Here is a 57,338-nt window from a genome sequence, read left to right on the forward strand (position 1 = left end):
GCCTTCGAGAGATCCGCGGCGAGAGCGGCGACAGCGGTCAGGCCATGGTCCAGCTCCGGGAGCTTGAACGCGTGGCGGCGGCAAACCGGGCGGTCTATGAGAGCTTCCTGAACCGTTTCAAGGAAACCTCGCAGCAGCAGGACCTGCAGGTGCCGGATAGCCGGGTAATCTCGCAGGCGACGCCTCCCGGCGGCCCCTCGCATCCCCGAAAGACACGCGCGCTGCTATTGGCTCTGGTGCTTTCAGGAATGTTGGGTGTTGGTCTTGCGTTCCTCCTTGAGCATCTCGACAACGGGATTGAGACGGGGCGCGATTTGGAGCAGATGTTGGGGGTTCCGCATCTCGTCTCGCTGCCGGCGACACCGGCCGAGAAGGGGCCTGACCGGAAGGTTCTGAGTCCTCTCGATTATTTGATCGCGAAGCCTCTCTCGGCGTTTTCCGAGTCGCTGAGAAGCCTGCGATCTGCCTTGCAATTATCGAATGTGGACAACCCGCCCAAGGTGATCCTCTTTACCTCCGCTCTGCCAAGCGAGGGCAAGACAACAACCTCGTCGGGTTTCGCGCGGGCGGCCGCGGCTGCCGGTCTCAAGGTTGTTCTGGTGGACTGTGACCTCCGGCATCCGAGCGTTCACAAGGCATTCGGGGTTACCCGGCCGGAGTTGGGGCTTGTGGAGATGCTGGCAGAGCGACTCGAATTATCTCATGTGTTGATCAAGGATCCGAAAAGCGAACTCGACATTCTTCCGATCGCGACCGGTACGGCAAACCCGTCTGATCTCCTGGGGTCAGAGCAAATGCGGTTGCTTCTTGAACGCTTGCGCGGCGACTACGATCTCGTGGTGCTCGACAGCGCGCCGGTGGTCCCGGTGTCCGACAGCCGTGTTCTCTCCCGTGTCGCTGATGAGACCGTATTTGTGGTGCGCTGGAGCGAAACGCCGCGCGATGCGGCGCAAGCCGCGATCCGCGAACTGCGTCTTTACGACGCCGCTATAGCCGGTGCCGTTCTTGCTGTTGTCGATACAGCTGCGCAAGCCAAATATGGCTATGGCGACGGCGGGTACTACTATGGCAAATACAGCCGATACTATGTCAACTAAGAGCGATCACGGCCGTTGGCTCCAATGGAGCCTTGCGGTGGCGGGTCTTCTGGTAGGCGGTCTTTTGGTGGTCTCGGCCGTCCCCCGCATTGCGGCTCATTGGATTGTTCTTCCTGCGAGTGCGTCCCTTGATGCGATCAATGAGGGGCGAGCGATATCTCTCGAGGATGCCGAGGCCGCGTTTCGGTCCTATAGCGAAGCCCTGGCCTGGCGGCCCGAAGATCCGACATTGCGAGAGGATCGGGCTCGGCTCGTCAGCCGTCTGGCCCGCCTCGACCCGGGGGCGGCCGACCGTTGGAAAGAACTCGCGGTTGAGGATCTCCGGCAAACCGCTGCCTTGTCACCCGGGAACGGCACGGCCTGGGCCCGGCTTGCAGAAGCCGAGCTTGAAGCGGGCGCGCCTGTCCAGAAGGTTCTCCCCTACTTGAGGCTCGCCCGGCTCACTGCGCCGCGCCGTGCCTCTGCGCTTCTGCCCCAATTGTCGATTGTCATGCGTCACTGGGAGGCGATGCCTGATGAGATGCGGACCCATGCTCTGGCCGGTATCAAGTCCTTTTGGACGCGCAGGGCGATCAGGCCATTGCTTGTCTCAATCTATCTCGATGCGGGTTTCGAGGCCCGGGCGGCTTTTCGAGAGCGGCTCGGCGAGAATGACCGGGCTCTGCGGGACTTCGACCGGCTTGTGGCGTCAAGCCTTGATCGGTGATGGGGCTCTTTGCCTCGCAGGGGCGGACTGGGCGACCGCGAGTCCCATCATGAAGGCGTAGAGCACGGCGACAGCCGGGATCTGCAAGCTGAAATCGACCAGGGCGTGAAGGCCTACAAGCAGCGTTGCAGCAACGCCCAGTGCCGGGAAGCTTTTGTGGCGTTTGCGGGCGCCGATGCCGCGAAAGGCGATCCGGGCAAGCAGCAAGATCGACAGATTGAGGGCGAGGGCCGCCACCAGCCCCAGCTCCATCGCATTTTCGAGGTAGGTGTTATGCGCCTTCTCCCAGAGTGCAAAGATGTTCGGGTCGTTGGCCCGATATGGCTCGATCGCCAGCTCATATGTTCCTAACCCCGTGCCGGTCAGGGGGGCGGTCTGGATCGCACTGGTGGTGGTTGCAAAGAGCGTCGTTCGAAGATCGGCCTCAAGCGATAATCCTTGGCGCTCCAGGCGGTCAATGAAGTTGCCACCACCTGCGATGACGGCGATTCCGACGATGATAAGGATTGCAAATCCGATGGGCTGCCCTGGTGCACGGCTCCGGCGCCCGAGTTGCAGGAGTATCAGCGCGCCAAGCGCGAAAAATGAGGCCAGGATGCCGCCACGTGAGGTGGTAAGGAGGAGCGCCAACATGATCACGAGGAGGACACCTGTGAGCCAGCCCGACTGAAAGATCATGTGTTCGATGACGAGGGCCGCCTTGCGACGCAAGGGTCGTTCGAGGCCCAAGAGATGACGAATGCGCTCCAGGAACAGCGACACGGCGGCAAGGAGCGTTAAGCCCGCAAAGGTCGCGAATGAGTTGCGGTTGATGAAGCTCGAGGTGAGAGACGCGTCCGGTCTCGCGCCAATATTGCCAAGGAGCCAGTCCCCCCCGCCGAAAAAAGCGAACAGTCCGTAGAGGGAGTAGGTCGCACCAGCTGCGATGATGGCTAGCCGGGCTTGGGCGGCCCGTGCTGGGTCGCAAGTAAGACTGAGCGCGAGCCAGAAGATGCCGGAATAGGCGAGGAACCGGAGGCCGCCCTCGAAGGATGCTGCGAGATCAATGCTAATATGAGCGGGGAGGGGCATGGCGAGCGCCTGCGACGCTTCTACCCACAGAGGATTTCTCCAGGATGGATTAATTTCCGGGCTGGCGGAGGACAACGGTATCCACTGCAGGAATATCCAGGCGAGAACGAGTGCGTAAAGTAGTGTTGGTGCAATGAGAGGTTGAAGCGGGTCAGTCTTGATAGTGTCCTTGGCAACAGCGGCATACAATGACCAAAGGAGCAGAAGCATGCCGGTGGCCGCAAGCAGCAAGGCTCCGGGCAAGGGGCGATTGCTTCCAAGCGGGAGCGGAGCGAGGAGGACAACTGCAATGAGCCCCCAGAATATCCACCGAATGGCATGCGAAGAAGCGCTTAGAAGCATAGATTGAAGAACCTTTAGGACTCCGACGCACCATAGAGGCAAGTCTGGAGTCGGGTATCGGGGCGTTTTCGCTTGAGTAACGACCATAGTGGTGCATGTTGGTTCGCGACTCACGTAATTGGCCTGAACCCCCAGCGTCATTCGGCTAGAAGTAGAGTCCTTTAGACATTTGAGCCTGTTGGGCTTTGTGATGCAACGGGACTAGGCGTGGTGGAGTATAAACCTGACGGCCTTGGGTCTCGGTAACGCCCCCCCGTTGATTGCCAAATCGCTTTGCTCTCCTCCGGCTCGAGGCTGCGCAGCAGCACCACAAGCTCGGCAGAGGTTCCGAAATAACGCGCCTTGCCTTCGGTGGTATGCGGTTGAAGGCGCAGTCATGCGCCAGAACGGGTACACCGAAATGCATCATCTCGCCCAGCGATGGCTTGGTGCCACCGGCGGACTGGCTGTGTAGGTCGACCGAGGGCCGCGCGCGCAGCATGCCGGACTCATCGATCAGGTCAAACAAGTGCAGGTTGAGTTATGCGCAGAAGTTGGTGAGCCTGATCAGGCGGCGGCTTGAAGGTGACGGAGCTGCCACAAACGAAGTACGGGGTGAATATGGTTAGCCAAATGTTCCTTGTTGTGACTGGTTAACGCTTCGTGCAGCTTACCTGAGCAAGGTAGGTTCCGTAGTCATTCTTGCCGAATTTCTGGGCGCGAGCCTGTAGTTGGGCTGCATCAATCCAGCCCATCTCGAATGCCACTTCGTCTGGGCTGCCTACTTGTTGGCCTTGGCGTTCGGTTAGGGTGCGCACGAAGTTGCTAGCGTCTAGCAGGCTGGCGTGCGTGCCGGTATCAAGCCACGCATAACCGCGGCCCATTTTTTTAACGGTGAGGGTGCCGTCGGCTAGATAGCTTTGCAAAAGCGTTATGATTTCCAGCTCGCCCCGGGTCGAGGGACGTACGGCCTTTGCGCGTTCGGGGGCTGTACCATCGACGAAGTAAAGCCCAGTGACCGCATAGTTCGACGGCGGCACGGTCGGCTTTTCGATGATGCTTTGCACCGTGCCGTTGCCGTCAAAATCCACTACGCCATAGCGCTCGGGGTCGGCCACGCGGTAGCCAAAGACCGTGGCGCCGACGGTGTTTTCGCCCGCCGCTTGCAGCAGGTCGGGCAGCCCGTGGCCAAAGAAGATGTTATCGCCCAACACCATGGCGGCGGGCGCACCTGCCAAAAATTCTTCGGCCAGAATAAAGGCCTGCGCCAGCCCATCTGGGCTGGGCTGCACCTTGTAGTGCAATTCGATCCCCCATTGGCTGCCATCGCCCAAGGTGCGCATGAACTGTTCTTGGTCATGGGGGGTGGTGATGACCAAAATCTCGCGGATGCCTGCCAGCATCAATACGGTCAGGGGGTAATAGACCATGGGCTTATCGTAGATCGGCAGCAGCTGCTTAGATACAGCCATGGTGATGGGGTAGAGCCGCGTGCCAGACCCGCCTGCTAGAATAATGCCTTTGCGGTTGCTCATGTGGATACCCCCAAATCGGCTAAACACTCGTGTAAGCCCGCTCGCCAATCGGGGCGGGGCAGGTGGAATACGGCGTCTGTGGTGCGGCAGTCCAGCCGCGAGTTCAGCGGGCGCGCGGCGGGCGTGGGATAGGCGCTGCTGGGGATGCCCTGCACGCGGGTCGGCCGGCCCGCCGCCTCAAAAATCGCGCGGGCAAAGGTGCACCAGCTGACATCGGGTGCGCCGCTGAAGTGATAGGTGCCGGTTTTACTGGGATCAGTTTGCAGCTGATCGGCAATCGCCAAGCACGCCGCCGCAATGGCGCGCGCAGGCGTGGGCCCGCCGATCTGGTCGTCGACCACGTTTACCGCGTCGCGGCCGTCCGACAGGCGCAGCATGGTTTTGACGAAATTATTGCCGTGGGCGGAAAATACCCAAGAAGTGCGCAAAATGGCGTGTGTTGCGCCGCTGGCCCGAATGCCTTGTTCGCCCGCCCATTTGCTGCGGCCATAGGCATTTGCCGGCGCGGTGGCATCATCGGGCGCCCATGCTCGCCCGCCCGTGCCGGCAAAGACATAATCGGTTGAGATATGCACGAAGGGTATATTCAGGGCCGCGCAGGTCACGGCCATAGCCGTGGGGGCGGAGCCATTGATGGTGGTGGCCGGTGCTTCTTCCTCTTCGGCGCGGTCCACGGCGGTGTAGGCGGCCGCGTTGATCACTACGCGGGGGCGGTGCGCGTGGATGGCGGCGGCGCAGGCATCGGGCTGTGCCAGATCGGCCGCGTCACGGCCCATCGCCCGCACCGGGGCAAGGCGCTGTAAAGCGATTGCCACTTGGCCCGTGCGGCCAAAGACCAGCAGATCGCTCATGGCGCGCCGGTGCCCAGCCGCTGGCCCACGCCCTGACGCGCTAAAAGCGGGTGCCACCAATCCTCGTTCTCCAGATACCAGCGCACGGTGCGTTCCAGCCCCTCTTCCACCGTGACACTGGGCCGCCAGCCGAGTTCCGTACGGATGCGCGCGGGATTGATCGCATAGCGCGCGTCATGGCCGGGCCGGTCAGTCACGAAGGTGATGAGATCGCTGTAGCTGCCGTTTTCGCGTGGCTGGAGCCGATCAAGGATCTGACAGATAGTTTGCACGAGTTGCAGATTGGTGCGCTCGTTCTCACCGCCGATATTGTAGCTGCGCCCCAGTTGGCCCTTGGTGGCCACCAGCAACAGCGCATCGGCGTGATCTTCGACATAAAGCCAATCGCGGATATTGCTGCCATCGCCATAGATCGGCAGCGGCTTTCCGGCCAGCGCGTTTAGAATAACCACCGGGATCAGCTTTTCTGGAAAGTGGTAAGGCCCGTAATTATTGGAACAATTGCTCAGTACCACAGGCAGGCCGTAGGTCTCGAACCAGGCGCGTACCAGATGGTCTGACGCGGCTTTCGAGGCCGAATAGGGGCTGCGCGGGTCATACGCCGTGGCCTCGGTAAACTGCACGGCAGGGTCTGCGGGCAGCGAGCCGAACACCTCGTCTGTCGAGATATGGTGAAAGCGAAACCCATCCGGCCGCCCCGCCGCCTGCCAATATTTGCGCGCCGCTTCCAGAATGTTGAACGTGCCGGTGATATTGGTATCGATAAAATCGGCGGGCCCGTCGATCGAGCGATCGACATGGGATTCCGCTGCCAAATGCAGCACAATATCGGGCCGATACGTGGCAAAGGCCGCATCCAGCGCCTCGCGGTCGCGGATATCGGCCTGCACAAAGGCGTAAAGCGGGCTATCCGCCACCGGCGCCACATTTTCCGGATTGGCGGCATAGGTCAGCGCATCAAGGTTCACCACTTGATGCTTGCGCTTTACCGCCAGCCGCACCACGGCCGAGCCGATAAACCCCGCCCCACCTGTGACCAGTAGCTTCATCTTTTATCCCTCAAAGGTAAATGGGCTATTAAAATCGGCCAGCAGTGGCGCGATGGCGTCTTTCTCGCTTAAAACCGCCTCGCCCGTGACGGGCCACTCGATGCCGATATCCGGGTCATCCCAGAGCAGCGCGCCCTCGGTTTCGGGCGCGTAATAATCGCTGCATTTATAGATAATCTCGCTGTCTGGCACGAGCGTGGCAAAGCCATGTGCAAAACCCACCGGAATATAAAGCTGAGCGCCATTTTCCGCGCTGAGCTCATACCCCGCCCATTGCCCATAGGTGGGACTGCCGCGCCGAATATCGACCGCCATATCAAAAACCGCCCCCCGCCCACAGCGCACCAGCTTAGCCTGCGCGTGCGGTGGCGCCTGAAAATGTAAGCCACGCACGGTGCCAACCGCCGCCGAGAGCGAGTGGTTGTCTTGGATGAACTCATCATCCACGCCCATCTCTGTATATACTCGACGGCTGTATGTTTCGGCAAAGAAACCTCGATGATCGCCAAATCTCCGAGGTTTTAATAGCTTAACACCTGACAACTTTGTTTCTGTGATTTCCACTTTGAATTCGACTTTCTGATCTCTAAAGTTATCGTGTTCAATACCACTTGCTTCGGCTTAAGCGCGATCAAGAAGATCAAAATAGGCCTTGCCGATTTGGTCCCAAGTGTATTTGCGCTGCGCAATCTCGCGCATGTTAGAACCGATCTGAGCGGCATCTGCTGGGTCGAGGCTGCGCAGGAGGTCAGCCAGCTCGAATGCGGACTGGAAATAACGCGCTTTGCCTTCAGTGCTGTGGCGGTTGAAGGCACAGCCATTGGCCAGAACTGGTATGCCGAAATGCATCATTTCCACCAGCGACGGGTTTGTTCCACCCGCCGAATGGCCGTGCAGATAGACCGAAGCGCGCGCGCGCACTGCGTGTAGAACGGCGGGTTCGTAGATTGGGTTGAGCAGGTAGAGATTGGGGCTTTCGCCATACCGTGCTTTGAGGTTTCGCCCATAGGCGCTGCTGTCCCAGTTGCCCACGAAGACCAGCGGCATGCCGAGCTCTTCTAGCGCCTCGAGAATGACGTTCACGTTGTTCTCAGGCTCAATCCGGCATAGCCCCAGCGCATAGCGGTCCGGTAATCCCCCGGGGGCCTCCGCTTCGCCGGCTTCATGCAAGGCGTGGTCACCACCATAGGCAATGACGTGGCATCCACTTCCATATGTGTCTCGGAGGTGGTCGGCGATAGCCTGGTTGTCGGCGATCACCTCGTGCGAGAACTGCACCGCCGCCCATTCCGAGGCGCGCAGCATCATCCGCGCGACCCCTTTCCACTTCTCGCGCTTCCACTCGATCCCGTCGATATTGGTCAGGATGTGCGCACGGCTGATGAGCCGGATCAAGGGGAGGGCAAGTGCGCCCGAGACGCCAAGGAGAAGGATCCTATTATGCTCGCTGCGGACAGCTTGCCACAGGCTGATGGCGTCGTAGGGAATGCTCTGCACTCCGTTGGCCCGCAAACCTACGTAGCGCAGAGCGGCGCTCTCGAAACGCCCAGGGTGTTCGGTATTATCTTTTCCTGAACACCAAACAGTCAGTTCAGCCCGTTGACCAGTCCTTTTGTGATATCGGACAAGGTTTTCGGCGAGGGTTTCGAACCCGCCATAGCGGGCCGGAACGCCAACGGTTCCAAGGAGTCCAATTTTCATTTGACCTGCCCTTTGCCAAGGCTGTTTAGTGCGTCGCATAGGGCGATTGCGTAGGCATCGAAGGTGAAATGCTGCGCCCGCTTCCGCGCCGCCTGGGCCATCGCGTTATAGGCTTCTGGATCATCAGCCAGCTTCAGCACTGCGTCGCGGAGTGCCGCGCCGTCCCGCGAGTCAATGCAATAGCCCTCGACCCCGTTTGTCACGATCTCGGCTGGGCCGCCGACGGGGGGCGCGATCACCGGGATATCGAAGCTCATGGCTTCTACCAGCGTCAGGCCGAAGGTCTCGATCCATTGGTCCACCCGCGCGAGGTTAAGCACTAGGTCGGCACGGGTGTAGAAACTGGCTGGATCGTCGGTGCGCGGATAGATCGTGACATTGCCGGCGCCGGCATGGCGCGCGGCAAAGGCGTCCACCTCGCCTGGTTCGGCGTTCAGGACCAAGTCGAAGGCGATGTCGCTACGGTCGCGCAGCGCTGCGGCCAGCGTAATGAACTCCTCGACACCCTTGTAGCTCCGCAGCGAGGCCAACATCAGCACTCGAAAGAGGCCGTCCTGCCGAGGTAGACGCGTGTCGGCGCGTACCGCGAGTGCCGGACTGACCGGGTTCGGGACGACCCGCGCCGGCGGCCCGTCGATTGGCAGGCGGGCGCAGTGATCGTGCGAGACATAGAGCAGCAGGTCCGCACAGCGCGCCGCGCACGCCGTCAGGAAGCGGCGTAGTGCCTCCGGCCTAATCGAGACCTCGTGGATATGCACTACTACCCGGCGCCCAGTTCGCCGTCCCCAGAACATCGCCGCAAAGGGTAGCAGTGTGTTGACGAAGACCGTGGCGTCGAGGGGAATGTCACGCGAATGCCTCAACGCCCGGTACAGTGCAGCTTGGCTGGCGAAATAGGTGAACAGCGTAATGATCCGATACGGGCTACGACGGTACCAGTAGCGCCGGATTGGTACGCCCGCCTCCTCCAGAATGCCGCGCCCCTGCGAGCCGACGAAGAGCAGTCCGCCCTCCCGTGCATCGAGGGCATCCAGTGTGGCGCGGAGCACCGTAGGGCTGCCAGAGCGGTCGTTGAGCAGATGGCAGAAGACGATCACCTTAGCCGCCGCATCACTGTTGCGTGGCGGTTGGCCACGATATGGTCGATAATTTCTGCGGCTGCGACCTCCGGCGCGCCATTATTGTCGATCCGAGTAAGCCAACCCCGGTTGGCAAGATCACCGTAGCGTGCGTTGAGCGCGACGATCCGCTCAATCGTCAGCTCCTGCTTGCGGCGATGGATTTCACCGGGGTCAACCTCGATGAAAAAGGCATGCTCTGGCAGTGGCAGGAGCCGCCCGATGAAGCGTAGTGCTGGCATCGGAAGCTTGATCCGGCTGCGGAAGGGATCCGCGATCATGTCGTAGTAGTAGCGGTCGAATAGCATCACCTCGCGCCGCTTTAGCACCGGGCGCACGCTGCGCAGGTAGCCACCGAAGTAGTCGAGCCAGTAGTAACCCAGTCGCGCCACTGACCCCACCGGCCCGGAGGGTTTGGCCCGGTGCGGCTCGTCGTAGTTCTCGTCGACTGTCTCGACCGCATGCGCCTTCTTGGCGACCACGGCGAGGCGCGGCAGCACCGTGGGGCGGAAATGGGCGTATTTGATCTCGTCCGCCCCGTAGATCGCTTCGAGCTGGGCGACGACCCTGTCGATCACCGTGGTCTTTCCTGCGCCGTCCGGGCCGCTGATCGACAGGAACAGCCCGCGTTTCCTCACCTGGTCGCGTAGCCGGTAGGCGAGGAACGCGAGGGGGGTCATAAGGCCGCGAGGGGTGAGGCGGGCGCGCAACATGGCGAGCCGGGCGCGGTGCCCGTGGGCCCGCAGCTCAGACGAGCGCCCGGCGCGCACGGTCTCGAGCGCCTTTCGGGCCTCGTGCGGGCCGAGAAAAGTCTCGACATGCGCCAGCAGCTCGTCGAAATGCCGCTCGGCGATCCCGGCGAAGAGCGCGTCGTATTTCGCGGGCGTCGGCCGGCCGACCACGAGGTGGTAAAGCCACTTGTCGAGAAACACGAACGGCTCGCGCACCACCGGGATGCCCCGGTGATCGCGCAGATCGATGAGCGCCTCTTCGACGTCGTAAAGCTCGACCCCGTAGACCCGCCGGCCGGGGAAGAAGTCGATTGCAAGGGTAAACGCCGCGCTGTCCTCCATCCGGCGAAACAGCCAGATCGACGAGAACATGTCGTCGTCGTAGAGATCCGAGACCTTGAGATCGAGGTCGCGCGCCAACCCGAGCGCGACCCTTCGGGCGGTGGCGCGGTCGTCGGGATGCACCAGCATGTCGATGTCGCGCGAGCCGACCCGGTCGGGCAAGTGCTCGTGGTTGCGCAGCACCGCGTAGCGCACCTTGTGCTCGGCGAGCCCCGCGAACAACCGGCGCAGCGCCCGGCCCTCGAGAGCTTCGGGACCGTTGTCGCGGGGCGCGTTCATCGGTTGGCCCTCTGGGTAGCGGCCTTCTGGCGGACGAGCTTCGGCGAGGTGAGGCCGGTCAGAAGGAGATACCAGGCGAGGCCGGGATAGTTGCGGCTGGCATAGGCAAAGCCCGCATTCTTGTAGAAGCCCGCGGCCGCGTTGGCGCGCCGGTCGGAGAACCTTTCCCACGCCGTGCGCGAGGCGAGGAAGTCGGCAAAGCTCCGCTCGGGCTTCCCGGCACGCCGGTGGCGCAGACAGTCTTTAATCCAGCGCATCTTGTCTTGCATGATCCGCACGTTCTTCGTCGACATCGACCCGGCCGGTTTGCGGTAGCGCGACAGCGGCTCTTTCAGGGTGATGAAATAGCGCCCGTCCGCGCTCAGGTCTGACATCCGGCACCACATGTCGAGGTCTTCGCAGAAATCCTCGTAACGGATGCCGTTGTCGTTCGGCATCACGTCGACGCGGTAGCCGCCGACCGCGAGCACATCGGTTTTGCGCACGAGGTTGGGATAGGAGAGGAATACAAGCTTCTGCCCGTCGTAGAGCCGCATGTAGTCGTCGCGCGTCGTCGGGCCGACCTTCTGCACGCCGAGGTCGCGGGTGTCGTCGAAATAGACCCGGTAGGCCGACACGCCGAGCCGCGTGTCGTCGGCCAGCAGGGCCTCGACCAGCCGCTCGATCATTCCGGGCATGGCGATGTCGTCGGCGTCGATGAAGGTCAGCAGCTCGTGGCTGGCCTCGGCCACACCGGTCTTGCGGCCATGGGCAAGACCACGGTTCTCGGGGTGGATGACTATGCGCACCCGCGCATCGCGCCGGGCGTAATCGCGCACGATCTCGGGGGTGGCGTCGGTCGAGGCGTCGTCGACGACAAGGATCTCGAGCGCCTCGTAGCTCTGGGCGATCAGGCTGTCGAGCGTCTCGGGGATGTCTTTTTCCGCGTTGTAGGCGCAGACGATGATGGAGACCGACGGGCCGGTCATGGTTTCGGCGGGCTGTGTCACGGCTTCTTCGCGGTTACGACCATGCCGCTGGCGAAGATCGTCCACCCCATCTTGGAGGCGAGGTTTTCGAAGGTCGCGACCAGCAGGTAGGCCGGCAAGAAGAAGGCAAAATAATCCGTCGCCTTGTAGTAGATGATGAAATTCACGTCGCGAAAACCGGTGCGTTCGAGGAGTTTGCGCATCGAGATCGGGTCGCAATGGTTGAAGAACGCAGGGTACCCCGTGGTGTTGATCGCGTCCTGCCGGGGGCGCAGGTTGCGGATCAGCCATTTCTGGGGTTTTTCGCCGACGATCTTTAGCGCAATCGAATAGGGATGAAAGCCCGACGGGATATAATGGTGCATCACCGCCCCGTTGCCCATGACGCCGTAGACCGTCTGGAATGCCCGGGTGACGTCGGGGACATGTTCGAAGACGGCCTTCGAAATCGCGAGCTCGACGCCGTCGAGGTCCGTTTCGTCCTCGATCGAGCCGTGAATGAACCGGTCGTAGACGACATAGCAGTTTTCCCGTGCATCGATGTCGAGCCCGATATACGCGTAGTCGGGGCTTTTCTGTAGCGTCGGCCGGTCGACGCCGCCAACCTCGAGGATGACTTTAGGCATTTTTTCCTTAAGCGTTTTCCGGACCGTCGCGCGAAAGTCGTCGCCGAAATTGCGCGACTCGAGGAAAAAGCGCGGATATTTCTCCTCCAGTTTCCGCGCCGCTCGTCGGTTCACAGAAACGAACCATCTCAACATATTCAAATTCTCCTGTGCGCTAAATCTTACAAAGGACGATTGCGCGTTGCGCGATAGGCCTGATCGACGTTGGCCGCGAGCGTTTCGTAGGAATACGAGTCCAGCGCGGTCCGGCGCGCCGCCCGGGCGAGCACCTGCCTCCGCGCTTCGTCTGCCGCGAGCGCGCCGATCGCCTCCGCGACCGCCGCATGGGGCGGGGCCTCCTTCGAAAGCGGCGCCGTGATCCCCGCGGTCGCGCCCACGGCCCGCCCGGTCGCGTCGCCCTCGATGCACACCACTGGCAACCCGGTGAGCATCGCCTGCAACACCACCGTCGCAAGGCCGTGGTGGAACGAGGGGTAGAGGAAGACGTCTCCCCGGTGGAGCTCGTCGACCAGTCGCTCCATCGGCACCTTGCCAAGGAAGGTGACCCGCGCCCCGTCGGGATGGGCGGCGGCGGCCGCTTCCATCCGACCGCGCAGGGGTCCGTCGCCGATGACCACCAGCTCGGCGTCGGAATTGGTTTCGAAGTGGCGCAGGGCCGCATCGAGGGCGATGCGCGCGCCCTTCCAGTCCTTCAGCTCCCCCGCATATACCAGCCGCAGGGCGTCGGCGCTTGCGACCTCCTCCTTGGGGCGGGCCAGCGCCGGCAGGTCGGCGATGCCTGTCTGGACGCAGGGACGCACCTTCGGACGGTAGCGCCGCGGCAGGGCCTCGGGCGTGTGGCTCAGGATCAGGTTCGCCCGCGCAGCGGTGATCCGGGTGAACGGATCGAAGGTACGCAAGGTCCAGCGCAGCGCCACCCGCACCGCCTCTTTCGCCCGCGTTGAGAACGCTAGGGTTGGTAGGATTGTCGGATGAGTGTTTTCGCTTCCGACTGGCCCCCAGACGAACGGCCCGTGGCAGAGCGCTAGCCCCGAGGGCATCCAGTCCATCCCGCCAGTGAGGTGATGCAGGACGTCCGCTGGCGCCTCCCGCAGAGCGTTGCGCGCCCTCAGCCCAACGCCGATCTGCCACAAGTAGTAGTAGACGAGGAAGAACCGCTTTCCGCGTTTGTAGAATCGGAAGATCCAGGGTAAATCAAAGTAGATAAACTCGAGGCGCTCAGGTTTCGGAATCTCGGCAAAGGCTACCGTGTGCACCGTCCGTAGGTTGGCTCGGGTGATCACCCGCACGTCATGCGTCCGGGCCAGCTCATGTACCATCCGCCAGGCGATCTCACCCTCGCTGCCACGTCCTGCCTCGCAGGCATAGGCTGAAATCAGAATTTTCATGGTTTTACACTTGCGGATGAACGGACGACGTCACGGCTGGCAGCCCAAGCGATTTGGATGACGATCAGACCATACCAGAAGACCTGGGTGTTTATTGCTGAGCTAGTCATTAAGATTGCCCAGAATGCGATAAGCGGCAGCGTGATCTGGTTGAGCTGCCGCAAGGCAAAGATCCAGGCGAAGAAGCCGAATGCCAAGACACCATAGACTACGGCAAAGCCAGGCAAGAAACCTGCGCCATAGTTATCATCTCTAACTCCGGCAATTTTACCCTGAAAAAAATGTTCGATGCCTTCGAAACCATAGCCTAACCAGAAACCTGGTTCAGCCATGGACACATCGCGGAGGTAGATCAACAGAGGGGCAACGCGTACTCCTCCGCTGTGATCTGCTCCCAGAACCTGATCAACATCAAGCGAACGAAGACTGGATATCAGAACAACAGACCTTTGAAGTGGCTCGAAGTCGATTAGCAAAACTGTTGGCCAAATCAGCACACAGACCATCACGATTAATAAAAGCCAGGGCAGGGAGCGCGACAGACCGTAGACTAATAGTATTGCTACCACTGCCAGCGCGCTGCCGCTTAAAAGCATCGCCGTTAGAAAGGCTACCCATAGTTTCTGATACGTCCTTGCCCGTTCTGGTTCTCCCGGCAAGCGAGACAGCATCAAATAGCAGAGCATGCTTATCCCAACGATCCGGCCAAGTTGTGAGGGTTCGTAGGCTAGCGAATTGTGTCTCCACAAACTGCTCCCCCCTATCTGGTTCGGGACCGGCAGTCCCGCCAACGAGGTGACCATTTGAACTATGCACAGCATGGCAAAGGCGTAAATAATTCCGCGCATTACCTTCATCAAAAAGGCTCGCTTGTCCTTGACCCGATCCAGAAGGCTCGCGATGGCGAAGTATCCCACAGCGTATAAAAAAGTAAGCCCCACGGACAACAACTGTCCCGCTCCATCCTGAAATAGACTGAGCACCGTCATGATCGAGAAGAGCGCGAAGGCCAAGAAAGCCTGTAGATGAAGGGTGAGGCCGAGCCGAAGGAACAGAACTCCGCCTGTCATAGCAGCAAATAAGACCAAATAATTTCGTGTATCGGCACCTAGGAACAGCGACACCACCACTGCGTAAGACACCAGAATGAAAACGAAAAAATGTCGCGAGTTGAGAACAAGGCTTCGTGATCTCATTCCCAAACCCTCGTTTGCGATGCTCCGCTCAACGCACTTTTCAAAACTGTTCTTATCCGAATTAAACTTGGCGTATTGCTATACGAACCCGCAACGGGCATTTGGGCGCTTAGGGCGACGGGCGGCCTCATGGAAAAACTCCAACCATAGGTCAAAACTCGGATCCTATGTCGCTTAGCATCGCGTCGATTAAGCGGGCATAGAGATCTGCATTGCTCCAGCCGCTAGCCGCCGCACCGACTCGGATTTGGCGGTCCTGATAGAAGGAGGCATGCGCCATGAGGGAAAGGAGATAGTGATGTCGGGCGCGCTGCACATGCCCGGTGAAGTGAATCTCTGACAATTGTGCCACTACTCTCTCATTCTCGTCATGCGCCGACATGTCCGTCGGCCGGGACAGCAGCAAATGTACAAGATCGAACCCGACTGGTATGCCATCGCGGGAATACTCCCAGTCGAAGACATAGAGCCCGCCTGAATCGATGAAGCTGTTCCAGAGGGTGAAATCCCCGTGCGCGAAGCTGGTCTCGATGTCACTTTCCCAGCGACTGAAAAGGGCGTTTGCGCGATGGAACCGCCGTGACCAATCCGCATCGGCGTCAGCTGCCGATAGCGCAAGCATGTTGGCGATCGTTTCGGCGTCATCTGAGCGCTTGGTCCGCGCTGCCAGTTCCCGCACGAATGCGACATGCATCGGAACAAGGCCGTTCGGCACGCTCGTCGTCTTCCCTCGTCGACTGTCGGTGGCGATCCATCTCGCCCCGTTGGCAACACCTTCGCCGAGCAGTTGCGGTGTGCCCGCCGACTTGAGCTGCATCCGGGCAACCCGGTCGAGTGCTTTGGCCTCGACCGACAGATATGCAGCGATCTCTGCGTTTCGCGTCACCTTTCCATAACCAAGAATTGCGCCTGAACCGGTCATGAACTGAATCGCCGTTTTCCGATGAGGACCATCGGTGCCGGTGAAATACGACACCGCTCCAACGGTCTGGGGAAACGCGATCGGGAGCGAGGGTAGGCCTGACAAGAATACAAGTCGGCGCGCCCAGAGTGCGTCGAGACGCAGGTCGATTGCCAGCAGGGCAGCGCGTTTTGCGAGTTCCGCGGAACGCGTCACGGGTTGTAGCATCCCGAACCCTGCCTTGGTTGCGCCGCGCGGTGTCAACGGGATAAGCCAGTACCTGTCGTTTGATCGGGCGCTGAATAGCCCAAATGACATCTCTCTCGGACCCGCGACAGTCGGCGCGACTCCTAGACACGCGATATCCTCGAGGAACGCGTCATAGCTCGTTGAGATGGACAGAGGCGTTGCTAGAGCGTTGGACGTCGTGTTGGTCCTAGAAATATTCGACATCTATTGGCTTCCCGTCACGACGGACCAATCGCACGTGGTTGTTCGTGTGAAAATAGCGAACGAGCAATTTGCTCAATTGGGTGAACCGGGCAAAGCCAAGCAGGCGCACTGTAAACCAGGATAGCATGTCGAGTAATTTGGCGGCGCGGCCGACTTTACTATCCAGTGCGGCGCCGCGTATTTTCTGCCCCGCAGCAGACCCAGGCGGTGTCAGCAGGCGGTTGCGTTTGAGCAGCCGGTAATACCCCCCATCTGCTGAGAAGGGCTCGGGGAATTGCTCTCCCATTTCCATCAACCTGGAAAAGATGCGTCGGTGTCCTTGTAGAATTGTGCGTCCATCAGAAAAACTTGAAAACTCATAACGTATCGAAGCGTAGTCGAGGAACCTCCCCTCTTTTAGGTGTCGAGCCAAGACTTTGGAGAGTTCGGCGAACTCAGGCATCTTTACCACTATTTCGAGGGTTCGTTCGTCATCCTTGCCCTCGGCAAGCATTCGGTAGTTGAAGGCGGAATAGTGTACAAAACTCAGTGGCTGCGCTTCTGCCTCGTGTTCGCGCAATGCGACAAACCATTGATCGCCCCGTCGTTCGAGCGTGCGCTCGTCAATGTTCCAGGGGGCCAGGTTCATGCCAGGATGCCCGGAAACCATCAAACGCCCGTCGCGCATTAGCACAGGAAGGTGATCCAGCCATTTCTGGTCAGTGAAAAACCCCCGCATGGGATCGCTGGTCGAGCGGTCTTCGAGACGTGCGTCCCACCATTTCATCACCCTGTCAGTCGCCATTCCACGGCATGCCCCGAGGAAACCGATGTTGAACACGCCGCCGCGGGCTGGCATGTCGCTGCTATAAGAAAGCCGATGTGGCGTTACCAAGACATCATGGTCATCAAGTTCCGCGAACACGCCGTTCAGATCGTCGTAAACTATGATGTCGGGATCGAAATAGATGACCTTTTCGACCCCGGCCGCGAATAACACCTGAAAACAACGTGCCTTGATCGAGGTGCAGAGCTCGACGACGTCGTACTTGAACGTACGCTGCGCCCAGTCCGCCGTCGAATAACCGCAGATTTCCTTGGCGGAGACAAGGCGCCCATAGGGGACTAAAACGTCCGAGATGTCGTGATCGACGATCACGATCACATACTCTGCCTCAACGCCTCGGTCTCGAAGCGACGCGCCAAGGGCGTTCGCAAGGCCAATGTAGCTTTTGGTGCAGATCGTGAAGATGCATGCCTCAGGCTGTGTGCTCGACAGGGAAGAAAGAGTCATTTCTTGAATTTCGCTTGTAAGTCGGGAAATTGATACGTTTGTGCCGCGATGACTGGTGTAGTTCTGGTCATTTCATTTGTTTCACTGGTCTGGCCGGAATACCGGCAACGACGGTGGCAGTCGGAACATCCTCGAGCACAACCGAATTGGCCGCCACAATCGCACCTTTTCCGATCGTCACGCCCGACAGAATGGTTGCCTTGTCACCGATCCAAACGTTGTCTTCGATCACCACGGGGCCTTTGCCGACCAATGAACGCCGAGCAGGCGGCACCTCGATTTCCAAAACCGTGGCATGCCCGTGATTGTTGTCTGAAACGGTGATGTTTTTTCCGAACAGGACATTGTTGCCGATAACGATACGATTGGCTGCAGTGATGTGTGTTCCCTCACCGAGCGACGTGTTCTCACCAATCGTAAGCAACGCCTGGTCTGCAGTTGTGCCGTCTTGCCAGGTCGCCAAAGAACATCTTGGCCCGACACTGGAGCCTTGTCCGATGATGATGAATTCAGGCCCCCGTAGGATAAGGTCGCTGGACAGGAAAACGTCTCGGCCTACGGCCTTGAACTTAGCCCGATTGCGAGCCGTGAAGGCCAAACCCAATACCCGGTACCGCCAGAACCGAGCCTTGTAGGACAGCGCCGGAAAAAGAAGGACCGCTACAATCGCAGTTGCCAGATTTAGCAGTAAGCGTTTGCCCATCTTATTCTACCCGTGGGGGAGCGCAGGTGACTTGCATCTAGTTTGCCCGCTTCACCAGCGAAAACGAGGCGACATGGAGCGCCGCCTTGGCCGTCAGTAGAGGAAACCGTAGCGTTGATTTCACCGTTGTGTTTCGTACCAGCCGCTTGGCAAGCTCGTCTTGGAAATGGTTCTCAATTTCCAGGTACAGGCTCGTGAAGGCATCATAGTCGACCTCCATCAGCTTTGACGGAGTGTACGGTTGATCGTCCGTCCGCGAGAGGATTTCTTGGAAGCGTCGCTCGAACTGGTCTCGATCGTGCATGGCGGACTTGGCCTGCGCGGCGGCAACGGAGCGCAGCTCCGCATCCGCGATCAGCGCAGCGGCCTGTTGTCGGAACGCGAAAATATCCGTGTGGGTTATCTGGGGGACGTCATCGGTCCCTACGATGTCTTCAAGCCGGTTTGTGACCAAGTCAGCGCTTGTGAAGGAAATAATCGGAACATCGTGGTGGGTTGCGAGCTGCGCCATCAACGCTCCGCAGAACGGGTAGGTGGACAGGTAGATGTCGCACGCTTGGAATACCGCATTGATATCCTTTCGGTTTCCAATCAGTTTCACACGTCCGCTTTTGAGGTGAGCCCCCAGCCGCTCATTCAACAATGTGGTGCGTCCATTGCCGGCAAGCCAGAAAACTACGTTTGGATTATCATCGAGCAAGAACCCGATAAGGTCGAAAAAGTAGCCTTCTCTGCCATACATTTTATAGAAGGCTCCGCCAGAGAATACCACGACCTCGCCATCCTTGCGTTCTGGAAGGGGGTGGGACTGACTATCTTCGACGATGGGATAGTAGGGGTTCAGGATCGTCCGTTCGGGCGGCATTCCGCGCTTTTCCTGGCTGACGGCAATGCCGTAGTCGCGAAACTCCAGCGAATAGTCACTGCAGCCTGTCCCCAACCAAAACGCATGATCCGTTAGGTTGATCTGGTACCTAGGCACCTTCGAAAATGTGTGAAACGCGACAATGGCGCCGACGGCCCAGGGGGTCATGTGCATTAGTATCCGAGACGGCCGGAACGCAGACATCGTTTCGTGGACTCGGCGCGTTTTTTCCAGCTCGTTGTCCACGCCATCTAGGTACAGCGTTTCCGTGGCTGCACCTTTGGACAACTCTTCGCGTAGACCGACCGAGCCTGCTTCGTTGCGGGTTTCGCAAATGAAGAGGATCGACGCCCCGGCAGCGTTCAGCGCCCGGATGTATTGAAGGCTCAATCCGCGTGCATCCAGCCCCCAACTATCAAAGAAGACGATGCGCTCACTTTCGGAAGGCGGGTTGTTTTCAGCCGAAAGCACAGCCTCGGCGATCAGCTTGAGCGCAGCTTCGATGCGACTGTCCTGATACCGCCAATTGACCAGATAGGCGATCCGGGCGGCCTGAACCATCTTGTCCATCGCTTCTGCCCAGCGTCGCTTGCGGACCTGTGCCAATGCTTCTGAAACTAGATGTTCGTAGAAGCTCGTCACGTCGCTCAGATTTATTCTCGGAAAAGGTAACCCTTCCAGAGGCATGGGTTTGGGAGGAGGCATGAGATTTTTCAATGTAGTTTGGGTCTTTGTTTCATATGCGGGCAAGACTGACTTGATAGGTTTGGCAAGGAAGGCTCAGCTAAATTTGTTAGGAGTGCCAGATTTATCAACCTGCTTTATTTTCGTAGCTGCGTCGATCGATTGTCACAAGCCGCCCCGGTGTTAAACGAAAAACCGTTCCGAGTTTCAGGTGCTATCATCTCCGTAAAACCAGATTTGACCCCTGCGTTGTGGGCACCCTGACGTTTCGTCTTGCGTACTGTACTGAGGAGGCTGGCGTGGCCTTGTGCCGAAATGCTCAATGCGTGGCGCAATTACTCCTTGCTCATTTTGTATTGGAGGAGGCTTCTGGGTCTCGAAGGGGCAGACCGATAATCTTGCAAACACGCAGGATCAATGTCGGCACCGCAGTGCTGGAACGCATCGTCCTAGCAACCACTGCGCGAAGCGCCAGCACACTGGCAACAATCGCGATGAGTGCGCCAAATCCGATACCGTAAGCGCCATAGCCATTCGAGAGGGCAAAAACAATGATACTGACGCCAATCATGATGGCCGAAATCTGCAACGCATCGCTTGCCGCGCGCAGATTCAAAAAGATCTGCAAGTATACGATGTGGGCAATGAAGAAAAACGCATATGCAGTGCAATATGATATGCCGACGATTGTCAGGTCAAGCTGATCATAGCCGAGTAGGATGATGACGATGAACAGTCCGTTCCACAGCGCTTCTGCTATAAAGAACAAAACCGATTGGCCTCTTGCCGCGAGTACGTAACTGAGAGGCAGACTGACAAGTTTCATCACATTTCCAACACACAGCCACTGCAGTAATTCAACAGTGGGCGCAAAGGATTCGGAGAAAAGCAGGGTCACCAGAAAGGGCGCCGAAAGGATGACGAATAGAATGATCGGACCGCCAGCAGACAGATTAACCAGTATCTGTCCACTAATCAGCTCCGCGGTCTGCTTTTTATCAGTGCCGTTCGAGCTCAGACGCGGATAGAAATCAGTATGCATCGCCTGAAGAATGAAGTTGAGGACGAGAAGTGAAATCGACCAAGATGCAGAAAAATAGCCGGCAGCATCAAGACCCGCCTTGTCAACTATTATGCTCCGAACCGCCAGCAGCGTGGCAGCTGTAACCAAGGCGCCTAACATGAAGGGTATTCCTAGGCGCGCCATTTGCATCCAGCGTTCCAGCAGCATCGGGAAACTTGTTTTCGTGGACGTGCGGATTTCGATTTTTCGTACAAAGACATGCGCAACAATAATGTTGATGACCGCTTGGGCCAGAAGGAACCAGATGATTCCTTCTTCTCCGATCCACGAGATCACTAAGAGACCGACGGCAGTGCTGGCCAGTGCGGTGATAGCGATGATTAGGCTAAGGTCCTTGACCTTACGGAATCCTTGCAGCAACGCGACCTGGGAAGACCCGATCATGGTGAGTAGGATCGCGATCGCGAGCAGCCCGACCTGGTGTCCGTAGCCGGGGTCGTTGAAAAACCATTTGGCCAATGGCTCGCTAAAGACCCATACAGCGATCATCGCCGCGACACCCTGAAGCAGCACCCCGAAGAATAACGCCGACTTGATCAACGGGAAGACCTGCGGATCAGACTGAGTCTGGGCGACTTGCCGCACGCTGCTGGTGACAATGCCCAAGCCTGCAAGTGACGTCGATGTCGACTGGATGCTTTGGAGCAGACCGAGAATCCCAATGCCTGACGGACCAACAAGAAGCGCCAACAGTTTCATTCTGACCAACGAAATGATGCTATTGGTCAAATGGGCAGCCAGCATGTAGCCTAACGAATGAAACATGCCTTTGGTAGGTTTGCTCACGCTCGCTCCAACGTCGCGAATATGCGACGCATCTTTTATTTTAGGGCGTCGCACACGACGTCCAACTGCGCCGCAGCAAGATGCGGCCCTATCGGCAGGCTCAGGACTTCTCCTGCCATATCTCGGGCGAGCGGAAAGGCGTCGTGATCATACCCCAGCTCTGAATAAGCCGCCTGCATGTGGGGCGGAATAGGATAGTGTATGAGCGTTCCTACACCTTGCTCAGACAATTTGGTATGAAGAGCATCGCGCTCTGCATGGCGGATGACGTAAAGGTGCCATACCGGGTCTGCCCAATTTGGCACATGCGGCAAAATCAACCCGGTGCCGCGCAACTTTTCGCCGTAATGAGCTGCGATAGTGCGGCGGCGCTCAGTCCAAATGTCAAGATACGCAAGTTTTACCCGCAGCACAGCGGCCTGGATCGGATCGAGGCGCGAGTTCATACCCCGCTCTTCGTTGATGTATTTTTTGCGGGAGCCGTAGTTTCGCAACATGGCCACTCGCTGCGCCAAAGCGGTGTTGTTGGTTGTGATGGCGCCGGCATCGCCAAGGGCGCCGAGGTTCTTGCCTGGGTAGAAGCTCCAGCACACAATGTCACCATGGGTTCCAATGCGGCGCCCCTTGTAACGGGCACCATGGGCCTGCGCTCCGTCTTCGACCACGCGAAGGTCGTGACGCCGGGCTATTTCTAAAATGGGGTCCAGATCCGTCGGTTGGCCATAGAGGTGGACAGGCAACAGCGCGCGCGTCCTCGGCGTAACAGCTGCTTCTATGCGCGCCGGGTCGATATTGTAGGTCGCCGGGTCGGGTTCGACCGGCACCGGCGTTGCTCCAACCTCGGTTATGGCAAGCCAGGTCGCGATATAGGTGTTCGAGGGCACGATCACTTCGTCTCCCGGTCCGACATCCAGTGCGCGCAGCGCAAGTGTCAGTGCATCAAGGCCATTGGCCAACCCGACTGCGTGTTCAGCTTCACAATAGGCAGCCCATTCTGTTTCGAATGCTTCGACTTCAGGACCGAGGATATACCAGCCACTTTCGAGCACACGCTGGACCGCTTCATCGATTTCGGGCTTTAGTTCCCAGTAGGCGGCGCCCAAGTCAAGAAAGGGTACCTTCATTTTGCTGTCCTTTTGAGCTCTGCCTGAAATTCGTTGTAGGTCCGCAGGTAGTCGTCCGCTTCGTAGGGCCGCGATGCGAATACAAGCAGCACTGCATCAGGACTGTAGCGGTATTGGGTGCCCCAAATCATCTCGGGCATGAATACGCCCATGTCCGGCCGGTCCAGTGTGACTTCGCAGCGGCGGTCTCCGTCATCGAGCAGCACTCTGCAGGCCCCATGCAGGCAGATCAGGAACTGCTGACAGCGCTTGTGGGCATGTTCGCCTCGTAACTCCAATGACGGCACGTCGAAAAGGGCGAAATACCGGGCCGGCGAAAACGGCACCTCGGTTGGCACTTCGCCCACCGTCAGCCCGCCGCGGGCATCCTCGATGCGACGCATAAGGTAGAGGGCGCAGTCACCTATGCCGAGGGGCACGCGAGCTGGCCTGGTGAGGTGATCGTATGATCTTATGTCAATATGGCGTGGATCTGGGAGAACGCCCGCGCCGGCCCTTTCCCGATAGCCAACCACTTGCGCCGGATTGCCTTCGACGATTGCGTTTGGGGGGACCGAGCGGAGCACGACCGCCCCAGCCCGGACCCAAGCGCCTGACCCTACGGTGACACCTTCTCCTATGACGCATGCCGCATCAAGCTGAACACCCTCTGACAACTCTATCCCGTCGCCGGCGAGCACGACGCGAGACCCGATCGTCACCGAGGTGTGGATCTTGGCGGTGTCTGGGATGACCGAGTCTTCAGAAACGCCAGTCATACGCTTGCCTCGTTTTCCAGTACTTTCAAATAAACTGGCTTGTCTTCCTCATATTGAGGGCGCGTATACTCAAATTCGATCTCGTAGGTAGATTGCTCGATTTTAGTCATGCCGAAACGCTGATAGAAAGCGATTGCATGGTAGTTGTCGGCCCGGACGTCGATACGTGCTACGTTGAGGTCCAAGTGATGGAAACCAAACCCGAATGACAACAGTGCGCTTTCCAGTGCCGCGTTGCGCAATTTGTTTGAGTCAAGTATCCAGCTACCCCAAGTGAAGCGGTCATCGGCTATCTCGTAGAGTCGCACGGTTCCGCAAGGCACTCCATCGCGTCGCTCGATGATAAAATAAAATTCTCCCCCCAACGCCTCACGATCTTTGTACGCTTCGATCCAACGCTGTTGATCCTGAATGCTCCCATCGACGGTGGACAGATACTGGTTATAGGCGGGATCCGTGCGCAGCCGGTGCAGATAAGCTGCATCCCCCGATTCGACCAAACGCAGCCGCAAATTTCGTCCTTCTATTGAGCTTGAAAGCGGTTTTGCAATACTGATCATAATAGCTCCTGCGTCAAAAAACAGTCTTTCAAGAATTCTTACCAAGGCTCGCAGATTGGGCATCATCGAGCTCATTGCGAAGCGCCTCGATTTCAGTCTGCAGAGCTTCGTATTCCGCCAATTTACGCTTGAGGAACTGACCTGCCACTGAAGTTTCCCCCACCGGGGATTAGAGTCGCGGCCTGATTATGCCCTCTCGGGCGGCCTGTTGCGATGAGTTTGGCAGCGAAGTCTGCCGGTGTCTGATAGTTGAGTGCCGAGTGCGGACGGCCTGTATTGTAGTCCTCCGCCCATTCGGCGATGGCCTGACGGGCGTGATCGAGGCCGAAGAACAGCGCCTCGTTCAGCAGTTCATCACGTATCCGCCCGTTGAAGCTCTCCACGAAGCCGTTTTGCATCGGCTTGCCGGGCGCGATGTAGTGCCAGTCGACGGCATGGTCCTTCGACCAGGCGAAGATCGCATGCGAGGTGAACTCGGTGCCATTGTCGGAGACGATCATGCCGGGCTTCCCGCGTTGCTCGATCAGGGTGGTCAGCTCCCGGGCTAAACGCACACCCGAGATCGAGGTGTCGGGGATCGCGGCAAGGCACTCGCGCGTCACATCGTCGACGATGTTGAGAACCCGGAAACGGCGGCCATTGGCCATCTGGGCATGGACTCGAACGACCAGCGGGTATTGACCCGGGCCTCGACAAGGATCGGCGCGCGGACGCCAACGGCTCTCCGTCTGGAACGGCGCTTGCGAACCGTCAGCCCCTCTTCCCGGTAGAGCCGGTAGATGCGATTGATGCCTGACGGTTCACCCTCCCGGCGCAGCAGGATGAACAGCCGCCGGTAGCCGAAGCGCCGACGCTCATTGGCGAGCTCCCGCAGCCTTGCTCGCAGTTCCGTCTCGGGTGGCCGACGCGAGCGGTACCGGATCGTCTTGCGATCCGCCGCGATCACGGAACAGGCCCGGTGCTCGCTCATCTGGAACCTCTCTCGCAGATGAGCGACAGCCTCGCGCTTGGCGGCGGGCCCTACCATTTTTTTGCCAGAAGCTCACGAAGAGCAGACGCATCCAGCACCGCATCGGCGAGCAGCCGCTTCAGCTTCCCGTTCTCGTCTTCCAGCGCCTTCAGCCGCCGTGCCTCCGACACGTCGAGGCCGCCAAACCTGGCCTTCCAGTTGTATAGCGTCGCTTCCGAGATGCCGTGCTTGCGGGCCAGGTCCGCCGCCTTCGCACCGGCCTCATGTTCCCGCAGAACACCAATGATCTGCTCTTCCGTAAACCTGGATCGCTTCATCGTCCGTCTCCCTTCAATAGGGCCGGACTCTAAATCCATCTGGAGGAAAATCTCAGTGGCAGGTCAATGTCGTGGGCATCTCCCGAAAGAGGCCTCCATCATGCGCCTGATCGGCGCCGTGCTGTTCGAGCAACGACGAATGGCAGACCTCGAGACGCTGCATGATGGTCGAAGCTTTCGCCAAGATCGACAAGGAGGAGATCGACCCCATTTCTGCATAACCACGAAAGCCGCCTGATCATGCCCTAAGGCCGTCTGGGAAATGGCCCATTAGCACTTTACGCAATTCATTCGAAACGCATTATCTGAATTTTTCCTGTCGGATACAGTAATGTCATCGCAAACATTTATTCTCTCCATAGTGCCCAAGGTGGCTCGGAGATGTGAGTATAAAAGTAAGCGAGCTCCCCAATATCGTTTAGTCTTCTACTTGTTTCACAAACCTCCAACATTTCAGGCAGTTCAACTCGCGAAAAAATACGCAGGGTGTATTCCGACCTTAGGTAAATATCACAAATTTGTAGATAGTGATTTTGAGCGACCCACTCTTGAATTACGCCTTGATTATGTGCGTTTGCCCGCACTCCCAATGGGCCTGAATGAAATACAACTACGTCTGGACTGTAGAGATCAAGAACCTCGAAAGACATTCCTGAACGTGCGACCGCTCTACTCCCGAGCCCTACATTATCCAGCGCGATCAATCGTGACTGGAAAGCGGCAGCGCCCGCATCCCCAAGGGAAAACGCCGATATATTGTAGGTTTCTGATATTTCAGCAAGCATTCTCCCGAGCGATGAATGAGCTGTTAATACCCGCGAATAATCGTTTGATACGGCGAGCAGCGTTGATGTGCCTGAAGAGGAAATAGCAAATGGGATGTAAAAGAATGCTAGGGCGCCACTGTAAACAAGGGATAGAGGGATCCTAAGCACTTTACTGAAATCTTCGCTGAAAGAAACATACGCCACTCTGGTTTGGTTGGCCGCAGTGAATGCGAGGAGCATCGCGATAGGAAAAAAGATTTGGAATGCGAATCTTTCAGCGTAGTTCATCTGTAAGTTCGACGTGGTATAGTTAAGAACTATCGGTGAAAAGTAAGCAATAACAAATATACCGAAACTTAAATTCCTTCTATTCAGAAAAAATAACGTGGGGGCAACAAAGAAAGAAAATGTAAGAAACTTTGCTGGGCTAAAATTTCCTCCAGATTTCGCATAGAACGTGTTTGGGAGTGGATCGTCAAAATAAACTGTTGACGAGAATAGATATATTGCAAGCAAAAGTCCTGGAATAAGAGAGCTATATTTATTTGCGGCAAAATTATAAGCTCTAGTCTTAAGGCCATCGATGAAATTTGGCTCCTTTATGTTTGTGTCAAAAAAGAAATATAGCGGCAGTAGTGCTGTAAGTGTCCACGCTTCAGGGCGAATAAATATCAAGGCTGCTGTTAGTACAGTTGCAGATCTGACGTTGTTTTTCGTCAAAGAGATAAACAAGAACCCCAGAAAAACAGTATAAGCAAACGTTTCCAATCCAGAAAATGCATGTATCATAGTCGCGGGTAGTGCAAGCAAGCTAATCGAAAGCAGGGCAGCTACGCGCTTGTTGGCTGCAATTCTTACCATTCCGATTAGATAACCGGAAATTAACAATATTGAAAGTACTTTGAAGAAGAGCACTGAATCAATATTTAGAGCTGCAGGCACAATAGAGAGTGCGGCATATATTGGATTTGTATATGATTGTGTCAGGTCTAATGTCGAAGGATTATACCCCCATATCCCGAACTCAACTAAATTTTGGCCATAGCGCCAAGTAATGAAGGCGTCATCTACGGTAAAGCGGGAAAAAAGATAAAAGCCAACCAGCGTCGCAAGGGTGCTTATAGCCAAAGACGCCACAAATATTCGATGAGTGGTTTTGTTTATGTTATCTTGTATCATTGGGTGTTTTACTTTTGTCTAAGCGGTAAGTTAAGCTTACCTGCGTATAAAAACCCAAGTACGCTTTGCGATCGTGCTACCATAGATTAGATGTTCATCCTCTTGAATATAGATTCAGGAATATTCCGAATGATGAGCATGATCAGGTGCCAAGTCGGTATGACATATATTACATCCTTCTTTCCCCCCACAGCACGCGCAATCGCATCCGCGACGTCGCTCGGCTCGGCGGTGAGCTTGGCAGGCAGGTCCATTCCTTCTGTCATCTGCGTTGCAACAAAACCCGGCAGGACGGTCACAACGTGAACGCCGCGTTTTGCCAGCCGGTTGCGTAGGCCAGATATGAATGCCGTAACCCCAGCCTTGGCGGATCCGTAGATGTAGTTGCTAGCCCTGCCGCGTTCTCCGGCCACCGAGCTGATGCCGACAATGGTGCCACTACCGCGCTCTTCAAAACGGTTTGCCAGGATTGCCAGAATGCTAGCGGGCCCTTCGTAATTGCTTCGCATGACGAGGGCCGCGGCCTCAACGTCGCGTTCGTTCTCCGATTGTTGCCCCATGAGGCCGACAGCACAGACCGCGATATGCGGCAACTCGGGCAGTGCTGCGACAAAGGCTTCGTGCGTTCCGGTGGCCAGCGCATCGAACTCATGCAAGCTGACCGGAACCCCGTAGCGCAACTCGACGTCGGTCTTGTCGACTTCAAGGGTTGAGGCCTTGCGCGCGGCCAGCTGAACAGGGTGACCGAGGGCTGCGAATTTGTGTGCCACCGCTTTGCCGATATCCGATCGGGCGCCGAGGATGAGAACGGGGGGCTTTGTCACAGGTCCAGCCTTTCTGATTGGGCCGACCGGAACCGGCTGTTGAACCCTTGGCTGTCGCGGTGGGCTTGAAACTCTGCAGCGCGGGGGTCTGACGCGCGCAGCGTCGTACTGCTCATTCGGCTGTCCTTCGCGAGGTAGAAGCGGCCGCCATGCGAGATTGTGATCTGGTCGAGGCGTTCCAGCAGCGCGAGGGTCTTGGGCGTGACGGGAAAATCGAGCGCCAGCGTGTAACCTTCCATTGGGAAGGAGAAGGCGCTGTGCTGTTTGCCAAAGCGCTTGAGCACGGCGAGGAAGGACCCGGATCCGGCCTTCGCGATTTCGGAAAGCATTGCCGTGAGCCCAGATTCCGATCGGTCCAAAGGCAAGGCGCACTGGAATTGCGCGAAGCCATTCTGCCCATAGATACGGTTCCACCCTTGGATCGCATCGAGCGGATAGAAGTAGCTGTCCCAATCCACCAGTTGCGTGCCGGTCTTCCGTGCTCCGGCCCAGTAGTAGAGGGCGTTGAAAGCGCGGACCGTCAGGCTGTTGAGCACAAAGGCTGGGAAATCGATCGGGACCGAAAGCTTTCGTTTGGGCTTGGTCCGGAAGGGCGTCTGCGCCTGCTGCGGTGACAGATCAGCTCGGACTGCGTGCTCTCCGAGCATTACGAGTGAGCGTCCAAGATTGGCGCCGGTCCCCAGGCAATCAATCCAGGCAACAGAATAGGTCGCGTCCTGCGTACTTTCGAAAGCGGCCATCGCAGCGTTGAGATTGGGTGCAGCGATCGTCGTTTGGCGGATCCAGGCGGTTTCGACCGACTGCAGTCGAATTGCGGCACGCAAGATGATGCCAGTTAGCCCCATGCCGCCCAGAGTGTGGTCGAACAGGGTTGGATTGTCCTTCGGGGAGCAGCGGCGGATTTCACCATCCGGCCCCATGACATCGATCCAGTCGACGCATGATCGGAAGCTTCCGTCCTTGTGGTGGTTCTTGCCGTGGACGTCCGCCGCGATGGCGCCGCCTAACGTCACGAACTTCGTCCCTGGCGTGACCATCTGGAACCAGCCGCGGGGCAAGAAGGCGGTGATGATATCGCCAAGCAGCACGCCGGCCTCTGCGACTAGCTGGCCCGAAGCGGAATCGAAAGCGATCATCCGGTTGAGGTATTGCGTCTCGATGGTGGCGGACGTGTTGATGGCGCTGTCGCCATAGGCGCGGCCATTGCCGCGGGCGATCAGGCTTGGTTCGGAGAGGACAAGGTTCCTCAGCGCGTCCATGCTGCGCGGCCGATACGTCCGTGCCTCCAGCACAGGATATCGCCCCCATCCCGACAGCTTCATGACGACGCCGCCAAGTGCTGATCGGTAAACACAAAGCGCCGATCTAGGTTGTATTTCACGACATAGCCGACCGAGAGCCCTAGGATCGTCCCCAACTCGCGCATCATGTCCGTCTGCCAGGTCAGCCAGAAGGCAGTCTCAGTGCCCCAGAAGATCGCCGTCGTGATCATCCCCATGGCTGTGTAGATTGAAAACTTCCGGCTGTGGTTCTTCACGCCTGTTTCGACGTCATAGAAGATCCAGCGCTTATCGAGGACATACTTGATCACAAGTCCGACGACGGTTCCTGCGCCCACGGCAGCTGCGAAGTAGCCACCCGTATCCCCGAACTGCAACACCAACCGCTGGGTGGCGAGGTTGGTAGTAGTCGCCGCGACGGCGAAAGCCACGTATCGCAGAATGAGCGTCTGCACCGTCACGCCAGCGCCCCCCCGAGCACGAAGCCCAGAATTATCAGCAGGCACATCTGGCTGATCCGATCTTTCACGGCATATACGACTGGGTCGTCATGCATTTGACCACGGTGTGCTACCATCACGGTGCGGGTAATCCAGTAAAGTAGGACGGCGCACACGCCCCACAGAGCTTCGGGATGGGCGTAGAGTTCAACAACCGCGGGTGAAGTCACGTAGACCGTCATCACCAACACGGATACGTATCCGGCCCCGATCGCGATCACCGAGATGATTGGCAGGTCATCCACATGGTAGCCGCGCCCGCTGGCCTTGAGGTTGCCCCGCTCGGCGCTGTCGATAAGCTCCGCCTGGCGTTTAACCGCTGCCAAAGACAGGAAGAAGAACACAGAGAAGGTGAGCAGCCAGACCGATAGCAGAATGTTGGTGGCGACACCCCCCGCAATGATCCGGGCTGTGTACAGCCCGGCCAGCACGCAAATGTCGATGACAATCCGGCGCTTAAGCTGCAAGGAGTAGGCCGTGGTTAGAAAGTAATAGGCCACCATTGCCAGCAGGAACGACGGACTAATGCTGATCGCCAGTAGGGCTCCCAGGATCAGCAGCCCTGCCGCCATCCATGTGCCGTGGGCAATTGGAATGCTTCCAGAAGCAAAGGGCCGCAGTCTCTTGCGCGGGTGCGCGCGGTCTGCAGCAAGATCAAGAAGGTCGTTCAGCACATAGACGCTCGACGCCACAAGGCTGAAACAGACAAAAGCGAACAACGACAACAGGAAGGTCTGACTGTCCAGCTGTTGCGCCGCCAGCATGGGCAGGAAGACGAGGGTGTTTTTCAGCCATTGATGCGGCCGCAAAGCCTTGATGTACGGCTTGATCGATTTGGCATCGGTGACCAGATGCTCGACGCTTTCACAGACGTGCTCAACCTCCCGGCGCAGCGCGACAGGGGCGTTGACGGTGATAGCCTTGGCGGCCCGCTTCCAAACCAATAGATCGGCCTTGGCATCGCCCATATAGGTGAAACCCTTCGATCCGAAGCGTTCTTCTAGAAATTGCCCTTTGCGCTCGCCCTTCAGGTTCAGTTTGCCATCGGAGCCATGCACCTCGTCAAAGATGCCCAGATGCTCTGCGATCGCGTCAGCGAAATCACGGTCACTGGCTGTGACGAGGGCCGTTCTTCCTCCAGACGCGCGCCACTCTTGCACGAACGCGATTACCTTGGGATCGTAGGGGAGAGTGGCGGCCTCGACGGCAGAAGCTGTGGCAAGATGGCGCTTGAGGGATGCCCGGCCGCCAGTCAGCGCAGCGACGGAGAGGAACGGGCTGCGCCAGTCCCGGCCAAAGGCCGACCAAGAGCTTTCGAAAAGCATGTCGCTGCGAAGTAGCGTCCCGTCCAGATCTACAACGAGGATTTCTCGGGATTTCAAAGACAAAGGTACTGCGCTCCTCGCTACGAGACTGGTTCAAGATATCACTGTCAGACACCTACCCAATAACAACAAGTCTTTGAATCTTCCATAGCAATGAACTGTGAGTTAGTGTTCGAGCACGTGGTGTAACTTCATCGCCATCGGCGGTGTGATCCCGGGTGGCTATCGAGGTGGAGTTTGGCGACTTCAACCCCGGACCCTAAGGAGACCCTCGATGGCCAAGACGAACATGGACCTGTCCGAGCTGGAGACCCGCAATAACCCTTTTGCCTTGTGACCTGGGGACGCGGCTGCTGTGCGGATCGCAGGTTTCTCGGTTCCCGGAGCGAGCCGGTCAGCGATTTCGTAGTGTTTTGCCGTTTTCGGGCGGACTCATCCCGTAGCCATACGGCGCTCATGGAAGATCAGGCGGTCCATGTTGTAAGCGATGTTGGCGAGCGTCAGTTTCGCCTCCGCACGGGCGAGGCCGACGGTGCGGATGAAGAGGCCGAAGCGGGTTTTCTGATGCGCGAAGACGTGCTCGACGGCGGCGCGGATGGACGACTTCTTCGCATTGGCCTGTGCCGTCACTCTCGGCATCGGCTTGCCAGTCGGCTTGCGCCGGTGAATGCGGCTGGTCAGCATCCTATCCGCCAGCCATCTCTCGTTGGTCTGCGAACGGTAGGCACTGTCCGCCCAAATTTCCGAGCCGGTATTCTCACGGCTCACGAGGCGCTTGAGTTGCCTGCCGTCGGGCGCAGAGGCTGACGTCACGACCGCATCGCGGATGAAGCCGAAGCGCCGATCGATGCTGATGTGCGACTTATAGCCGAAGACCGGCGTGGCGATCATCGGCAATGGTGTTCCATCCGGACGATACCGGACTTTGCCGCCGATCTTCAGCGTCCAGCGGGCGTCGACGTCCTTCTGGGCCGCCTTGTTCGGCTCGTTGGTCCATATCTGCCGGGCCGACTTGCCTTCCTTGACCGCTGCCTTCTCCGGCTCGCTGTTGCGTTGTTTCGGCGCCGGCACCAGGCTCGCGTCGACAATCTGGCCTGACATCGGGATGTAGCCCTTCTTCTGGAGTTGCCAGTCGAAAGCCTTCATCACCCGCTTCAGCGTTCCCGTCTCGGTCAGCCTGTTGCGAAAGTGCCGGATCGTGTTCTCGTCGGGCGTCGATCCGCCGAGATCGAAGCCCAAGAACCGCATCCAGGAGAGCCGGTCCCGGATCATGAACTCCATCTTCGCGTCGCTGAGATTGTGTTGCGCCTGCAGGATCAGCGCCTTGAACATCGACACAGGATCGAATGGCGGCCGACCGCCTTTCGACCCATCGCCGTATCCCAGCCCCTCGACCAGCCAGCCGCGGAAATATTCGAAGTCCACCGTCGCCTCGAGCGTTTCCAGTGGATCGCCGTTCTTGCTCAGTCGTTCAAGGTGCTCCGAAAGCCCGAAGAGAGACCGCTGGTCCATTGTCCTGCCTCCAAATCACGACAGGCCAAGTGAATCACAAAATCGACGAGACCGCGAGGTTGTTGCGGGTCTCCAGCTTCTGGCCAAGCACGATCAGGGCGGCTTTCCGCGCGGCATTGCCGAAGCCGTGCTGCAGCTGATCATGGAGACCGACGTGGAAGGCATCATCGGCGCTGGTCGAGTTCGTGTTCGATCTTCGATGCGTCGATTGCATAGCGAGCATCATGACCCGGACGATCGGTGACGAAGGCAATGAGGCTGGAATGGGGGCGATGAGGAGAGCCCAGCACAAGTTCATCGAGAAGAGCATTTACTCGTGACGACGGTCTCGTGCCAGATGGTCCGAACCGGCCTTTGAGGTGGAGTAGGGTGAATTGGGGGCGTAGGGCGTTGATTCGCTGAACTGGCCTTCGGAGCCGAGCGACCCGAAGACCTCGTCGGTCGAAACGTGGTGAAACCTGAAGCGCATCTTCGCATCCTTGTCGAGACCAATCCAGTAGGCGCGTGCGGCCTCGAGCAGGTTCGCCGTTCCCACGACATTGGTCAGGATGAAATCCGCCGGACCGTCGATCGAGCAATCGACATGGGTCTCCGCAGCGAGGTGCATGATCAGATCAGGTCGAAAACCCTCATGGCTTCACGCTCGGCGGGCATGTCCCTGATATCTGTCCGGGAGAAATGGTAGCGGTCATTTCCCTCAATGCTTGCAATAGAGTTCGGGTTGCCCGCATAGGTTAGGTGGTCGAGGTTGAGCTCCTCGAAATCTGTGTCGTCGATTATCCGCCGGATAACCGCTAAGCCGATAAAGCCCGTTCCCTCGTCACAATGACTCGCATCTGAGCTTCCCCCACTCACGCCCGGACTGGCCCCCAGGCTAGGCTTGCAAGGTTTGATATTCAAACGGGCTTCGGAAACCCTCAAAAGCGGGCAGTTTGCTGTCCTTTTCCGAAAGAACGACGCTTTCGGACAAACCCGGCCATTCGATGCCGATATCGGGATCGTTCCAGAACAGGCCTGCATCATGGGCTGCCGAGTAATTCTGATTAACCTTGTAGAAGACACGCGTATCAGGGACCAGAGTTCAGAACCCATGGGCGAAACCGCCCGGAATCAGGAGCTGGTTGCCTTCCTCGGCGCTCAGACGCACAACGACGTGCTGGCCATAGGTTGGGGAGACAGCGTGCAGGTCCAGCGCCACATCGAGGACCGCGCCGGTCAGAACCCGGACAAGCTTTGTCTGCTCGAATGGCGGTGCCTGAAAGTGCAGTCCCCGGATTGTGCCTGCCTCGGCGGAAAGAGATTCATTGTCCTGCACGAAATCGATGTCGATTCCGGCATCCGCCAGGGCTCGGCGGTTATAGCTTTCCGAGAAATAGCCCCGCGCATCGCCATGACGCCGTGGCGTAAGGATTTTGACGGCGGGTATTGAGGCCGACTGAACGGTGATCATTCATTTTTCACACACATGAGGTTTCAGTCGCAGCATTTGCCAAATACCTAAGAAATCAATGCGGCGAAGCTCTATCAGTTGCGCACAGCACTTCCGAAGCCAAACCTACTTCGCACCAAATCCCGTGAGGATTGTGCGGATCGTCTTAAGAACAATCAAGATATCAAGCCAAGGTGAAAAATTCTTGATGTAGTAAAAATCATAATGAAGCTTCTCCAGAACTTCATCCGTTGATGCTACATGTCCTTGCATGACTTGAGCCCAGCCAGAAATGCCGGGGTGGACGATGTGACGGTATCGATAGAACGGAAGTTCTTTTTCGTACCACATGGAAAGGGGGACGGCTTCCGGACGAGGTCCGATCCAGCTCATCTCGCCACGGAGAATATTCAAAACTTGTGGCAACTCGTCGATGCGGGTGCGTCTCAAGAAATGCCCAAGACGTGTAATTCTATCATCTTCAGCTTTGGTGATGGCGCGGTCCCTGTCATCGACACTTCCGACTTGCTCTGCGCGCATGGTCCGGAACTTATAAACAGTAAAAATGCTCCCCCTATAGCCCATTCTTTTCTGACGAAAAATCGCTGGCCCCGGAGAGTCTAGCTGAATTGCTAGTATAATGATCGCAAAGAATGGCGCCAACAACACTATTACGAGAAGCGCGAGCACACGATCTATTGCTTGCTTTCCCCTCAAATACATGTGGTCCGGATTTAGAGAGCCGAGAGTGTTCTCCGAGAGGTGTTCGATCTCCAAGCGCCCGGTCAGTGTTTCGCGCAAATGCTTCACGTCGAAGACCGGTGTGCCCGAGACTGCAGTCTCTGTGATAAAGCGTTCCCATTCCGTGGGAAAGCTGTGGTCGAGATCGACGACAACTGCGTTTAAGTTTTCTGTTGGTTCAGAGACCTCCCGAATCTCGCGCCACTTCACGGAGGGCAGAGAAAGCAGTGCGTTAGCCGACCCCCCGGGAACAATCCCGATGCGGAGTGTCCGTAGACGTACCATGCCAATTGAAATGCATGTGAACCAAACCACAGTAAGGAAGTAGCTCGCCCCGAGCAGATAGCGGCTATAGTCAAGACGGAGAAAAAGAAAGACTATGACGGTAGCTCCATACGTCACCGCAAAAATCGGGATCGCATAGGCAATGCCTTCCGTTCCCGGATAGTCGATGAGGCGCCGAAAGAAGAAAAAGCCGCACGTTAAGGCAAAAATCGATCCGACAATCGTATTGGAAAGAGCCGAGGAGTTGATCGGGAGTTGGTCAAACCCAAACCGAAAGATCAACGGAGTGCCAATGGCGAAAAGAATGCCGCCCACTAATTGAACGCGATTCCGGAACAGAGCTTTCCGAAACATCTCTGTCAAAATTGATGATCTCTCCGACAGGTTGTCACTTGCGGGTTCAAATGTATCTTTCTGGATTTCGGACTTTGCGTTCAGCATGTTCCTCTTGCAGCACTAAGCGCGAGCACGCTGCCTCCTTACCCATGCCATTTGAAGAAGGCATCTGTTCAATTGGGTGCGTCGTAGGTTTTGAAAAACAAAGAAAAACCAAATCCAACCGGTAGGCAATATGTCATTCGTATTGATTTTTTATTAGAGTAAATTTGAAGTGCTAAGTTTGGTTATTTGGGCTAGACGACGGCTTCGAAGAGCTGTCGTTCATTGTTCTTCGGGAGGCGCGGCGACCCCCATATATGGGAGGCTGAACCGTAAAGGCCCCTAGGGTGGGGGGAGAAAACGATCTAAAGTGATGCCAATGCCTTGAGCGCGGAGTCATTCTCCGCAATTCAAGGTCGGGACATAACGGCGGTCCGTCCGACGGAGTAATAAGAAAGGCCGGCATTGGCCATTTCTTCCGGCGGATAGATGTTCCTCAGATCGATCACTGTCGGGCGAAGCAGCAATGATTTGATGCGCTTGAGGTCGAGCGCGCGGAATTCGTTCCATTCTGTGAGAATGACCAGCGCATCGGCTCCTTCCATCGGAGCATAAGCATCCTCGGCCCAGGTAACATCCGGCATCAAGTGTTCTGCTTCGTGCATGCCCTCGGGGTCGAAAGCCGCTACAGCGGCGCCTGCCTCCTGAAGGGCGGGTATGATGTCGAGACTGGGAGCGTCGCGCATATCGTCGGTATTAGGCTTGAACGTGACGCCCAGAATTGCAATGCGCTTACCACTGACGCTCCCCCCGAGAACCTTTACAATACGGTCGGCCATGCGCTTCTTGCGGGCATCATTGGCTTTGATCACCGCATCGACAATGGAAACGGACGCGCCAAATTCGGTGGCGGTTTGCGCTAATGCTTTTGTGTCTTTCGGGAAGCAGGATCCGCCATAACCCGGGCCGGCATGAAGGAACTTCTTGCCGATGCGGCCGTCGAGGCCGATACCGCGTGCGACGTCCTGAACATCGGCTCCGGTTGCCTCGCAAAGATCAGCCATCTCATTGATGAATGTGATTTTCGTCGCCAGGAATGCGTTGGCGGCATATTTCGTGAGTTCCGAGGTGCGTCGGCTTGTGAAGAGAACAGGCGTCTCGTTCAGGAAAAGCGGACGGTAGAGCCTCTTCATGATGTCGCGCGCGCGTCCGGAATCGGTGCCAACTACTACCCGATCCGGTCGCATGAAATCCTCAATGGCGGCGCCTTCGCGCAAAAACTCAGGATTGGATACGACGTCGAAATCCAATCCAGGGCGATGCTCGCGGATCAGCGCCTCGACCCGGTCGCCTGTGCCGACAGGCACAGTGGATTTCGTTACGACAACGGCGTAACCGTGGAGATTATCCGCAATTTCCTCCGCTGCGGCGAAGACGTAAGTGAGGTCAGCGTGGCCGTCGCCGCGTCGGCTCGGTGTGCCGACAGCGATGAATATGGCTTCGGCTCCGTTTATAGCCGTCGCCAGGTTGGTCGAGAAGGAGAGCCGCCCGGCTTCAACATTGCTCTCGACCAAGGCATCGAGCCCCGGCTCGAATATCGGAATTTCGCCTTTCTCGAGACGTTCAATCTTCGAGGCGTCCTTGTCGACGCAAACCACATCATGGCCAAATTCGGCAAAGCATGTTCCTGAAACCAGGCCAACATAGCCTGTGCCAATCATCGCGACCTTCATCGGGGTATCTCTTTAATGAGTGGGGACCGGGGACCGTATTATCATTGTTGAAGCAACGATTTGGCGAGAGGCAGGAACTTCGGAGCGATATCCGGGCGATCGAGCGCCAAGGCCAGATTTGCGGAGAGGAATCCGATCTTGTCTCCGCAATCATATGTTGTTCCATCAAAACGGTAGGCGAAAAAGTCCTGATCTTCGATTAGCGCAATCATGGCATCAGTAAGTTGTATCTCACCGCCAGCGCCAGGCTCCTGGATCTCGAGCTTTGCAAAAATCTCAGGCTGCAGAATGTAGCGGCCTGAGATGATCAGATTGGAGGGTGCGTCTTCTCGCTTCGGCTTTTCCACCATCCCTGTGATGCTATGCGTACGGTCGTCAAACTTTTCATTCAGGGCGACCACCCCGTAGCGGCTCACATGTTCGTGGGGCACTTCTTCCACGGCGATCACGTTGCCGCCGTGATGCTCATAGACTTCCATCATCTGGGTAAAGCAGCCCCGCGCGCCATGGACCAGCATGTCGGGGAGGGCGAGCAGAAAGGGCTCGTCGCCGACAATGTCTCTGGCACACCAAACCGCGTGACCGAGACCCAAGGGCTCCTGCTGGCGGACGAAACTTGCTGCACCTGCGGCCGGGCGACTTGGTTTCAGCAGTTCGATCTCCGCCGTCTTGCCACGCGCTTTCAGAGTGGCCTCGAGCTCATAGGCGAGGTCGAAGTGGTCCTCGATGGCGCCTTTGCCGCGCCCCGTCACGAAAACAAAATGCTCGATGCCGGCTTCTGCCGCCTCTTCCACGGCGTACTGAATGACCGGCTTGTCGACGACGGTCAGCATTTCTTTCGGCACGGCCTTCGTGGCGGGCAGAAAGCGGGTTCCCAGACCCGCCACTGGGAAGACGGCTTTACGAGGCTTTCGGAACATGTCGGATATCACCCCAATGGAGGAGCTAAGTTGTTAATATTAGGCACTAATTCGTTCCCAAGATCTGATTTTTGGCACGCATTGATCTTGTGAGCAAGTGAGATGCTCGGTGAGTATTTCCGTACCGGTAAAATCCATGTATCTAGAGGCGCGCGCAGGGCCGTGTTTTCGCGGTTTTGTATGCGATAGGTTGAAAGGCCGTCCGCTTAAGGAACGGCCTTTCGTCATGCGAAAGCAGGAGAGCATCTGGGATGACCAAGCGGGTCGCATTGATAACCGGCATTACGGGCCAGGATGGTAGTTATTTGGCCAGTCTCCTTGTCTCGAAGGGCTATGAAGTCCATGGCCTTATGCGCCGCTCATCTTCGCTGAACACAGACCGTATCGGGCATCTCTATCAAGAAGAGCAGGATGCGACCTCGCAGGTTCGGATGCACTTTGGCGACATGAGCGATGGGGCAAGTCTGTTCCGTGTGCTGAAAGAGGTAAAGCCTGACGAGGTCTACAATCTGGCAGCCCAAAGCCATGTCAAGGTGAGCTTCGACAAGCCCGAATACACGACGGATGTGAATGCGACCGGCGTTCTGAGGCTTCTCGAAGCTATTCGCCTTCTCGATATGGGCGAGTCCATACGCTTTTATCAGGCGTCGACCTCGGAGCTCTTTGGCAATGTTCAGGAAACACCTCAGAGCGAGACCACGCCGTTTCGTCCGCGTAGTCCATATGCGATCTCAAAGCACTTCGCATTCCAGACTGTGGTGAATTATCGCGAGGCCTATGGATTCCATGCTTCGAACGGCATTCTCTTCAACCACGAAGGCCCCAAGCGCGGCGAGAATTTCGTGAGCCGAAAGATAACGCGAGCGGTTGCTGCTATCTGCCATGGGGTTCAGGACAAGCTCTATCTGGGAAATATCAATTCCCGACGCGATTGGGGGCACGCGCGTGACTACGTCGAGGGGATGTGGCTCATGCTGCAGAAGGACACGCCGGGCGATTATGTACTCGCCACGGGTGAGGAGCATTCCGTGAGGGACTTCGTTAAAACCGCCTTCGACGTTGTGGGCCGACCTATCGAATGGAACGGGGTGGGGCTTGACGAGAAAGGGATCGACAGGAAGACCGGTAAGGTGCTCATTGAGATTGACCCCCAGTATTATCGTCCTGCGGAAGTAAACTCGCTCGTCGGCAATGCCTCCAAAGCGCGAGACGAGCTTGGCTGGACGCACAGAACCAGCTTCAAGGAGCTGGTTGTCGAGATGGTGGAATCGGATCTTCAGCGTCTTGCAAGTGCCGGGATGTCGCGAGTCTGAGGACATAGAGGCGGCTGACAGAGTAGGCGCTGGCTTGTTGCTGGCGATTGCGCGGGTGGCTCGGCAAAGAGATGTAAACCGAGGGCGCTCTGATCCTTTGGCTTTCCTGCTTTGTATTGCCGGATTGAAAGTTGGTTTTGTATAGGCCTGCGTCTTAAATCTCCGCTTTCTTCTTCAAGCTCGGACATTTGCATGACAATCCTTGTCACTGGTGCAGCAGGATTTATTGGATACCACCTATGCCGATATTTGGTCGCGCGAGGCGAACAGGTGGTCGGCGTTGATGACCTGAATCCTTATTACGATCCGAGATTGAAAAGGGCACGCCTCAGCCTATTGAATGAATGTGCAGCTTTTACCTTTATCGAAGGCGACATTTCTCAGCTCGATCTTCCCAAGGCATTGCATGGAACGAGAATAAGTAAAGTCGTTCATCTCGCGGCGCAGGCGGGTGTTCGATATTCTTTGGATAATCCCCGAGCGTATGTGAAGTCCAATCTTGTTGGGCATCTGGAGATTCTCGAATTGTGTCGGAATCTCGGTGACCTGGATCATCTGGTCTATGCGTCTTCAAGTTCCGTGTACGGCGGAAACGAGAAAGTGCCTTTCAGTGAGGATGACAACGTCGATCATCCCGTGTCTCTTTACGCGGCGACAAAGAAGTCGGATGAACTGATGAGCTATGCATATGCTCATCTTTACGGAATTCGGCAGACGGGGCTGAGATTTTTCACGGTTTATGGTCCCTGGGGGCGACCGGACATGGCGTACTGGCTTTTCACTGAGGCAATACTTCAGGGAAAACCGGTTAGAGTTTTCAACAATGGTGAGATGTGGCGCGACTTCACCTACATTGATGACATCGTGCAGGGGATTGTCGCGGTTCTGGATCATCCTCCTCAAGGCACACCACCGCATCAAATTTATAATCTCGGCAACAATCGGCCTGAGAATCTCATGCATTTTCTCGATGTGCTGGAGGATATTGTTGGAGTTAAAGCGGTTCGGCGCTTCGAACCCATGCAACCGGGAGATGTTATTCGTACATATGCGGATATATCGAGAATTCAGCGGGATGTCGGCTTCAACCCATCGACTGATATCAGGGCCGGGCTGACTCGATTTGTCGACTGGTACAAGCAATACCACATATGAGCCCATACGCTTGGGAACGATGAATATGCTTGGCTGATCTGCCTCATAGACATCCGCAGGCAAAACGTTGACTAATAAGCGTTGGGTTGAAATTGATCAGGTGCGGGACCTTGATGATCGGCGCGGAGTTGGTTTTTTCATGGCTCGCCCGGATAAGCCTTGTTGCGGCAAATTAACCTAGAAGTCCGCTAAAGAATGAGATTTGGTTTGCGTAGCGTTAGATTTTAATGTGATTGCTTCGTTCGCCAATTGCAGATTCCGTGGGGCGGAAAGCGATGATCTATCCTGTGATACTTTCGGGCGGCGTCGGGTCGCGGCTTTGGCCTACCTCGCGCGCGCTTTACCCGAAGCAACTGCTGCCTCTCGTCTCCGAAAAAGCCATGCTGCTCGAGACGGCCATTCGCGTCGTGGGTAAAGACTTCGCCGCCCCCCTCATCGTCTCGAACGACGAGCACCGGTTCATCATCGCGCAACAGATGCAGGAAGCGGGCATTACGCCGCTCGCTCATATCCTGGAACCGGTGGGCCGCAATACGGCGCCTGCGGCTGCTGCCGCTGCGGCCTTCGTCCAGGCGCGGGACCCCCGGGGACTACTGCTGATCCTTCCGGCCGATCACCACATCGCGAATGTAGATGCCTTCCACGCTGCCATTGTGCGGGGCGCCGAACTCGCCAATGCGGGCAAGCTCGTTACATTCGGTGTGCTGCCGACGGGCCCCGAAACAGGCTATGGCTATATCAAACGGGGCGAGGCGCTTCCCGGTGGGGATGCCTATGCGGTGGAATGTTTCGTCGAGAAGCCGGATGTCGATACGGCGCGCCAGTATCTCTACGATGGCGGTTATGACTGGAATGCCGGCATATTCATGTTCCGAGTAGACACCATCATCGAGGAAATGCGCGCGCGTTGCCCGGAGATTGCGGCCTGTGCCGCCGAAGCGGTCGTCAAGGGGACGCGCGATCTCGATTTTCTCCGGCTCGAGCAGGCCTCCTTTTCCGCGTGTCCTTCGGACTCCATCGACTACGCCGTGATGGAACACACGTCTTCGGCAGCGGTCGTGCCCGTCGACATGGGTTGGAGCGATATCGGTTCGTGGTCGGCGCTCTGGGAGATCGGCGAGAAGGACGAGACGGGAAATGTCGTCAGCGGCGATGTGATCCTTGAGGATACAAAAAACTGCTTCGTGCGATCCGAGGCAGGCCTTACCGCAACGATCGGCGTTGAGAACCTCGTTATCGTGGACACAGGCGACGTTCTGCTCGTTGCCTCGCGTGATCGCGTACAGGATGTGAAGAAGATCGTCGAGCGTGTGGCTGCCGCAGGACGCACCGAGCACCATGCGCATAAGCGCGTTCATCGGCCCTGGGGCTACTATGAGTCCATCAACGAAGGTGAGCGCCATCAGGTGAAACACTTGCTCGTCTATCCGGGCGCATCGCTTTCGCTTCAGATGCATCATCACCGGGCCGAGCACTGGGTGGTGGTGCGAGGCCGCGCCGAAGTCACCGTGGGCAAGGAGTGCCGGATTCTCGAGGAAAACGAGTCCGTCTATATCCCGATTGAGACGACACACCGCCTCTCGAACCCAGGGGGCGAGCCGCTCAGTATTATCGAGGTGCAGTCGGGCTCCTATCTAGGCGAGGACGATATCGTGCGTTTTGACGACGTCTACGGCCGCGAGGTGAAGAAGCCTGCGGCAGAATAATGTTTCTCTCGACCGGATTCATGTGTGCTCCACCGGAAATCACCCGCATTCAGGATTCGACTGTCAACGCCGGGGCAGAGGGGCCGTTCTAAGGTGTTCCATGTTCATTCTGCAATTTCCCCTTTTCCGGTCTCTTGCTGTGCTCGTGGCGGTCACCCTCTATCTTCTTATCCTCTTCGGATCCGTATCGACCGAGCTGGGGCCTCCGAACCTCTTCTCCCATTTTGATAAATTCGTGCACATGACTGCTTGGGCGATCCTGGCGGCTGTGTCCGTGCTTGCCTTGCGCCACAGACAGGCCTGCCTCATCGGCGCGGTGCTCCTTTTTGTAAGCAGTGGCGCCGTGGAGCTGGTACAGGCCTACATACCCGGCAGGACAGCGTCATACGGAGACCTACTCGCCAACGCGCTCGGAATTTTTCTGGGTGGCTTTTTGGCTTGGTCCTATATTTGGCAACGGCTAACGACGCACACACAGGCTTAGTGTGATTGCCAAAAAACCTCGATAACTGGCGCGGCGTAGCCGTCTGTGGTGCACATCTCATCTGGTCGTTTTGCAGGGTAGGGTCCCTTTCGAGGGTCTCATTTTCTACTGACGTCTCGTCCGACGTCGAGTGCTAAAGCCGGAAAGTTGGTGGCCTTGTTGGTGTGCTGACATGCGATCAAATATTACGGTCTAGTCCGCCGGGATGCGATCGGAAAGACGGACCGGGTTGTTGCCATTGACTGGTGCTGGCGCGCGATTCCCGGAGGCGTCTGAGAGTCGCTTCAATTTTGTTTGATAAAGGGCGGTCAGTATTTCCGAATAATGTCGCTCGCCGGTATCGCGCAGATTGGGCTTCTGCAGAGAAAGGCGTGCTAGGAACCGCCTGTTGTTTGCGTACAAACCCTCCAGCACGGCGGGATCGGTGGTCTGGTCGATTGCGCGGCGGAGGCTCGAGCAACCCAGGACCGGGCTTGAATAGGCTCCAATGGCCTCGCCGTTGGCACTCCTCACGATCCAGGGTGCGACTGGTCTCGCTTGGGCGTGGCTGTTCGTTGGCTTCGCTGCACTTTCGCTGGCCGGCTTGCCGTTGGCCTCAGAACGAGCCTTCGTTCGGGGCAGGCTGTCATAGAGCGTTAGCCCGAAGGGCGTCCCCAATGTCGCCAGAGCTCGTTTTGTAGCATCGGTTTCGGCGGCTTTCAGTGCTTGTCCATGCGCTTCTCCCAAGTGCGCCCCCAGCCCGTGGCCGACACCGCTTCCTTCGCGGACGATTGTCTCGTCTTTCGTACGAATGCAAAGGCGAACACGTGCGGTATAGGTGCAGGCGGGTTTGCCATCGTAACGGCCCTGCCAAACGATTTGTGCGGTGAGCGTGACCCGATCCCAGTGCTCAGGACCGAATATGTGATTGGCCTGCTGAATTACATACCAACCTTCCAAATAGGACAGGATGGTACCGTTCTCCTCCCTCGTTTTGATGGCATCGGAAGGTGGCGCCGTCTCTAGGGATTTTCTCTGCTTTAGGGTGAAGGCCATCGGGTTTCTCCTTTTTGGCTTTACGCGATCCGGATGCTGATTGAGGGCTTCGGGGAGCCGAGAGTCGCGCCGTCGACGCGCGACCCCGCCTTCAGCGCCTCGCCGAGCGTGGCGCGGTCGAGCTTTGGCGGTTGCGGTTTCCAATAGTCTGAAGGGATCCGCGTTTCGTCCTCGATGACGACGCCGGGAGGTGAGCTTCTCAGCGATACGGTAAAATCGGGCTCGGTAATCCGTTTGATGTCGGCACGGGACATCACATCTGCGACTAGCCGCCGCTTGCGTTCGGCACGGTCCTGAAACCGGTCCAAGCGCGCCTTGAGGGCCTCCAAGCGCGACTTTAGCCCGATGATCAGACTCAGGTCCTCCTCTCGCGACCGAAGGATGGTGGCAAGTGCCTCATTGAGCCCCGTCTCGCCTTCCAGCGTGTCCGATAGCGTTTCGTCATCGAGATCCGGAAAATCGGCCAGAAGTCGCTCTTTCAAGAAGGTATGGGCATGAAATTCGGCCGCTAGGGCGGGAGGAAGCGGTGCGTGTTCGTTGTTGGCGGGGCCCGCGTTAGGTGCCTCGGTGATTGGGACGTCCGGTGTCACTGGTAGCGAAATATCTGTTTGGCTCATGGTTTTGACCCCTTTTTATTCAGTTTCGAATGGAAATGTGCCATCCTGTCCAAAAGAGTCAACTCAAAACAACTCGTTTTCGATTTAAAAAGGGTCGTTCATGATATATTCCGCTCAGATTCGCGCGGCCCGGGGCCTTCTCGATTGGTCCCGCGATGAACTGGTCGACGCAAGTGGCCTTAGCCGATCGACCCTGCAGCGCATGGAGCGTGGTGACGGGATCGCGACGGGGCATGCAAGCAATCTCTGGCAAGTGCAGCAGGTGCTGGAGGCGGCCGGCATCATCTTTCTGCCTGCGGATCAATCCGGGGGTCCGGGAGTCCGCGTCAGAACGACCTCATAAAACTTGTCCCCGATATCCCCGTCATTCTTCATCCAACCAGAAGAAGAGAAATCTGGTTGCTGTTGTGGTGGTGCAGGGAGTTGCGGGGACAGAAGAACATTCGCTGGTTGACAGGGGTCCCAAAAGGGAGCGCCGCGCCCGGTTTCACGGGAGTAAAGCGAGGGGCCGGGTGGCAGGTCGCCGGTTGGGACCAAACTGCTTTTCAGTGGAGAACTCTGCAAGTTAATCTGTTTTGCAGAGGGGACCTTTCGCCCGGCTTTCGCTTCGACGCCAATGGAGACCGGTTCTTATTTTCCAGAGACGGCTTCACATGTGGCTGTTTTTAGAATGATCTGTCGCTGGGTCCGGCTCTATCGGAGAGATCGTTTTTTTGGGCGACCTTAACAGACCCGATCCCGTGATTAGACGGCATCTTTTGGAGGGGATGGCAAGTGGCCAGAAGAAGACGCGCTGGCTGGCGGATTGCTGCGAAATTACCGCAGGTCGTGATCGCCACAGTGCTTTTGCTTCTTTTCGTATATTTCGGCATTTCGTCTTTTGCGGAGTGGCCCGCAAACGTCACCGTCCCCTCGGCCGGCTCCTCATCCGTCGTCCTTGGCGAGGCTTACGTGATCGATGGAGACACGCTTCGGATCAAAGGTACCAAAGTAAGGCTGTCTGGCGTTGCGGCGCCTGAAAGCCATGAACCTGGGGGGGGCGGTGGCTACGCGCTTTATGCAGCGAAACCTCAATGGGCGCGAACTGCGTTGCGAGCTCAGCGGGCAGACGAGTTATGATCGGCAAGTCGGCCGATGCTATCTCGATGGAAGCGACGTCGCGCAGATGCTGATTTCCGAAGGGCTCGCCCGGGACTGCCCGCGCTACTCCGGCGGGCGGTATGCGCGGTTTGAACAGCCCAACGCTCTCTCTCTCCCAATGCCTGTTTATTGCCAGCCAAGGTAGGAGCTCGCGCGTTATGGTCGGACTTCTCTACCTTACTTTCGCGGGATTTCTCATCTCCGCAATGGGGGCTTTGGCTTTTCCCGCATTTCCGCGGACGGGAAGGGCGACCTTGCTTGCGGGTGCCACGATTCTTCTCATGGCATTGGTTGCGGCATTTTTGGATTTGCTTTGGGACAAGATCGGCTAACACCGTCCTGGGCCGGACGGCCTTCTCTTGCGCCGGCACGAGTTTCTCGCGATTGCGGTTTTTGCCTATTTGCGCTTCGGTGCGTTCTCGAGAAGAGTACCCGGGCTTACCCCCAATGCCTTTGCGATCTTCTCAAGAATTGTAACTGTCGGGTTGCGCACACCTCGCTCGATGCCGCTTACATAGGTGCGATGAAGGCCGCATTCGAAAGCAAACTCCTCCTGCGACCAGCCTTTGTCGCGTCTTAATCGTTGGACGTTGAGTCCGAGTCGCCGCCTGATTTCCATGAGGACAATCGGAGGCCTGTGCATACGATTAGACTACAGCCTATAAGTCACATTATGCTTTTGCTGGTTTTGCCAGGTGCGAGAAGGCTTGCGTCGGTCCTGAGCGTGATCGGACGTTCTACTTTCGACTGGACTTCTTGCTCATGCGAAGCGGTACTAACGGTGCCCCGATGGGTGAGTATGTCTAAGGTCAGGGAAGTACGCTGTGGAAGAAGAAAAGCGAGATCTTCTGAATCGGCTCTTTGCCGTTGCGAGTGATGTTCTGGAGCGCGCGCACGAGGCGGCAATGACGGGGCAGGCACCTGACCTGGACGACAAGACAGCATCTCTTTGCGGGCGGCAGCTTGCGAGAGCGGCGGAGGACATCGGCGCTGTTGCAGATACTATCCGGCAGCTTGTAAAGCCGCAGAATGAGATCCCGTCTTCAGAGCAATAGAGACCAATAAATCGACCTGATGCTGCCTCCAGAGCCGTCGCTCTTCTGACGCGAATCTCATGCTGCGCCTGACTACACCGGACAGAAAAACCACTATCGAGACGCGTGGCGCCTGCGTGTTGCCAGGTATCTGGCGTGCCGGGCGTTGGTCCTTCTCTTGTCTTTCTGAACACTAATCATCTACAGACTATAAGTCACATTTTTCTGGACTTGCCGCCAATGCTGAGCGTCAATGCCCTGGAAACATGCGTAGTGCTGCCTTGGGTGGCCAAGGCGCAGAAAGGGATGATCAGGCCCAAGGAAAGGCAAGGAGGGATGATATTGAGCAGGCTCTTAATTCTGATGGCGGCATGTCTGATGTTGTTGTCTTGCGGTACGCCGCCGACGGCGGAGCAACTGAGGAACGCGGATCACGGGGCACCGCCGGGACCGGGGCACCAGCAGGTGATCAAGGACTGGTACGCCGAGCGCCTTATCGATCCGACGAGCCCGCTCTACACCTTCGGGACGCCGGTCAGGGGGTATACGCAGGAGAACCCAATCTACGGCAGCAAGCTCGAGTTCGGCTGGATCGTCTGTGGGACAGTGAACGCCAAGAACCGCATGGGCGGCTATACGGGCCGCGAGACCTTCTTCACCCTCTTCAAGAATGACGAGCTTCGCTTCATCTACACAGGCTCCACCGCGGCGGATGCCTGTGCCAGGGCAGGGGCCTGAGCCATGGCGGGGATCGAGCATCTGATTGGGCCGGGCGAGGTTGTGGTCTACCGGGGGCGCTTCGGTGCGATGCGTGTTCTCTACGAGGCAATGGCAGTCGCGATCGGCCTCGGGGTGGGGGTGCTCACTGGGCCCGGCATCCTGCTCGCCATCTTGTTCCTAGGGGTTTGGCTCTATAGCGAGCGCGGGCTCCGGAGGATCGTCGTGACGAACCAGCGGGTGATCCACAAGCAGGGCTGGATCAGGCCCCGGGTGGACGAGATCGCGCTCTCCCAGGTCGAGAGCATCAAGAACAACGGCCAGCGGATCGTCATCATCGGAAGCGGCGGCACCAAGCTCAAGCTTCCCGCCTATATCGCCGATGAGACCGGGCTCGGCCGGGCCATCCGCCAGGGGCGGCTGGCCCCGCAGGGGGTAACGCCTCAGGGGGCCACATCACCAGGGATCACGCCTGTCCCCCTTTCGATGGCAGAGGTGGCCGGAGCGGCTGCGGGAACGCCCACGGCAACTCCCATGGGCGACAGCTCTGCCGCTCAGGCTCATGCCTCACTGCAGGGGTCCTCTGACTCAGCACTTCAAGGGAGCGGGGCGGGGGCTAAGGTGGCGGCGGGAGCCACCGCCGCCGCAAGCCCCGGGAAGCCCCCGCTGTGGAAGCGGCCTGCCTTTGTCGTGATCGCCTGTCTTCTGGGGTGGCCCTTTCTGATCATGCTCTTTGTGGCAGACGAGGGGGCGTCTGGCGGCGCAGGCGGTGAATCCGCAACGCCATCCGTGCAGCAAGCAGGTCTTGCGATGGCGGAGGCGGCAGCGGCAAGCGAGACGACACCCACCGGGGCGGAGGCGGCGCCTACTGATGATCAGGGTGCACTCCCTGAGGCCGTTCTCACGGTCACGGAAGCCGATGCACTCCCTTATGCGAGACGCTCGATTGTTGTTCGCCTCTCAGATGAGATCGATGAAGCGAGTATCATCGAGATCGGCAAGCTCCTGCAGGCCGAAGCACCTCGCTACCGCAGCACCTATGTTGACTTCTACCTGCCGCAGATGGTCGAGGGAGCGGGTGCCTGGGCCTCGCTTCATCTCGAGCGCGGACAGCCGCCCGAGTTACTGGGGCTTAGAGACACCTCTGGCCTCGGCAAGGCCGCAGAAGCTGCCGGGAGCGGCGGCGACGTCATCGGCAAGTGGCGAGATGATCGGCCTTACGTCAAAAGCCTCATGGTGATCCGCGAGATGGGCGGCGGTGCCGTCCTCACCCGCACATTCGCCAATGGCGAGGTGATGGAGCAGCGCCTCACAGAACGGAAGGCAAGCGCAGGTCGGCGCTTTGACATCGTCACCGACGATGCCAACGACTTTGGCGAATATCTCCTCCTCCGCGCTGACGGCGCGCTCGCCTTCCACGACAATGAGGGGCTCATATTTATAGCGAGGAAGGCGGAGTGAGCGGCGAGGGACGCAGAGAGAAAACTCTCCCTGAGCCTCCGGTTAGGAGCTGTGGTCTGTCGATACGCTCGCCCAGAATGCACGAAGGTCTAAATCTCAAATCCGTGCCCTCTTGCAACAACCTGTGGGTAACTAAATGTCGGCCGCGGCAGGGCTGGTGGAGCGCCCTATTCCGCAGAGGTGTCACCTTTCTCGGGCAAAGCGCCTTCTTCATCCATAGCAAACAACTATTCGCGGTCACCTACGGTAGAAATCGTTGAGCCTGCCGTGAAACATGGTGACGGCCGAAATTATCTCCGAATGTTGCACGAAAAGCGCAGAGCCTTGCTACGGACTCCGAGAGAAAGTGCGGAGCGTTTCAACGTCTGCAAAGTGCCCTAAGTAAAGAGGTGCCGGCTGTCCGGACATACGAGGGGTAGTGGCACAAGGCGGACCCGCTCAGTTTCACTGCAAATTCCGTCCGCCTACGTTGTATCCCAACCACAACCACTTGTGGTGCGGTTCGCAACTACAACAGGCAATTTGATTGTATCTCGGATAGCCGAAACGTCGCTTCCCCTTTCACCCGGGTAGTGGGTTGGGGCGACGGCGCTCGACCGTCTTCTGCACGAAAGGCATCATGAATATTTGAATGCTGCGGGCGGGGGGCAATGCGGATGGACTTCATTACAGACCAAACGGCGCGCTTTATTGAGGACGTGCAAAAGGTTACGACGGTTGAAGAGCTAATGTCGCTTCTGCAGCTCGTTCTGCCGGGGCTCGGGGTTCACCATTTCACGTTGGGGGAACTAAGGCCGGAGGCCGGGGAAAGCTTCGCGGGAACCTTTCCGGAGGAATGGACGAACCGCTATGTCGAGAGGCAGTACGTCTTTAGAGACCCCGTCCATCTGAAGCTTTTCCATGACCGGGAGGGCTTCTGTTGGGATGAGAAGCGTCTTGTGGCCGACCGTCTGCTCAATCGCAAGAGCGAGATCGTCTTCAAGGAAGGCTGCGATTTCGGCCTTCATGAGGGCTTTACGCATATTTTGCCGAGTCTCGGTGGCAATATTGCGATCGCGTCTTTCGCGGGCGAGAGGGTGGAACAGGACCCAAAGACGCTTCCCGCAATGCACCTCATTGCGCTCTACATGCATGCGAAGTTCAAGGAATTGGCCGCTCCCCAGGAGCTCCCCGACAGCGAATTGCTTTCACTTACTCCGCGCGAAAGGGAGTGCCTGGAATGGGCAGGACAGGGCAAGACCGATTGGGAGATTGCGCAAATCCTCGGAATCAAGGAGACCACCGTTCATTCGCATATCGAGAACGCAAAGCGGAGGCTCAAGGTTGGGACGCGCATCCAGGCCGTCGTGCGTTCCGCACGCTTCGGCCTGATCCAATGCTAGTCACGGAGGGCGCGCTGCCCTTCATCTGACAATGCGCGCTCGACCGGTCCTGTCTCTCCCCTGATCGGAGGATAGAGCCCGTCACCGGCGCCGTGCTCCGATCCTGCTCCAACAGGAAAACGGGGGAGCACCAAATGATCTTCCTGATAAATGCGGCAAATGCCGCGCTCTATGCCGATGAAATGGAGCAGATTCAAGCACTTCGCTACGAAGTGCTCGTGAAGGACCTCAAATGGGAGGGCCTCACCTCGGCTGGCGGTCGGGAAAGCGACCGTTTCGACGGGCCGAACGCCGTCTATATCGGCATTCGCGAAGGCGATGAAGTGGTCGCGGCGATCCGGCTCAACAAGGCGGACCGGCCCACGCTTACCTCGGAGATATTTCCTCATCTCGTTCAGTTCCGGGCGCCGCCGGCCGGAGAGCGCGTCTTCGACGTGACACGGCTCGTGGTCTTGCCAGGGCGAGGGAAGACCTTCCGGAAGAACCGCTACAGCTTCGATCTTCTCTGCGCGGCGATGGAGTTCGGCCTCGCCGGAAAGCTCGACTGTTTTACGGCGGTCATGCCGACCCGGTTCTTCGAGCTTTTGCAGCATACGGGCAGCGGCATCTACCCGTTAGGCTTTCCGGCTGGAGAGGGCAGCGATGAGCATCTTGCGGTCGTCATTCCGGTCGTTCCCCGCACGCTCGATTGCCTCTACCGCTTCACCGGCAATAGCGAGCCGCGGTTGCTCTCGCTGCAGGGGGCGCCCCTCTCGGCGCGGGAAGCAATCTCCGCTCTCTCCGCTTAAGGAAAATTCTCATGACAAACCTGAAGACAGTTCCTGCGGCAATGCCGCAGGCGTTCATCGATCAGATCCTCGAGACCGACGGATGCGTCGTCATCGAGGGACTCTTGCCCAGCGCCACCATCGATCTGGTCGCGGCGGAGCTCGGGTCCTATTTCCAGAAGGCCGAGTTCGGGGAGGGCCGTTTCTTCGGCTATCAGACCAAGAGGCTCGGTTCGATCCTGCGGAAGTCGCCGAGCGCCTGCCAGTTCCTCGCACACCCTTTGATCCTGCAGACCATGCAAGGGCTGCTCGGCCCATATTGCGAGAGGTTCCAGCTCAACATCTCGCAGGCGATCTCAATCCATCCCGGTGAGCCCGCCCAGGTCCTTCATCGTGACGATGAAATGTTCCCCTGCGAGGGCTTTACCGGCGAACGCATGGTCAATGCGCTCTGGGCGCTTGATGAGTTCACCACGACGAATGGCGGCACCCAGCTCGTCATGGGGAGTCACAAATGGGACCGGGCGCGCGAGCCAGAACCGCACGAGGTGATCCAGGCGGAAATGAAAAAGGGGTCCGTCCTGATCTACCGGGGGTCGCTTATCCATGCAGGCGGCGCCAACAACTCGTCCGCGCCGAGGCCGGGTCTTGTCTTTGGCTACAACCTCGGCTGGCTGCGGCAGGCCGAGAACCAGTACCTCGCCTATCCGCCCGAGATCGCGAAATACCTGCCGCCTGAAGTCCAGAACCTGATCGGCTACGCCGTTCACCGGCCGAATCTCGGGCTTTTCGAATGCGAAGACCCGGCAGAGGCGCTGCAGCCCAGGCGCCCCACGCGCTTCGGCTCACGCGACTACTTCACGCCTGAGCAGGAAGAGCTGCTCCAGCAACGTCTCGGATAACACCTGCGACAGCCTCCATCTCATACGCAAGGAAGGAATACCTCATGATTGAAATCATTCAGGAAGAAACCGCCCACCTCCACTTGGCGCAGATGGCCGCCCTTGAGACCCTGAGGTGGAATGTCGAGAAGGGCACGGGCATATTCCGGCTCACCGCGAAAGCGCCACTTACACAGGACTTTGCCAACTCGCGCTATCTTCATTTCATCATGTATGAAGAGGGTGAGGCGGTCGGCGCGGTAACGGTGATGCGCAGCGATCAGTCGACGGCGAGCGCGTCGGACCATTTCGCATTCATGAAGCAGTTCAAGAAGTTTCCATTCGGCGCCGATGTTCTCGACATTGTCGAGTTCATTGTCACCTATCCAGAGGACGAGAAGGTCCTGCTCGCCCATCGCGTGAACGAACTCCTGCGCGCACTCTATGAGTTCGCAGTGGAGGAGCGTTCGGAATACTTCATCTCGATCCTCAAGGCGCCGTTCTTCTCGACGCTGCTTTCGATCGGCTTTCCTGTCCACGCGCTGAGTTTCCCAATCAAGGTGGAGGACGAGTTTGTGGTTTGCGTCCAGATACCCGTCCGGGAAAAAGAACTGCAGTCCTTGCGCAGGCTGACCAGCCGCGGCATGCCAAGGGCCGAAGAACACCAATGTTCGGTGCCGCCCGTGTATCGGGGGAACAAATACGAAGCTTTGAGTGCTGTTCGCTAGGAAGAACGGGTTTCGCCTGGACAAGCAAGGTATCAAGCTGCCCCGGCGGCTTGATACCCTGCGCCGGAACTGTCGTTTAGCCATCTATCGAAGACTTCAAACAACAATGCCCTGGCAATGGGAGCAAGTGATGTCTGGCCGCAGGGAAAAGGATGATGATGTTGCGGAGGTGAGCGTGCCGCAGCGTCTCAGCGACACGGAAACTGACCTGCTTTTTGCGCAGACGCGGCTGGCCTCGATCGAGGGCGATGTTCCCTTCGAGGATCTCATTTTCATTCGCCGCTTGATCGGGACAGCTTTCGAGCAACTGAAAGCCCTGAGGAGCACGATGCTGCAATGAAAAGCGACATTCTACGCCAAACAGAGCTACAGACTGTTCGCGATTTCTATCAACAGGCTACGCGCCGCTCTCACGGCACCTTGCATGGACGAACTGGCGGTTCGCTCTTGCTCTTCCAGGTTCAGGAGCCCCAAGTCGACAATTTCGCGCGCTTCCGTTTCCGAAATCGTACCCTTCTGCGTCAGGAGAAACAGGAGATTTATCGATAGGACAAAGGCACCCAATCCGGCGCCGTCCTTAACATCCCGGTTCATGCTACCCTCCTTTCGGAACAGCAGCATGATCCTAAAGCGGGAACTTCTAAGCCGAGGTCAACTTAATCGTTAAGGTTGAATATACTTCTGAAAATAAGGTCCACTTTTGACGCTAAGCCCTCACGCAACAAGAGGAAGCGCAGGCCGCAGCCTTGCCGCGCGCAGCGGACAATTGTTCTTGGAGATCATAAAATCGGGTGAAGAGCGGCGTGGCCCTCGGGCGGATCAGCTCGATGGTGCAGCCGCTTGCATCTGAGTCTTCATCTTCACTTCCATGACATTCAGCTTTGCGGCGTTCACGGCATCAACAACGAAATCTTTGATGGCCGCGCTTCCAGCCTTGATGATTGCATCCGCTGCAGCATCACAGCCCATAACGGCTTCCTTCGTCCCGTAGCCGTGTCCTTTGGCCGACCCTTGGCTTTGGAGCCCTTCGGGACCGATAACCGCGACAATGCCGTCCATGCCGACTTCCGACTCGAGCGTTCCGGTCCAGAACCCCGGAATGACGCCGAAGACACCCTTGATGTTGCCTTCATATACGATGATTTGAGCGTCGAAATTCTGTGCTTCGATCTCGGCAGGCTGAAGCGTCTTGGGCGTAAAGGTCACTTCCTGAAACGAAGACGCGAAGGCGGTCTGCGCAGCTTGCTGATAAGCCTGCTCAAAGTCAGTGGGGAATGTCCATGCACTGCAGGTGTGGCCCTTTGCCTCGACGGTGGACACCCAAGCCCCTGATTGCAGCCAGACGGCATATTTTCCAGGTGTCTTGCTCTGCGAGGCAAAGTCGGTTGGTGAAATTTGCGGCGCGGAAACGGAAACATTTGCACTGCATGCGCCAAGAAGTGAGGCCATCATGACGACGGCGTAATGAAAAGATATCTTCATTATCCCCCCGGATTTCGCTGAACTAGTTGGCCGTGTCCGACGGCGGGTCGACGAGTTTGATGCCTTGAGGCCTGGCCATCTCGGTCGGCAGATTGGAAGCGGGTAGCACGCGCTGATATCCGCCGGAATTCTGGACGATAACGCGCGATCCCTCCGGAATGACAACATCTTTCTTACCGATGTCTTGCACGACCGTCATTGTGACACCGCTCTCAAGTACAACGATATACTCTATGCCGGTTCGGTCAGCGGCGGCTTGTTCTGCCGCGGCACCGATGGCAGCGCCTACGAGGGCACCGGCAGCTGCCGTCCAGATCGACCCGCTTCCAGATCCCGCATAAGAGCCCGCTCCAGCCCCGACGCCAGCCCCAACCAGAGCTCCTGCGCCGGTATTCTGTCCTGTGATGTCAACTTGGCGACTTGAGACGACGGTGCCAAATGACACGGCAGTCGATTTTCCGACTTCGTCGTAGTTGTAGACATTTTGCGACGGCCGCTGAGCGCATGCAGTCACGCCGATCACAAGCATCACCCCCAGAATGATGCGTAAAAATCTATTCATGGAGCCCCCGCTCATCGATTGAATGATTATTATGATGGCCGGTTACCCAATAAATCAACACCCCCGATTCAAACGATCTCTCGCTCTCGCCGACATTCGAGTGCCACAACGGCCCTCAATGCAACGCCGGTTCCGGGTAAAGATCAGTCTACAACACCGAGTTCACAGCTGGCAGAGGAGAACGGCGGATGTCCGGCAAGAAAGGCCCGCAAGACGCCCAGCCGACCGTAGCTGAATCTTCGCCACTTGCGGACCTGCTTTCAGACCCCAAAAAGCGGTTGAAGCTTCAACCCACGGGCTATTTCTATCTCGTAAAATTTGAGGGCGGTGGCGCGCTTGCCTATAGACCACGCCTTCGCGGGGGCATGTGGTTCATCAAAGTTCGCCTCGACGGCCGTTCTCTCGCGCGGGCGATCGGGCGAGCCGACGATCTCGAGCCCGCGGACGGAGAAACCGTCCTCACCTATATGCAGGCCTTCGACAAGACCCGGACTGTTCTCAAGGAAGACCTGCGGGCATTCTTTGCACCCCGCCGCCTGGAGTTGCTCCCGCATGCACTTCGCGTTTGCCCGATCGGCGAGGTTTATACGGTCGGTCATGCCTTGAGGGACTACCTTGAGGAAAAGCGAACCAACGGTGCTCTTTCTGCCTACCGGTCGGCGGTCGCCGACGCGAATGCCTATATCGTCGGAGATCTGTCGTCGCTTCCCTGTGCGGAACTCGACATCAAATATCTCAAGGCATGGTTTCAGTCTCTTGGCACGCGGCCGCTTGACGCTTCTAATTTTGTAAGAAGGGCGAATAACCAGCCCATCGTCTGCAATGACGGCGAGGCGGACCGGAAGGCGAAGTTGAGGGCAAACAGTGTGCTGATCACGCTGAAGGCGGCGCTCAACCTTGCCTGGCGTGACGGGCGGATCGATGACGATACCGAGTGGCGGCGGCTTCTGCCCTATAGAAGCGTCCGCAAGGCGCGCCAGCGGATTCTCGGCTATGATGAAGTAGAAGCTTTGTTGGCGGCCTCGCCCTCCGACCTCCGTAAACTCATTCTGGGCGCCCTTTTCACCGGATGCCGCTCCGGTGAACTGCTCGCACTCCGGCCTTCCAACTTCAACTACGAATCCGGCACGCTCTTCGTGCATGCGACGAAAACGCGGCGGAGCCGCAACGTTGTTCTTTCATATGAAGCGATTTCATTCTTCGAGCGCCTGACGCATGGGCTTGGCGAGAAGCACCCAATCTTCCGCAAGAGCAATGGCGAGCCTTGGGGCCACAGGGGGTATTGCTACCTCATGAGGAAAACATCCGTCGAGGCGGGTCTCGAGCCGCCGGTTATCTTCCACGAGCTGCGTCATACCTATGCGAGCGGGCTTATCATGGCCGGCGTCTCGCCCTTTGTGGTGGCGGATCAATTGGGACATGCCGACTGCACCCAAATCATCAAGACCTATGGACATGTCTCGGCGGAGTTTGCCGTAGACCAGGTGCGCCGGCTCTCACCACGCATCGAGGCGACGGCCGCCGAGGTCCGTAAGACGGCGCGCTGGTTCAGGAGGCTCAAGGAGAACCCGCCACCCCGATGGAGGCCTATCGGCCGAATCTAAGGGGTTCGTCTCAGCGTCTTTCGTGTAAGGTGGAAAAAGGCTTGATAGAGACGGCTTTGAGAGGGGCGATGACGAGCGACCAATGGATGATCCTGATCATGGGGATGGCCCTTGCCTGCGGTCCCGTCCTCCTTGTCTGGCTCGAGGACCGCACCCGTGCGCGTGGTGGCACCGTGCCCTCGCTGGTCACCATCAAGGGCTATAGCATCTCACCGCATAGCGCCTTCAGCCTCATGATTGCCATCATGCTTATCTACCTCTCCTATTTGATGAGGGGCATCGGCCTTGGCTTCGTATTTATGGTCTTTGGTTTCGTCGATGTAATCGTCGCGGTCCAGAACATCAGGAAATCCAAAAAGCCGGGGTCTTGAGAGAAGCTGTAAAGACCGTGCTTTCGCTTCTCCAATTTGATCTCGGGTGAGACATCTCGGGCTCCGGCAAAACGAGCTTGGGGTGCGAGGTCATCGCGCAACACCGGGCCTGGCACCTAAAGCGCCGTTCTTCCCGGCTCTGCCAGGATCGTTTCGGTCTGCCTAACTTGATGGTGGGCTTGTGTTCTCCGGCCCGCCCCGCCCTTGATTGCTTCCTTGAAACACGCATGGTCGTGTCAGCAGATTTCGCGGATACCACCTCGCCCGCCAATCAAGTATGCACGCGATCTCTTATCGTCGTGCATCGACAATTTCCGCATCAGGGGATGTCCATAGCCTTCTTCAATGAAGCGCAAGGCGTGCGTCATGGTATCGACCAGATCATCGCTCGACCCATGTGGAAACCGCGAGACTTCATCTTCGAACATCGCAAGCCACGGGGCCGCGGTGGGTAGAAAAACCCGGCCCGCCTCGATCTTGGCGCTCTGCTGGGCGGCGCGCGTTACCTTGTCTCTTTCGGTGGGCATGGGCACAACCCAGTTGTACCCGCGGCGTCCCAGGTCTTCCAA

General features: G+C 57.7%; 56 protein-coding genes and 3 pseudogenes (2 of these 59 cut by a window edge). 19 read left to right on the forward strand and 40 right to left on the reverse strand.

All coding sequences use genetic code 11. The features are described from left to right. Both ABJO61_RS00545 and ABJO61_RS00550 read left to right on the forward strand, forming a co-directional pair. Positions 1-1,097: the 3' portion of a polysaccharide biosynthesis tyrosine autokinase gene (locus ABJO61_RS00545; protein ID WP_348323454.1), read on the forward strand. The gene continues 1,075 nt to the left of window position 1, outside the view; 1,097 of the gene's 2,172 nt are visible here — the last part of the coding sequence; its start codon lies beyond the left edge, outside the window; its stop codon occupies positions 1,095-1,097. 37 nt (positions 1,098-1,134) lie between these two features. Next, complete coding sequence (locus tag ABJO61_RS00550) at positions 1,135-1,803, forward strand: hypothetical protein (RefSeq protein ID WP_348323455.1); 669 nt, start codon at positions 1,135-1,137, stop codon at positions 1,801-1,803. Here the strand turns inward: ABJO61_RS00550 and ABJO61_RS00555 are convergent. The 27 genes and pseudogenes from ABJO61_RS00555 to ABJO61_RS00685 form a co-directional block, all read right to left on the reverse strand. Continuing rightward, positions 1,786-3,117, reverse strand: a complete 1,332-nt coding sequence (locus ABJO61_RS00555; RefSeq protein WP_348330617.1) for an O-antigen ligase family protein — start codon at positions 3,115-3,117, stop codon at positions 1,786-1,788. The two genes, ABJO61_RS00550 and ABJO61_RS00555, sit on opposite strands and share 18 nt — an antisense overlap. Positions 3,118-3,848: 731 nt before the next feature. Beyond that, entirely contained in the window at positions 3,849-4,730 is an 882-nt protein-coding gene (rfbA, locus tag ABJO61_RS00560) for a glucose-1-phosphate thymidylyltransferase RfbA (protein ID WP_348323457.1), read from the reverse strand. After that, positions 4,727-5,581 carry a dTDP-4-dehydrorhamnose reductase gene (rfbD, locus tag ABJO61_RS00565; protein ID WP_348323458.1) on the reverse strand — a complete coding sequence of 285 codons (855 nt, stop codon included), beginning with the start codon at positions 5,579-5,581 and terminating at the stop codon, positions 4,727-4,729. The genes rfbA and rfbD overlap by 4 nt, the downstream gene beginning before the upstream one ends. Beyond that, positions 5,578-6,630, reverse strand: a complete 1,053-nt coding sequence (rfbB, locus tag ABJO61_RS00570) for a dTDP-glucose 4,6-dehydratase (RefSeq protein WP_348323459.1) — start codon at positions 6,628-6,630, stop codon at positions 5,578-5,580. The genes rfbD and rfbB overlap by 4 nt, the downstream gene beginning before the upstream one ends. 3 nt (positions 6,631-6,633) lie before the next feature. Then, a complete protein-coding gene (rfbC, locus tag ABJO61_RS00575; RefSeq protein WP_348323460.1) occupies positions 6,634-7,194 on the reverse strand; it encodes a dTDP-4-dehydrorhamnose 3,5-epimerase in 561 nt (186 codons plus the stop codon). Positions 7,195-7,251: 57 nt separating this feature from the next. Then, on the reverse strand, positions 7,252-8,331 hold the full coding sequence (locus tag ABJO61_RS00580; protein ID WP_348323461.1) for a DUF1972 domain-containing protein: 1,080 nt from the start codon (positions 8,329-8,331) through the stop codon (positions 7,252-7,254). Next, entirely contained in the window at positions 8,328-9,428 is a 1,101-nt protein-coding gene (locus ABJO61_RS00585) for a glycosyltransferase family 4 protein (RefSeq protein ID WP_348323462.1), read from the reverse strand. The genes ABJO61_RS00580 and ABJO61_RS00585 overlap by 4 nt, the downstream gene beginning before the upstream one ends. Then, a complete protein-coding gene (locus tag ABJO61_RS00590) occupies positions 9,425-10,801 on the reverse strand; it encodes a hypothetical protein (protein ID WP_348323463.1) in 1,377 nt (458 codons plus the stop codon). The genes ABJO61_RS00585 and ABJO61_RS00590 overlap by 4 nt, the downstream gene beginning before the upstream one ends. Then, entirely contained in the window at positions 10,798-11,835 is a 1,038-nt protein-coding gene (locus ABJO61_RS00595; RefSeq protein WP_348323464.1) for a glycosyltransferase family 2 protein, read from the reverse strand. The genes ABJO61_RS00590 and ABJO61_RS00595 overlap by 4 nt, the downstream gene beginning before the upstream one ends. After that, a complete protein-coding gene (locus ABJO61_RS00600; RefSeq protein ID WP_348323465.1) occupies positions 11,787-12,395 on the reverse strand; it encodes a hypothetical protein in 609 nt (202 codons plus the stop codon). The genes ABJO61_RS00595 and ABJO61_RS00600 overlap by 49 nt, the downstream gene beginning before the upstream one ends. Before the next feature lie 161 nt (positions 12,396-12,556). Further along, entirely contained in the window at positions 12,557-13,783 is a 1,227-nt protein-coding gene (locus tag ABJO61_RS00605; protein ID WP_348323466.1) for a glycosyltransferase family 4 protein, read from the reverse strand. Next, positions 13,780-14,979: a hypothetical protein gene (locus tag ABJO61_RS00610; protein WP_348323467.1), complete on the reverse strand. Its 1,200-nt coding sequence runs from the start codon at positions 14,977-14,979 to the stop codon at positions 13,780-13,782. The genes ABJO61_RS00605 and ABJO61_RS00610 overlap by 4 nt, the downstream gene beginning before the upstream one ends. Before the next feature lie 151 nt (positions 14,980-15,130). Further along, positions 15,131-16,096 carry a phosphotransferase gene (locus tag ABJO61_RS00615; protein WP_348323468.1) on the reverse strand — a complete coding sequence of 322 codons (966 nt, stop codon included), beginning with the start codon at positions 16,094-16,096 and terminating at the stop codon, positions 15,131-15,133. A gap of 220 nt (positions 16,097-16,316) precedes the next feature. After that, positions 16,317-17,606: a hypothetical protein gene (locus ABJO61_RS00620; RefSeq protein ID WP_348323469.1), complete on the reverse strand. Its 1,290-nt coding sequence runs from the start codon at positions 17,604-17,606 to the stop codon at positions 16,317-16,319. 67 nt (positions 17,607-17,673) lie between these two features. Further along, a complete protein-coding gene (locus ABJO61_RS00625) occupies positions 17,674-18,309 on the reverse strand; it encodes an acyltransferase (protein WP_348323470.1) in 636 nt (211 codons plus the stop codon). 37 nt (positions 18,310-18,346) lie between these two features. Continuing rightward, entirely contained in the window at positions 18,347-19,816 is a 1,470-nt protein-coding gene (locus ABJO61_RS00630; RefSeq protein WP_348323471.1) for a hypothetical protein, read from the reverse strand. 388 nt (positions 19,817-20,204) lie between these two features. Next, a complete protein-coding gene (locus ABJO61_RS00635) occupies positions 20,205-21,728 on the reverse strand; it encodes an oligosaccharide flippase family protein (RefSeq protein WP_348323472.1) in 1,524 nt (507 codons plus the stop codon). A 35-nt stretch (positions 21,729-21,763) separates the two neighbouring features. Next, positions 21,764-22,852 carry a DegT/DnrJ/EryC1/StrS family aminotransferase gene (locus ABJO61_RS00640; RefSeq protein ID WP_348323473.1) on the reverse strand — a complete coding sequence of 363 codons (1,089 nt, stop codon included), beginning with the start codon at positions 22,850-22,852 and terminating at the stop codon, positions 21,764-21,766. Further along, entirely contained in the window at positions 22,849-23,610 is a 762-nt protein-coding gene (locus ABJO61_RS00645; protein WP_348323475.1) for a WxcM-like domain-containing protein, read from the reverse strand. The genes ABJO61_RS00640 and ABJO61_RS00645 overlap by 4 nt, the downstream gene beginning before the upstream one ends. Next, entirely contained in the window at positions 23,607-24,245 is a 639-nt protein-coding gene (locus tag ABJO61_RS00650) for a GNAT family N-acetyltransferase (protein WP_348323477.1), read from the reverse strand. Before ABJO61_RS00650 ends, ABJO61_RS00645 begins: the two co-directional genes overlap by 4 nt. Positions 24,246-24,292: 47 nt before the next feature. After that, a pseudogene (locus ABJO61_RS00655) lies at positions 24,293-25,457 on the reverse strand (IS3 family transposase). Positions 25,458-25,804: 347 nt separating this feature from the next. Continuing rightward, positions 25,805-27,403 carry a hypothetical protein gene (locus ABJO61_RS00660; protein ID WP_348323479.1) on the reverse strand — a complete coding sequence of 533 codons (1,599 nt, stop codon included), beginning with the start codon at positions 27,401-27,403 and terminating at the stop codon, positions 25,805-25,807. Between the two features lie 86 nt (positions 27,404-27,489). Then, complete coding sequence (locus ABJO61_RS00665; RefSeq protein ID WP_348323481.1) at positions 27,490-28,227, reverse strand: SDR family oxidoreductase; 738 nt, start codon at positions 28,225-28,227, stop codon at positions 27,490-27,492. Then, positions 28,224-29,549 carry an FAD-binding oxidoreductase gene (locus ABJO61_RS00670; RefSeq protein WP_348323483.1) on the reverse strand — a complete coding sequence of 442 codons (1,326 nt, stop codon included), beginning with the start codon at positions 29,547-29,549 and terminating at the stop codon, positions 28,224-28,226. The genes ABJO61_RS00665 and ABJO61_RS00670 overlap by 4 nt, the downstream gene beginning before the upstream one ends. Further along, complete coding sequence (locus ABJO61_RS00675) at positions 29,546-29,968, reverse strand: GtrA family protein (protein ID WP_348323485.1); 423 nt, start codon at positions 29,966-29,968, stop codon at positions 29,546-29,548. The genes ABJO61_RS00670 and ABJO61_RS00675 overlap by 4 nt, the downstream gene beginning before the upstream one ends. Next, positions 29,965-31,395 (reverse strand): UbiA family prenyltransferase, encoded by a 1,431-nt coding sequence (locus ABJO61_RS00680; RefSeq protein WP_348323487.1) that lies wholly within the window; start codon positions 31,393-31,395, stop codon positions 29,965-29,967. Before ABJO61_RS00680 ends, ABJO61_RS00675 begins: the two co-directional genes overlap by 4 nt. A 369-nt stretch (positions 31,396-31,764) precedes the next feature. Continuing rightward, on the reverse strand, positions 31,765-32,844 hold the full coding sequence (locus tag ABJO61_RS00685; protein WP_348323489.1) for an IS5 family transposase: 1,080 nt from the start codon (positions 32,842-32,844) through the stop codon (positions 31,765-31,767). Positions 32,845-32,848: 4 nt separating this feature from the next. On the opposite strand from ABJO61_RS00685, the pseudogene ABJO61_RS00690 reads away from it, so the two are divergent. Then, positions 32,849-33,049: pseudogene (locus ABJO61_RS00690) on the forward strand (hypothetical protein); the annotation flags it as partial. A 105-nt stretch (positions 33,050-33,154) separates the two neighbouring features. Here ABJO61_RS00690 and ABJO61_RS00695 read toward each other — a convergent pair. The 6 genes and pseudogenes from ABJO61_RS00695 to galU form a co-directional block, all read right to left on the reverse strand. Further along, entirely contained in the window at positions 33,155-33,451 is a 297-nt protein-coding gene (locus tag ABJO61_RS00695; protein WP_348323491.1) for a GDP-mannose 4,6-dehydratase, read from the reverse strand. A 2-nt stretch (positions 33,452-33,453) separates the two neighbouring features. After that, positions 33,454-33,699 (reverse strand): hypothetical protein, encoded by a 246-nt coding sequence (locus ABJO61_RS00700; protein ID WP_348323493.1) that lies wholly within the window; start codon positions 33,697-33,699, stop codon positions 33,454-33,456. Between the two features lie 19 nt (positions 33,700-33,718). Next, a pseudogene (rfbC, locus tag ABJO61_RS00705) lies at positions 33,719-34,294 on the reverse strand (dTDP-4-dehydrorhamnose 3,5-epimerase). A 105-nt stretch (positions 34,295-34,399) separates the two neighbouring features. Beyond that, positions 34,400-35,740, reverse strand: coding sequence for a sugar transferase (locus ABJO61_RS00710; RefSeq protein ID WP_348323495.1), 1,341 nt, complete (start codon positions 35,738-35,740; stop codon positions 34,400-34,402). A 347-nt stretch (positions 35,741-36,087) separates the two neighbouring features. Beyond that, positions 36,088-37,410: a UDP-glucose/GDP-mannose dehydrogenase family protein gene (locus tag ABJO61_RS00715; protein WP_348323497.1), complete on the reverse strand. Its 1,323-nt coding sequence runs from the start codon at positions 37,408-37,410 to the stop codon at positions 36,088-36,090. 41 nt (positions 37,411-37,451) lie between these two features. Next, positions 37,452-38,330, reverse strand: coding sequence for a UTP--glucose-1-phosphate uridylyltransferase GalU (galU, locus tag ABJO61_RS00720; RefSeq protein ID WP_348323499.1), 879 nt, complete (start codon positions 38,328-38,330; stop codon positions 37,452-37,454). Positions 38,331-38,581: 251 nt separating this feature from the next. Here galU and gmd point away from each other — a divergent pair, with 251 nt between their 5' ends. The 4 genes from gmd to ABJO61_RS00740 all read left to right on the forward strand — a co-directional run bounded on the left by gmd (position 38,582) and on the right by ABJO61_RS00740 (position 42,988). After that, complete coding sequence (gmd, locus tag ABJO61_RS00725; RefSeq protein WP_348323501.1) at positions 38,582-39,643, forward strand: GDP-mannose 4,6-dehydratase; 1,062 nt, start codon at positions 38,582-38,584, stop codon at positions 39,641-39,643. Positions 39,644-39,835: 192 nt separating this feature from the next. Beyond that, the gene (locus ABJO61_RS00730) at positions 39,836-40,798 is read left to right on the forward strand and encodes an NAD-dependent epimerase/dehydratase family protein (protein ID WP_348323503.1); all 963 of its coding nucleotides are present in this window, start codon (positions 39,836-39,838) and stop codon (positions 40,796-40,798) included. 275 nt (positions 40,799-41,073) lie between these two features. Further along, positions 41,074-42,504, forward strand: a complete 1,431-nt coding sequence (locus tag ABJO61_RS00735; RefSeq protein ID WP_348323505.1) for a mannose-1-phosphate guanylyltransferase/mannose-6-phosphate isomerase — start codon at positions 41,074-41,076, stop codon at positions 42,502-42,504. A 100-nt stretch (positions 42,505-42,604) separates the two neighbouring features. Continuing rightward, positions 42,605-42,988 (forward strand): VanZ family protein, encoded by a 384-nt coding sequence (locus ABJO61_RS00740; protein WP_348323507.1) that lies wholly within the window; start codon positions 42,605-42,607, stop codon positions 42,986-42,988. Between the two features lie 192 nt (positions 42,989-43,180). Here ABJO61_RS00740 and ABJO61_RS00745 read toward each other — a convergent pair whose 3' ends face one another. Continuing rightward, a complete protein-coding gene (locus tag ABJO61_RS00745) occupies positions 43,181-44,023 on the reverse strand; it encodes a Rad52/Rad22 family DNA repair protein (protein WP_348323509.1) in 843 nt (280 codons plus the stop codon). A 20-nt stretch (positions 44,024-44,043) separates the two neighbouring features. Beyond that, on the reverse strand, positions 44,044-44,640 hold the full coding sequence (locus tag ABJO61_RS00750) for a siphovirus Gp157 family protein (RefSeq protein ID WP_348323511.1): 597 nt from the start codon (positions 44,638-44,640) through the stop codon (positions 44,044-44,046). Positions 44,641-44,740: 100 nt separating this feature from the next. Between ABJO61_RS00750 and ABJO61_RS00755 the strand changes: the two genes are divergently transcribed. Further along, positions 44,741-44,983 carry a helix-turn-helix transcriptional regulator gene (locus ABJO61_RS00755; RefSeq protein ID WP_348323513.1) on the forward strand — a complete coding sequence of 81 codons (243 nt, stop codon included), beginning with the start codon at positions 44,741-44,743 and terminating at the stop codon, positions 44,981-44,983. Positions 44,984-45,938: 955 nt separating this feature from the next. Then, positions 45,939-46,112 (forward strand): hypothetical protein, encoded by a 174-nt coding sequence (locus ABJO61_RS00760; protein WP_348323514.1) that lies wholly within the window; start codon positions 45,939-45,941, stop codon positions 46,110-46,112. A gap of 65 nt (positions 46,113-46,177) precedes the next feature. On the opposite strand, the gene ABJO61_RS00765 is transcribed toward ABJO61_RS00760, so the two are convergent. Further along, a complete protein-coding gene (locus ABJO61_RS00765; protein ID WP_348323516.1) occupies positions 46,178-46,423 on the reverse strand; it encodes a helix-turn-helix transcriptional regulator in 246 nt (81 codons plus the stop codon). Positions 46,424-46,604: 181 nt separating this feature from the next. Between ABJO61_RS00765 and ABJO61_RS00770 the strand changes: the two genes are divergently transcribed. From ABJO61_RS00770 to ABJO61_RS00805, 8 genes are all read left to right on the forward strand, one after another. Next, a complete protein-coding gene (locus ABJO61_RS00770; protein WP_348323518.1) occupies positions 46,605-46,835 on the forward strand; it encodes a hypothetical protein in 231 nt (76 codons plus the stop codon). 321 nt (positions 46,836-47,156) lie between these two features. Further along, on the forward strand, positions 47,157-47,552 hold the full coding sequence (locus ABJO61_RS00775; protein WP_348323520.1) for a hypothetical protein: 396 nt from the start codon (positions 47,157-47,159) through the stop codon (positions 47,550-47,552). Positions 47,553-47,555: 3 nt separating this feature from the next. Continuing rightward, entirely contained in the window at positions 47,556-48,992 is a 1,437-nt protein-coding gene (locus tag ABJO61_RS00780) for a hypothetical protein (protein WP_348323521.1), read from the forward strand. 656 nt (positions 48,993-49,648) lie between these two features. Beyond that, positions 49,649-50,374 carry a LuxR family transcriptional regulator gene (locus ABJO61_RS00785; protein WP_348323523.1) on the forward strand — a complete coding sequence of 242 codons (726 nt, stop codon included), beginning with the start codon at positions 49,649-49,651 and terminating at the stop codon, positions 50,372-50,374. A 134-nt stretch (positions 50,375-50,508) separates the two neighbouring features. Beyond that, positions 50,509-51,162 (forward strand): acyl-homoserine-lactone synthase, encoded by a 654-nt coding sequence (locus ABJO61_RS00790; RefSeq protein WP_348323525.1) that lies wholly within the window; start codon positions 50,509-50,511, stop codon positions 51,160-51,162. A gap of 11 nt (positions 51,163-51,173) precedes the next feature. Further along, positions 51,174-52,043, forward strand: coding sequence for a phytanoyl-CoA dioxygenase family protein (locus tag ABJO61_RS00795; RefSeq protein ID WP_348323527.1), 870 nt, complete (start codon positions 51,174-51,176; stop codon positions 52,041-52,043). 44 nt (positions 52,044-52,087) lie between these two features. Beyond that, complete coding sequence (locus ABJO61_RS00800) at positions 52,088-52,750, forward strand: hypothetical protein (RefSeq protein ID WP_348323529.1); 663 nt, start codon at positions 52,088-52,090, stop codon at positions 52,748-52,750. A gap of 130 nt (positions 52,751-52,880) precedes the next feature. Next, the gene (locus ABJO61_RS00805) at positions 52,881-53,090 is read left to right on the forward strand and encodes a hypothetical protein (RefSeq protein WP_348323531.1); all 210 of its coding nucleotides are present in this window, start codon (positions 52,881-52,883) and stop codon (positions 53,088-53,090) included. A 26-nt stretch (positions 53,091-53,116) separates the two neighbouring features. Here ABJO61_RS00805 and ABJO61_RS00810 read toward each other — a convergent pair whose 3' ends face one another. The 3 genes from ABJO61_RS00810 to ABJO61_RS00820 all read right to left on the reverse strand — a co-directional run bounded on the left by ABJO61_RS00810 (position 53,117) and on the right by ABJO61_RS00820 (position 54,794). Continuing rightward, the gene (locus ABJO61_RS00810) at positions 53,117-53,344 is read right to left on the reverse strand and encodes a hypothetical protein (protein WP_348323532.1); all 228 of its coding nucleotides are present in this window, start codon (positions 53,342-53,344) and stop codon (positions 53,117-53,119) included. A gap of 225 nt (positions 53,345-53,569) precedes the next feature. Then, on the reverse strand, positions 53,570-54,232 hold the full coding sequence (locus ABJO61_RS00815) for a hypothetical protein (protein WP_348323534.1): 663 nt from the start codon (positions 54,230-54,232) through the stop codon (positions 53,570-53,572). A 22-nt stretch (positions 54,233-54,254) separates the two neighbouring features. Next, a complete protein-coding gene (locus tag ABJO61_RS00820) occupies positions 54,255-54,794 on the reverse strand; it encodes a hypothetical protein (RefSeq protein WP_348323536.1) in 540 nt (179 codons plus the stop codon). Positions 54,795-54,982: 188 nt separating this feature from the next. On the opposite strand from ABJO61_RS00820, the gene ABJO61_RS00825 reads away from it, so the two are divergent. Together ABJO61_RS00825 and ABJO61_RS00830 are read left to right on the forward strand one after the other, a co-directional pair. Beyond that, positions 54,983-56,398: a site-specific integrase gene (locus ABJO61_RS00825; protein WP_348323538.1), complete on the forward strand. Its 1,416-nt coding sequence runs from the start codon at positions 54,983-54,985 to the stop codon at positions 56,396-56,398. Between the two features lie 68 nt (positions 56,399-56,466). Next, entirely contained in the window at positions 56,467-56,769 is a 303-nt protein-coding gene (locus tag ABJO61_RS00830; protein WP_348323540.1) for a hypothetical protein, read from the forward strand. A 236-nt stretch (positions 56,770-57,005) separates the two neighbouring features. Here ABJO61_RS00830 and terL read toward each other — a convergent pair whose 3' ends face one another. Then, a protein-coding gene (gene terL / locus ABJO61_RS00835) for a phage terminase large subunit (RefSeq protein WP_348323542.1) crosses the window boundary here: on the reverse strand, positions 57,006-57,338 show its end. 1,194 nt of this gene lie beyond the right edge of the window; 333 of the gene's 1,527 nt are visible here — the last part of the coding sequence; its start codon lies off the right edge, out of view; its stop codon occupies positions 57,006-57,008.

It is taken from the genome of Parvibaculum sp., assembly GCF_039973015.1.
Classification (GTDB): Bacteria; Pseudomonadota; Alphaproteobacteria; order Parvibaculales; family Parvibaculaceae; genus Parvibaculum.

Coding starts and splice junctions, on each gene's coding strand:
- ABJO61_RS00710 (WP_348323495.1), bottom strand. CDS start 35,740: ATGCTGAACGCAAAGTCCGAAATCCAGAAAGATACATTTGAACCCGCA.
- ABJO61_RS00805 (WP_348323531.1), top strand. CDS start 52,881: ATGTCTGGCCGCAGGGAAAAGGATGATGATGTTGCGGAGGTGAGCGTG.
- ABJO61_RS00780 (WP_348323521.1), top strand. CDS start 47,556: ATGGCGGGGATCGAGCATCTGATTGGGCCGGGCGAGGTTGTGGTCTAC.
- rfbA (WP_348323457.1), bottom strand. CDS start 4,730: ATGAGCAACCGCAAAGGCATTATTCTAGCAGGCGGGTCTGGCACGCGG.
- ABJO61_RS00600 (WP_348323465.1), bottom strand. CDS start 12,395: ATGCCTAAAGTCATCCTCGAGGTTGGCGGCGTCGACCGGCCGACGCTA.
- ABJO61_RS00670 (WP_348323483.1), bottom strand. CDS start 29,549: ATGAAGCTGTCGGGATGGGGGCGATATCCTGTGCTGGAGGCACGGACG.
- rfbB (WP_348323459.1), bottom strand. CDS start 6,630: ATGAAGCTACTGGTCACAGGTGGGGCGGGGTTTATCGGCTCGGCCGTG.
- ABJO61_RS00640 (WP_348323473.1), bottom strand. CDS start 22,852: ATGAAGGTACCCTTTCTTGACTTGGGCGCCGCCTACTGGGAACTAAAG.
- ABJO61_RS00745 (WP_348323509.1), bottom strand. CDS start 44,023: ATGGCCTTCACCCTAAAGCAGAGAAAATCCCTAGAGACGGCGCCACCT.
- ABJO61_RS00660 (WP_348323479.1), bottom strand. CDS start 27,403: ATGATACAAGATAACATAAACAAAACCACTCATCGAATATTTGTGGCG.
- ABJO61_RS00750 (WP_348323511.1), bottom strand. CDS start 44,640: ATGAGCCAAACAGATATTTCGCTACCAGTGACACCGGACGTCCCAATC.
- ABJO61_RS00650 (WP_348323477.1), bottom strand. CDS start 24,245: ATGAGCTCGATGATGCCCAATCTGCGAGCCTTGGTAAGAATTCTTGAA.
- ABJO61_RS00820 (WP_348323536.1), bottom strand. CDS start 54,794: ATGAATAGATTTTTACGCATCATTCTGGGGGTGATGCTTGTGATCGGC.
- ABJO61_RS00765 (WP_348323516.1), bottom strand. CDS start 46,423: ATGCACAGGCCTCCGATTGTCCTCATGGAAATCAGGCGGCGACTCGGA.
- ABJO61_RS00800 (WP_348323529.1), top strand. CDS start 52,088: ATGATTGAAATCATTCAGGAAGAAACCGCCCACCTCCACTTGGCGCAG.
- ABJO61_RS00625 (WP_348323470.1), bottom strand. CDS start 18,309: ATGGGCAAACGCTTACTGCTAAATCTGGCAACTGCGATTGTAGCGGTC.
- ABJO61_RS00810 (WP_348323532.1), bottom strand. CDS start 53,344: ATGAACCGGGATGTTAAGGACGGCGCCGGATTGGGTGCCTTTGTCCTA.
- ABJO61_RS00730 (WP_348323503.1), top strand. CDS start 39,836: ATGACAATCCTTGTCACTGGTGCAGCAGGATTTATTGGATACCACCTA.
- ABJO61_RS00760 (WP_348323514.1), top strand. CDS start 45,939: ATGGTCGGACTTCTCTACCTTACTTTCGCGGGATTTCTCATCTCCGCA.
- ABJO61_RS00610 (WP_348323467.1), bottom strand. CDS start 14,979: ATGAGATCACGAAGCCTTGTTCTCAACTCGCGACATTTTTTCGTTTTC.
- ABJO61_RS00715 (WP_348323497.1), bottom strand. CDS start 37,410: ATGAAGGTCGCGATGATTGGCACAGGCTATGTTGGCCTGGTTTCAGGA.
- ABJO61_RS00740 (WP_348323507.1), top strand. CDS start 42,605: ATGTTCATTCTGCAATTTCCCCTTTTCCGGTCTCTTGCTGTGCTCGTG.
- ABJO61_RS00695 (WP_348323491.1), bottom strand. CDS start 33,451: ATGCACCTCGCTGCGGAGACCCATGTCGATTGCTCGATCGACGGTCCG.
- ABJO61_RS00735 (WP_348323505.1), top strand. CDS start 41,074: ATGATCTATCCTGTGATACTTTCGGGCGGCGTCGGGTCGCGGCTTTGG.
- ABJO61_RS00795 (WP_348323527.1), top strand. CDS start 51,174: ATGACAAACCTGAAGACAGTTCCTGCGGCAATGCCGCAGGCGTTCATC.
- gmd (WP_348323501.1), top strand. CDS start 38,582: ATGACCAAGCGGGTCGCATTGATAACCGGCATTACGGGCCAGGATGGT.
- ABJO61_RS00755 (WP_348323513.1), top strand. CDS start 44,741: ATGATATATTCCGCTCAGATTCGCGCGGCCCGGGGCCTTCTCGATTGG.
- ABJO61_RS00825 (WP_348323538.1), top strand. CDS start 54,983: ATGTCCGGCAAGAAAGGCCCGCAAGACGCCCAGCCGACCGTAGCTGAA.
- ABJO61_RS00790 (WP_348323525.1), top strand. CDS start 50,509: ATGATCTTCCTGATAAATGCGGCAAATGCCGCGCTCTATGCCGATGAA.
- ABJO61_RS00785 (WP_348323523.1), top strand. CDS start 49,649: ATGGACTTCATTACAGACCAAACGGCGCGCTTTATTGAGGACGTGCAA.
- ABJO61_RS00685 (WP_348323489.1), bottom strand. CDS start 32,844: ATGGACCAGCGGTCTCTCTTCGGGCTTTCGGAGCACCTTGAACGACTG.
- ABJO61_RS00645 (WP_348323475.1), bottom strand. CDS start 23,610: ATGACTGGCGTTTCTGAAGACTCGGTCATCCCAGACACCGCCAAGATC.
- ABJO61_RS00830 (WP_348323540.1), top strand. CDS start 56,467: ATGACGAGCGACCAATGGATGATCCTGATCATGGGGATGGCCCTTGCC.
- ABJO61_RS00605 (WP_348323466.1), bottom strand. CDS start 13,783: ATGAAAATTCTGATTTCAGCCTATGCCTGCGAGGCAGGACGTGGCAGC.
- ABJO61_RS00815 (WP_348323534.1), bottom strand. CDS start 54,232: ATGAAGATATCTTTTCATTACGCCGTCGTCATGATGGCCTCACTTCTT.
- rfbD (WP_348323458.1), bottom strand. CDS start 5,581: ATGAGCGATCTGCTGGTCTTTGGCCGCACGGGCCAAGTGGCAATCGCT.
- ABJO61_RS00590 (WP_348323463.1), bottom strand. CDS start 10,801: ATGAACGCGCCCCGCGACAACGGTCCCGAAGCTCTCGAGGGCCGGGCG.
- galU (WP_348323499.1), bottom strand. CDS start 38,330: ATGTTCCGAAAGCCTCGTAAAGCCGTCTTCCCAGTGGCGGGTCTGGGA.
- ABJO61_RS00620 (WP_348323469.1), bottom strand. CDS start 17,606: ATGACTCTTTCTTCCCTGTCGAGCACACAGCCTGAGGCATGCATCTTC.
- ABJO61_RS00580 (WP_348323461.1), bottom strand. CDS start 8,331: ATGAAAATTGGACTCCTTGGAACCGTTGGCGTTCCGGCCCGCTATGGC.